This window comes from Streptomyces sp. CB02980 (assembly GCF_014451325.2).
Taxonomy (GTDB): domain Bacteria; phylum Actinomycetota; class Actinomycetes; order Streptomycetales; family Streptomycetaceae; genus Streptomyces.
Genome location: NZ_JACSCH020000004.1, coordinates 92,392 through 148,198, shown reverse-complemented (window position 1 = coordinate 148,198; position 55,807 = coordinate 92,392). Strand labels below are relative to the sequence as shown.

Genomic DNA, 55,807 nt, shown 5'->3' with positions numbered 1-55,807 from the left:
CGGGCGTCGGGGACACCGACGACGCCGACGTTGGGCTCGATCGTGGCGAACGGGTAGTTGGCCGCCAGCACGTCGTTCTTGGTCAGGGCGTTGAACAGGGTCGACTTGCCGACATTCGGCAGACCGACGATTCCGATCGTGAGCGACACGGTGGCGACTTCCTGAAGTGTGGATGGTGGGCCGATCCCCCAGTTTACGGGCGGGCCGAACCGGCCAGTGACGCCGACCTTCGGTCGTTCTCGGGGGCAAGGTCACCCAAAGGGCGTGTCCCGGACCCGGTTCCCGCCCCTTTCCGACCTACGTTGGTGGAGTGGAGCAGCACAGGACAAGTCAGCCGCAAGGCCGCCGACGGCCGCAAACCCCCGTCACGCCGCCCGTCACCCCGCCCCCCGCGCTCGTGGAGGGCGCGACCGTGTACCGCGTGACCGGCCGGACCCGGCGGGGCCCCGGCGGCCCCCGCGTCCAGCGCGCCGGCGCACCCGGAGCGGCGGCCGGGAAGCCGACGGGACGGCCCGTGCCGCCCGTCGTCCTCGCGCTGCGGCGGCTCCCCCAGCCCCGCCTCACCGGGCTCGGCGCCGGGCTCTTCGCCTCCGCCGTCATGCTGACGCTCGGCTTCCTCGACCGGCTGTTCCTCGACGGCTCCCCCGTCGTCTACGGACTGCTGTTCCTGCCGGTCAGCGCCCTGACCGCGCTCTGGGTCCGCGCCGCGGACCTCGTCACCGCCCCCATCGGCGTGCCCATCGCCTTCGCCGTCGGCGTCGTCCCCATCGCGGGCGGCACGGGCGGCTTCGGGGGCCAGGCCATGGCCGTCGTGACCGCCCTCGCCGTGCACGCCGGCTGGCTGTACGGCGGGACCCTCGTCGCCGGGCTCATCGCGAGCGTACGGAAGGTGCGTGAGATGGGGCGGCGCCAGCACCTCGTGCGTACCGCGGCCGCGGCAGCCCCGGCCGCCGGTGCCTCGGCCGGTGCCTCCGCCGTCGCCGGTGAGGCGCCCGGGGCCGGTGGGAGGGGGCCCGCATCGGGCGGCCGGACCCCTCGGCGCCGCCCCGTCGCCCCGGACAGGCCCTAGGCCCCGGCCCCGCCCCGTGGGCACGTACGCGTACGTGCCCACGGGGACGCGTACGCGGAGACGGACACGTGAGCGGAGACGCGTGGACACCTGGGCCGCCCCGTAGGCGCCCAGGTGCGATACCTGGGCCCGGGTGAGCCGCTCGCAGCGGCCGGACTCGGGGCCCTCCGTCGCGCAGAGCCCCCTACGCCGCCCCCGCCGCCATCCCCGCCCCCACGATCCCCGCGTTGTTCTGGAGTTCCGCCGGGACGATCTCCGCCCTGATGCCCTCGATGAGCGGCAGGAACTTGTCCGCCTTCCGGCTCACCCCGCCGCCGATGATGAACAGCTCCGGCGAGAACAGCATCTCCACGTGCGCGAGGTACTTCCGCACGCGGCGCGTCGCCCAGTGTTCCCAGCTGAGGTCCTCGTCCTCCTTGGCCTTCGTCGACGCCCTGGTCTCCGCGTCGTGGCCCTTGAGCTCCAGGTGGCCCAGCTCCGTGTTCGGGACGAGGCGGCCGTCGACGAAGAGGGCCGAGCCGATGCCCGTGCCGAGGGTCAGCAGGATCACGGTGCCCTTGCGGCCGCGGCCCGCGCCGAAGGTCATCTCGGCGATTCCGGCCGCGTCGGCGTCGTTCAGGACGGTCACCGGGAGGCCGCCCAGACGGTCGCTCAGCAAGGTGCCCGCGTCCACGCCGATCCACGAGGTGTCGACGTTCGCCGCCGTGCGGATGGTCGAGCCGGTCACCACCCCCGGGAAGGTCACCCCCACCGGTCCCGTCCAGCCGAAGTGCGCCACGACCTCCGCGACGCACCCCGCCACACCGTCGGGTGTGGCGGGGTGCGGGGTCAGTACCTTGTGGCGCTCCTCGGTGAGCGCCCCGCGCTCCAGGTCCACGGGGGCGCCCTTGATGCCCGAGCCGCCGATGTCCACTCCGAAGACGTTCATGGAATCCACGGTACGGGCTGGGGTGCCGGGTTACTCCTTGGCGGACGCGGCGGGCTCGCCCGCGCCGAGCTTCTCGGCCACGGCCCGCAGGTCCTTGTTGCGGAGCTCCTTCGGCAGCGAGAAGGTGAGGGACTCGTCGGCCGTCTTGACGATCTCCACGTCCGCGTAACCGCGCTCGGAGAGCCATTCCAGGACCTCCTGCACGAGGATGTCCGGGACGGAGGCGCCGGAGGAGAGGCCGACGCTCGTGACGCCCTCCAGCCAGGCCTCGTCGATCTCGCTCGCGAAGTCGACCAGGTACGCGGCGGGGACGCCGGCCTGCTTGGCGACCTCGACCATGCGGATCGAGTTCGAGGAGTTCTTCGAGCCGACGACGATGACGAGCTCGGCCTGGCCGGCCAGCTCCTTGATCGCGATCTGGCGGTTCTGCGTGGCGTAGCAGATGTCGTCGGACGGCGGGGAGATCAGCTGCGGGAACTTCTCCTTCAGCGCGTCGACGGTCTCCATCGTCTCGTCGACCGAGAGCGTGGTCTGGGAGAGCCAGACGACCCGGGACGGGTCGCGGACCTCGATCTTGGCGACGTCGCCGGGGCCGTCGACCAGCTGGATGTGGTCGGGGGCCTCGCCGGAGGTGCCGATGACCTCCTCGTGGCCCTCGTGGCCGATGAGGAGGATGTCGAAGTCCTCGTTGGCGAAGCGGACGGCTTCCTTGTGGACCTTGGTGACCAGCGGGCAGGTGGCGTCGATGGTCGCGAGGCGGCCCTGGCGGGCCTCATCGTGGACGGTCGGGGCGACGCCGTGCGCGGAGAACATCACGATGTTGCCCGGCGGCACCTCGGTCGCCTGGTCGACGAAGATGGCGCCCTTCCGCTCCAGGGTCTGGACGACGTACTTGTTGTGGACGATCTCGTGCCGGACGTAGATCGGGGCCCCGTACTGCTCCAGGGCCTTCTCCACCGCGATCACGGCACGGTCCACGCCCGCGCAGTAGCCGCGGGGAGCGGCGAGCAGGACACGCTTCGGGCGGTTCGTCGCGGAGGCGGAATCGGGCGTCGACGCGGGCGTTGCAGTCATGCGTCCCATCGTAAGGCCGCGTCGGTGAGCGGTTTGATCGGTGCCGTGGCCGAAACTGTGGCCATGGCCGACGAATCGCAGGTGGCGGCGCGCGGGGAAGACGCGGAACATACGGGACTTCGTCGGAACCTCGGGTTCCGGGACCTGGTCGTCTACGGGCTGCTCTTCATCGCCCCCATGGCGCCCGTCGGCGTCTTCGGCACCCTCGACGCGAAGTCCGGCGGCGCGGTCGCACTCGTGTACGTCGTGGCCACGGTCGCCATGGCGTTCACGGCCTTCAGCTACGCGCAGATGGTGCGGGTCGCGCCGCAGGCCGGCTCCGTCTTCACGTACGCGCGCAAGGGCCTCGGCGAAGGGCCGGGGTTCATCGCCGGCTGGATGGCGATGCTCGACTACCTGCTGATCCCGGCGGTCGCCTATCTCTTCGCCGGCATCGCGATGGAGGCGTTGGTCCCGGAGGTCGACCGGTGGGTGTGGACCGGGATCGCCGTCGTCGTGACGACCCTGCTCAACCTCTGGGGCGTACGGGCGGCCGCCCGGGTCGGCTTCGCGGTGCTCGCGCTGGAGATCGTCGTGCTGCTCGTCTTCGTCGTCTCCGCGATCGCGGTGCTCGCGCAGGACGGGGCACGGCGCGACTGGTGGTCGCCGCTCACGGGTGACGGGTCGTTCTCGACGGCCGCCGTCATCGGCGCGGTGTCCGTGGCCGTCCTGTCCTACCTGGGCTTCGACGCGATCGCCTCCTTCGCGGAGGAGGTCACGGGCGGCTCGGCGAAGGTGGCACGGGCGCTGCTGTTCTGCCTGGCCCTCGCGGGTGTCCTGTTCATCGCGCAGACCTGGCTGGTCGCGCTGCTCGAACCGGTCTCGTCGGCCGAGCTCGCGGCCGACCCGGGGAAGCAGGGGTCGGCCTTCTACGACGCCGTCGAGAGCGCGGTCGGCGGCTGGCTGCACGACCTCGTGGCCGTCTCGAAGGCGATCGGCGCGGCCTTCGCGGCGCTCGCGGGGCAGGCGGCCGGTGGCCGTCTCCTCTTCGCGATGGGCCGCGACCGGCGCCTGCCGCACGTGCTCGCCCGGACGGACGGGGGCGTGCCGCGGGTGGCGCTCCTGGTGTCGGCGACGGTGACGATGATCGCGGCGGTGTGGGCGGCCCGTCGGGACGACGGCCTCGACCATCTGGTGTCGGTCGTGGACGTGGGCGCCCTGACGGCCTTCGTCCTGCTGCACGCGAGCGTGGTGGGCTGGTTCGCGGTACGGAGGGCGGAGGGGCCGCCGCACTGGCTGAAGCACGTCGTACTGCCCGTGGTCGGCGCCGCGATCCTGATCGCGGTCATCGTGGAGGCCTCGGTGGCGGCGCAGGTGGTGGGCGTGGTGTGGCTGGGCGTGGGCCTGATCGTCCTGGCGGTACAGGGCGCGACGAGGACACCGGCGCGACGCTGAGCCGCGCGGGTCCCCGCGCGCGGGGATGGGCGCTGCGGGGCGGAGGCAGGCCGCGGGGCCGCGCCGGGCCATGGGACGGGCGTACGCGCTCAGCCGGCGCCGGGGGACCTGGTCTCCGCGGGGCATGCGTGCGCGTGCCTCGGACCGGGCCCGTGGTCGCACGGCGGCGTACCCGCGTCCGGCCTCGGGGTGGCCCGCGTGCGCGTGCCCCTGACCGGGGCCCTGGTCGCGCGGCGGCGTACCCGTGTCCGGCCTCGGGGTGGCCCGCGTGCGCGTGCCCCTGACGTTGTCGTACCGCGCGGTTACGCTCGGTCCATGGCTCTGAATACGTCCGCCGAAGCACCGCTTCCCGTCGGTGAGGTCTCCCGTCTGATCGGGGGGTGGATCGACCGGCTCGGGGCGATCTGGGTCGAGGGGCAGATCACGCAGCTGTCCCGGCGCCCCGGCGCCGGGGTCGTCTTCCTGACGCTGCGTGATCCCTCGTACGACATCTCCATCGGCGTCACCTGCTACCGCCAGGTCTTCGACGCCGTCGCGGACGTCGTGTCGGAGGGTGCCCGGGTCGTCGTGCGCGCCAAGCCCGAGTGGTACGCGCCGCGCGGCCAGCTGTCGCTGCGGGCGGTGGAGATCAAGCCCGTCGGGATCGGCGAGCTGCTCGCCCGTCTCGAGCAGCTGAAGCGGAGCCTGGCCTCCGAGGGGCTCTTCGCGCTCGACCGGAAGAAGCCGCTGCCGTTCCTGCCGCACCGCATCGGCCTCGTCTGCGGCCGCGCCTCCGCGGCGGAGCGGGACGTCCTGGAGAACGCGCGCCGTCGCTGGCCCGCCGTCGCCTTCGAGGTGCGGAACGTGGCGGTGCAGGGCGTGAAGGCCGTGCCCCAGGTCGTCCAGGCCGTCAAGGAGCTCGACTCCCACGAGGACGTCGACGTGATCATCGTCGCCCGGGGCGGCGGCAGCGTCGAGGACCTGCTGCCGTTCTCGGACGAGCAGCTCGTCCGGGCCGTCGCCGACTGCCGTACGCCGGTGGTCTCGGCCATCGGCCACGAACCCGACTCGCCCCTCCTCGACCTCGTGGCCGATCTGCGCGCCTCGACGCCGACGGACGCGGCCAAGAAGGTCGTCCCGGACGTCGGCGAGGAGCTGGACCGGGTGCGCGGGCTGCGGGACCGGGCCCTGCGGACCGTACGCGGGCTGCTCGACCGGGAGGAGCGCGGTCTCGCGCACACGCTCGCCCGGCCCGTCATGGAGCATCCGCAGCGCATGGTCGAGGTCCGCGAGGACGAGCTCGTCGCGCTGCTCGCGCGCAGCCGCCGGGTCCTCGGCCACCTCCTGGACCGGGCGGACTCCGAGCTGTCGCACACACAGGCGCGGGTCCGGGCGCTGTCGCCCGCCGCGACGATGGAGCGGGGGTACGCGGTGCTCCAGCGGGCCGACGGCTCGGTGGTCCGCTCCCCCGAGGAGGTCGCGGCGGACGAGGAGCTGCGGGCCCGGGTCGCGGAGGGCGAGTTCGCGGTACGGCGCGTGGCCGACCCGGCCTGAGCAGGACAACGCAGGACCAGCAGGACCACGCAGGACCACGCAGGACGCAAGAGAACCGGTCACGGAGGGTGGAGCGGCACATGGCAGCGGGAACGGGTACGGCGGGATCGGGTACGGACGAGGCGGCGCTCGGGTACGAGCAGGCGCGGGACGAGCTGATCGAGGTCGTACGGCGGCTCGAAGCGGGTGGAACGTCCCTGGAGGAGTCCCTCGCGCTCTGGGAGCGCGGTGAGGAGCTGGCGAAGGTCTGCCGGCGTCGCCTCGAAGGGGCGCGGGCCCGGCTGGACGCCTCGCTCGCCGCCGAACGCGCGGCGGAGGAGGCCGAGGGCGCCCCGGGCGGCGACGGGGACGAGTAGCCGCCCCGACACGGTCCGCCCGCGCGCCACCGGCGCGCGCCACCGGTCCGCGCCGACGTAACCCCGCCGCCCGCCACGGTCCGCGCCGGCGGAACCCGCCGCCGGCCCCGCGCGGGCCGCCCCCGCGCCGCCGACCTGCGGCGACTCATCGGCGCGGAGTAGACTGGCAAGTGAAGCGGATCACTATCCGGATGGATTGGTTGAACTTTCACCAATCTTCGGCGTACTGTCGAGGACATCGCTTGAACCCCCTACGAGCGACCCCCCTTTGCAGTCCGGAAGGTACGCAGCATGTCTCTCGCCCTTGACGCCGCCGCTCAGGATCTCCTTTTCCGCGAGGCCCGCACCGCCAACACGTTCACCGACGAGCCGGTGACCGACGAGCAGGTCCAGGCGATCTACGACCTGGTGAAGTACGGCCCGACCGCCTTCAACCAGACCCCGCTGCGCATCACCCTGGTCCGCTCCCCCGAGGCCCGCGAGCGCCTGGTCAAGCACATGGCCGAGGGCAACCGGCCCAAGACCGCCACCGCCCCGCTCGTCGCGATCCTCTCGGCCGACAACGAGTTCCACGAGGAGCTCCCGGCCCTGCTTCCGCACTTCCCGCAGGCCAAGGACATGTTCTTCGCCGAGCGTCCGGTCCGCGAGCAGTCCGCCGTCCTGAACGCCGCCCTCCAGGCCGCGTACTTCATCGTGGGCGTCCGCGCCGCCGGCCTGGCCGCCGGCCCGATGACCGGCCTGGACTTCGCCGGCGTCCAGAAGGAGTTTCTGGACGACGACCACACCCCGCTGATGGTCGTCAACATCGGCAAGCCGGGCGAGGACGCCTGGTTCCCGCGCTCCCCGCGCCTCTCCTTCGACGAGGTCGTCACCACCGTCTGAGTCCGCTGACCCGGCGATGAATCGGATGACACGGAAAGGCCCCGCACTCCATGAGTGCGGGGCCTTCTTCGCGTTCTCTCCGGATCAGGTCTTCTCCCCGGATCAGGCCTTCTTCGACTGGAGCGAGCCCACCATCTCGGTGAGCCGCTCGAACGACGCCGTGCCGGTCACCACCGTCGTCGCCCCGCCGTCCACCCGGACGAGCGCGTCGTACTTCGGACCTTCCCAGCGCTGCCAGACCCGGCCCGCCACCGTCTCGGTCTTCCCGGTGTTCTTCGCCCGCTGGGTGACTTCCGGCACGAAGGTCTTCGGCGCCGCCGTCGACTGGTGGATCGCCACGTACTGGGTGTCCGGCGAGAGGAAACCGAGCTGCCAGGCGTTGGCGTTCTCGCGCTTGTACGAGACGACCGTCGCCTTCCAGCCCTCGCCGAGGCCCTCGGGGGCCAGCACCGGATACGGTGCCGCCCGCTGAGCCGTCAGGAGCTCGACCCGGTAGTCCTTCGCCTTGACCGGTTCGGCGCTCTCATCATGCGGAATGAAGAGATACATCACTCCCGCGGCGACCATGATCACCCCGAGGGACTGGAACATCCCGCGTACCGTCTGCCTGCCTCGCATACCTGCCACGCGCACCATGGTCGCATCAAGGGTCCGTGCTCAAACGTGGGCCCCTCTGCTCATTTTGTCGACGTACCGATAGAGTCGGCAGCACCCTCCCTTAACCGGCCGTCGCCGTACAGAAAGGTGCGTTCCGATGACCGAGCAGCAGAACCTGCCGCCCGAGCTCGTGGTCTCCCCCGAGGCTCCCGACCGCAACCTCGCCCTTGAGCTGGTCCGCGTCACCGAGGCCGCCGCCATGGCCGCCGGCCGCTGGGTCGGCCGCGGCGACAAGATCGGCGCGGACGGCGCGGCGGTCAACGCCATGCGCACCCTGATCTCCACCGTCTCGATGAACGGCGTGGTCGTCATCGGCGAGGGCGAGAAGGACGAAGCGCCCATGCTCTTCAACGGCGAGCGGGTCGGCGACGGCACCGGCGCCGAGGTCGACATCGCCGTCGACCCGATCGACGGCACCACGCTCAACGCCAAGGGCATGCCGAACGCGATCGCCGTCCTGGCCGCCGCCGACCGCGGCACCATGTTCGACCCGTCCGCGGTCTTCTACATGGACAAGCTGGTCACCGGCCCCGAGGCCGCCGACTTCGTCGACATCAACGCCCCCGTCTCGGTCAACATCCGCCGGGTCGCCAAGGCGAAGAACTCCTCGCCCGAGGACATCACGGTCATGATCCTGGACCGCCCTCGCCACGAGGGCATCGTCAAGGAGATCCGCGAGACCGGCGCCCGCATCAAGTTCATCTCGGACGGCGACGTCGCCGGTTCGATCATGGCCGTCCGCGAGGGCACCGGCGTCGACATGCTCATGGGCGTCGGCGGCACCCCCGAGGGCATCATCTCCGCCTGCGCCATCAAGTGCCTCGGCGGTGTGATCCAGGGCAAGCTGTGGCCGAAGGACGAGGCCGAGCGCCAGAAGGCCCTCGACGCGGGCCACGACCTGGACCGGGTGCTCTCCACGAACGACCTGGTCGGCGGCGACAACGTGTTCTTCGTCGCGACCGGCATCACCGACGGCGAGCTGCTCCGCGGGGTGCGCTACCGCGCCGAGACGGCGACCACGCAGTCGCTCGTCATGCGCTCGAAGTCCGGCACGATCCGCCAGATCGACTCCACGCACCGGCTCTCGAAGCTGCGCGCGTACAGCAAGATCGACTTCGACCGCGCGAAGTAGCCGCGCCGGTCGACGCAGCACCGCCGCTTCACCACGAAGCGGTACGAAGAGGGGCGCCCCCATGTGCGGTGGGGGCGCCCCTTCCCGTACGGAACGACGGCGGTGGCCGCGCTCCCGTCAGCCGCGAAGGCTGTGCGTCTCGGTCAGCCCGCCTGGGCGATGCGGTCGGGCGCGGCCGCCTTCCGCAGCTCCACCTCGCGCCGCCGGCGGCGGGCCAGGGCGACGCGGCGCTCCGCCGCGGTGAGCCCGCCCCACACCCCGTACGGCTCGGGCTGGAGGAGCGCGTGCTCCCGGCACTCGACCATCACGGGACAGCGGCCGCAGACCCGCTTGGCGGCCGCCTCACGCGCGAGCCGCGCGGCGGTCGGCTCCTTGGAGGGGGCGAAGAACAGTCCGGCCTCGTCCCGGCGGCACACCGCTTCCGCGTGCCAAGGACCGGCCTCGTCCTCCCGTGCAGGGGCGCGCTGAGGGGGCACGGCGGCGACCTGGAGGGGCTGATGCGGCAGTGGCAGCACGGTCTACTCCTGACGACGGCTTCGCGAGCGAGCGGCGATGCACCAGCCCTACCCGCTGTGCGCGCGCCTATGCACTGCGTGCCGCGCCGTTCCGCACTGCGGATACCCGAGGGCGAATTCCGGTCACCCCCGAGCCACCGGTCGGAACGGCGTGTCGGAGCCGGCCGCCGGACCCGGCCGCCGGAGCCTCGCGTCCCTCACGTCGCGCCGCCTCGCGCGTCGCCGCGTCAGTGGCCGAGGTGCTTGCGCATCCTGTCCTGGAGGTCGGTGATCCACTTGCCGCGCTTGGGTCTTGCCTCGACGTTCCCGAAGACCGAGTAGCCGTTGATGACGACGACCGGGGCATGCGGGTCGAGGCCCTCCAGGGTCACGACCTCGAAGTTGCCGAAGATCCCGCTGCCGTTGCCCCGCAGGCTGATGTTCTCCGGGACCCGGACCTCCACGTTGCCGAAGATCGACGTGGCGTTGATGGTGGTCAGCCGCTGCGCGAAGATCGCCTCGGTCAGGTCGATCTCGATGTTCCCGAAGAGCGCGAACGCGTTCGTCCGGCGGCTCACCCGCCACCGTCCCTTGCGGGTGGTGCTGGAGAAGATCGCGACGAGGTTGGCCGGGGGGCCGTCGGCGTCCTCCGGGCCGTACCCGTAGTCCGGCGCGGGCTCCTGGCGCGTCCGGGCGCCCGGCAGGTCGCGGACGATCGGCTCCAGCTCCCCGACGGTCTTCGCCCGGTACACCGAGTCGATCCGGTCCGAGTGCTCCTCGGCGTCGATCCGCCCCTCGGCCAGGGCGTCCCTGAGGATGTCCGCGATCCGGTCCCGGTCCGCGTCCGAGGCCCGCAACGAGCCCTGCGGGTCGGTGAAGACGGTCTCCGCGGGGGCGGGCTCGGCGGGTGCGGCCTGCCGCTGCGGCTCCGGCTGCTTTTCGGGTTCGGGCTTCTTTTCGAGGTCCACGTCGCCAGCCTAGCGAAACGCGATAGATCGCGACCAGGGGGCGGGGCCGTGGCCTGTGGACAACGTCTCGAACCGGAGGGCGGAAACGGCGGGTTGAAGCCACGGCCCGACGGGGCCCGACCGCGCCCCGAGAAGGACCGGACCCCGACGCCGGCCGGCCCCCGAGAGCGACCTGCCCCCGACGCCGGCCGGCCCCCGAGAGCGACCTGCCCTCGACGCCGACCGCGCCCCCGCGATCGGCCGGCCCCGCGGAAACACGCCACTCCGGCACGGTCCCGGTCCCAAGTGAGCCTTACCTCACAGGACCGCACCCCGGCCCGCGTTCTACGCTGGAGGACGCACTGCCAACGGAGGCGGTGCGCCGTCTTGCCGAGTGAGGAATGGCCCCCATGCCAGAGTTTGCGTACTCCGATCTGCTCCCCCTGGGAGAGGACACCACGCCCTACCGCCTGGTGACCTCCGAAGGTGTCTCCACCTTCGAGGCCGACGGCCGTACGTTCCTCAAGGTCGAGCCGGAGGCGCTGCGCACCCTGGCCGCCGAGGCCATCCGCGACATCCAGCACTTCCTGCGCCCGGCCCACCTGGCCCAGCTGCGCCGGATCATCGACGACCCCGAGGCCTCGTCGAACGACAAGTTCGTCGCGCTCGACCTCCTCAAGAACGCGAACATCGCCGCCGCCGGCGTCCTGCCCATGTGCCAGGACACGGGCACCGCGATCGTCATGGGCAAGCGCGGCCAGAACGTGCTGACCTCCGGCCGCGACGAGGAGGCCCTGTCCAAGGGCATCTACGACGCGTACACCAAGCTCAACCTGCGGTACTCGCAGATGGCCCCGGTCACCATGTGGGAGGAGAAGAACACCGGCTCGAACCTGCCCGCGCAGATCGAGCTGTACGCGACCGACGGCGGCGCGTACAAGTTCCTCTTCATGGCCAAGGGCGGCGGCTCCGCCAACAAGTCCTTCCTCTACCAGGAGACGAAGGCCGTCCTCAACGAGGCGAGCATGATGAAGTTCCTGGAGGAGAAGATCCGCTCGCTCGGCACGGCCGCCTGCCCGCCGTACCACCTGGCGATCGTCGTCGGCGGCACGTCCGCCGAGTTCGCACTCAAGACCGCGAAGTACGCCTCCGCGCACTACCTGGACGAGCTGCCCGCCGAGGGCTCGGCCGAGACCGGCCACGGCTTCCGCGACAAGGAGCTGGAGGAGAAGGTCTTCGAGCTGACGCAGAAGATCGGCATCGGCGCGCAGTTCGGCGGCAAGTACTTCTGCCACGACGTCCGCGTCGTCCGCCTCCCCCGCCACGGCGCCTCGCTGCCCGTCGCGATCGCCGTCTCCTGCTCGGCCGACCGCCAGGCCGTCGCGAAGATCACCGCCGAGGGCGTCTTCCTGGAGCAGCTGGAGACCGACCCGGCGCGCTTCCTGCCGGAGACGACCGACGCGCACCTCTCCGAGGAGAGCGACGTCGTCACCATCGACCTGAACCAGCCGATGGACGACATCCTCGCCGAGCTGACCAAGTACCCGGTCAAGACGCGTCTCTCCCTCAACGGCCCGCTGGTCGTGGCGCGCGACATCGCGCACGCCAAGATCAAGGAGCGCCTGGACGCGGGCGAGGAGATGCCGCAGTACCTGAAGGACCACCCGGTCTACTACGCGGGCCCGGCGAAGACCCCCGAGGGGTACGCCTCCGGTTCCTTCGGTCCGACGACGGCCGGCCGGATGGACTCGTACGTGGAGCAGTTCCAGGCGGCGGGCGGCTCGAAGGTCATGCTGGCCAAGGGCAACCGCTCGCAGCAGGTCACGAACGCCTGTGGCAGCCACGGCGGCTTCTACCTCGGCTCGATCGGCGGCCCGGCGGCGCGGCTCGCGCAGGACTGCATCAAGAAGGTCGAGGTCGTCGAGTACGAGGAGCTCGGCATGGAGGCGGTCTGGAAGATCGAGGTCGAGGACTTCCCGGCGTTCATCGTGGTGGACGACAAGGGCAACGACTTCTTCCAGAACCCGGCCCCGGAGCCGACGTTCACGCACATCCCGGTGCGGGGTCCCGGCCTCGCCTGATCGCCCGCCGCCTGACGTCCGCCCCTCGGTCCTCCCGGACCGACGCCTGACGTCCGCCCCTCGGTCCTCCGGACCGGGGGGCTTCGTCGTCCGCTCAGAAAGTCGCTACCGACCGGTAGCCATCTCGTTGCCTACTGTCCAGTATTGAGCGCGAGCATGCCAAAGTCCCCGAGCCGGTCGACCAAGGAGCCCCCCATGCCCGTCACGCCCTTCCGCAGGCGCGCCGCCGCCGGAACCACCGCCACGCTCGCCCTGACCGCCTTCCTCGTCGTCGGCCCCGCGCCCGCCGCCTCCGCCTCCGACCCGGACGGACACAGCACGTCGACCGCCGCCTTCAAGGACGTCGACTACACGACCTGGCGCCGTGACGTGGCCGCCGTGGTCGCGCAGGCCCGCCCGTACATCGAGGAGCGTTCCGAGAACGCCGGCGACGAGAAGCAGGCGATCGTCCTCGACATCGACAACAGCTCGCTGGAGACGGACTTCCACCCCTTCTGGGAGCTGCCGACCCCGGCCATCGCCGAGGTGCGCGCCCTCGTCCGCGAGGCCCACGACCGCGGCGTCGACGTCTTCTTCGTCACCGCCCGCCCGGGGATCATCCACTCGCTCACGGACTGGAACCTGAAGCAGGCCGGCTACCCGGTCGACGGGCTGTACGTGCGCTCGCTTCCCGACCTGTTCGCCGAGGTCAGCGCGTACAAGACGGAGCAGCGCGCCAAGATCGAGGGCAAGGGCTACACGATCATCGCGAACATCGGCAACAACACCACCGACCTGGTCGGCGGTCACGCCGAGCGCACGTTCAAGCTCCCGGACTACGGCGGCAAGCTCTCCTGAACACCGCGGTGGGCCCGGCCCGGACTCCCCGGGCGGCTCACCCGGTGATGTGGAACTCCAGTCGGGAGAAGTCCCCGTCCGGAGTCGAGCGAATGGTGCCGCGCGCGTCCTTGAAGTCACCCGTCCCACCGGTGACGGCGATGTCGAACGCGGCCTGTTCCTCGGCGTCCGGGTCGACCGACAGGAGGGTCTGCCCCATGATCTGCCCGCCGGGTCCGCCGTTCAGCACGAACGTGCCCACGCACACGAGGTCGTTGGGACTACCGGTGCGGACCACCGTGCAGGTCACGCCGTCCCGGCCGACGTTGTCGCCGCCCTTGGACCTGAAGAGGTCGTCGGCGAAGGCGAACGAGTCCCCGAGCCCGGGCGGCGGCCCGGTCGTGTCGTCGCCCTGATCGGTCGGCACCTCCTTGGCGTAGAGCGTGAACTCGAACCCGTCGGCGGCGGACGCCGGGACGGCGGCGACGGCGGAGAAGGCGCCCGCGGCCACCGCGGTGACGCCGAGCACGCAGATCCTCCTGAAGCTACGGATCATGTCCTGCCTCCTGCGGGGAAGCCCCCCGGGGATCTTCGGACCTGCTTCACATTGTGCGACGCCGACCCCGGGTACGCCCGTCCGGGGGACGTCCGGCCCGCCACTACGCTGACGCGCATGAGACACCCGATACGGACCCTGGCCCCGGTCACCGCCGCCCTGGCCGCGGGGCTGCTGCTCGCCGGCTGCGCCGACGTCGAGCCGTTGCCCGAGGTCACCCAGGGCGCACGGCCCACGGCGGCTCCCGCGACGGAGACGCCCACGGCTGCCACGAAGGCGCCCGCTGCCGCCGCGGCCGCTCTGACCGTCGGCGGTCCGGGGACGGCCTGCGCGCTGCCCGTCTCCTTCGGGGTGGCGGAGAAGTGGACGCCGAAGGCGATCGAGGACCCCGAGAACCCGGAGTTCGCGGCGCTCACCCGACAGGGGCCGGCCACCGTTCGCTGCGAGGTCGATGCCAAGCCGGCCGGGCACGTGGGCTTCCTGCGGGTGTGGACGGCCGGGAAGGGCTCGGCCAAGGCGGTCCTCGAAGGGTTCGTGAAGGCCGAGCAGAACACCTCCAAGGTCACCTACGAGGAGAGCGGCTCCGGCGCGGGGCCCGTCACCGAGGTGACGTACACCGTCTACAACAAGCTGATGGAGGAGTCGAAGGAGGAGCGCGCCTTCGCCGTCTCGACGCCGAAGGGGACGGTGATCGTGCACCTCGGGGGGCTCGACACCGCGGAGCACCGGGCGATGATCCCGGCCTACGAGCTGGCCAGGAGCACGCTCAAACCGCTCTGAGCCCGCACACGTGCCGGGCACGGCCGCGGCACCCGTACCGATCGCGGCCGTGGCCCCCTTCAGACACGACCGTGGCCCCCGTCCGAGCACGGACGGGGGCCACGGTCTCGGTGGAACGTGCGCCGGCTACGCGAACGTCTGGTTCGCCGAGCCGTCGCAGGTCTGGAGCCTGATCGGCTGCCTCGCCGCGCTCTGGGCGAGGCAGAGGCCGGTCGCGTCGGCCGGGCGGATCGTGGCGCCGTCGCGGACGAACCGCTGGTTGGCGCCGCCGTGGCAGTTCCACAGGACGAGCGCCTTGCCCGCCTGGTAGCCGGACGCGGGAACGTCCAGGCAGCGGTCCTGGGTCAGCTGGGTGTGGACGGTGCGACGGGTGGAGTCGTACCACCAGCCCTGGTTGCGGCCGCCGTGGCAGTCCCAGCCGAGGACGGCGGTGCCGTTGGACGAGGTGGCCGCGTCGACGTCCAGACAGTTGCCGGTCGCCTGGTTCTTCAGCGGCTTGTACGCGTCGTCCCAGGCGAGCGGGAAGAGGGTCGGCGTGCCCGAGGAGTTCACGTCGGCGCAACCGGCCTCACGCGTACCCGAGTTGTAGATCTGGGTGAGACAGGACGCGAAGGCGGCGTGCCCGCGCGCGTTGGGGTGGAAGGACTGCCGTACGGAGTTCTCGTCCGGGGTCCCGGGCTTGGAGAGGTCGATGTAGAGACCGCGGGCCCAGGCGTCCTCCATGCAGACCTCGTGGCCGTGGAAGAGCCGCGAGTTGTCGAGGTAGACGGCGCCGGTGGAGGCGGCCGCCGCGCGCATCCCGCGCTCGAAGGCGGGGACGGCGGTGTTGCGGCCCCAGACGGTGTCGGAGTCGTAGCCGAGTCCGCCGCAGATCAGCTTCCCGGGGAAGTCGGGGTTGTCACGGAAGTCGGGGCCGATCGGGCTGGGGTAGCCCATGACGACGAGCTTGTAGTCGCCGTCGGCGTAACCGGCGTCGCGCATCACGGCCTTGAGGTCGCGGACGGTCTGCTCGACCTTGGGGACGAGCGCGTCGACGCGGGCCTGCCAGCCGCCCGCGTACTTGGGCTCGCAGGCGCCCTGGAGGAGCAGATAGCGCTGGACGCAGTCGGTCATGACGGGCCCGAACTGCAGGTCGTCGTTGGCGCCGGCGACGAGCGTGATCATCTTGATCCGGGTGTTGCGCGCCTTGACGGCCAGGTTGTCGCTCTGGACGAGCTCGTCGGCGTACTGCTTCGAGCCGCCGATCCGGATGTTGCCGGTGTACGCGCCGGAGCAGGACACGTTGAACGTGAGGTCCGCGGGGATTCCGGTGCGGTGGATGGCGGCGTCGGGCGAGCGGTGGCACCAGTTGGTGGGACCGTTGGTGGGGGACTCGTAGGTGCCGACCCCCTCGCCGGAGATCTCGCTGTCGCCGAGCGAGATCAGGCCGGTCTTGCGCTGGGCGAGCGGGCGCTCCTCGGGGCTGCCGTAGATCCTGGTGGCCTCGGCGGCGCGGATCGCCTCAAGGGCGGGCGGGAGCGGTACGGCGGCGGTCACCGCGGTGGTGCCGGTGGCGGTGGCGGTGCCCGTGGCGGCCGCTCCGGCGGGGGCGGCGGCGGTCATCGTGCCGAGCGCGGCGGCGGCCGCGGCGAGGACGGCGATGGGCCAGCGGTGTCTGTACCTGGTGCGCGTCATTGCGCCTCCTGGAAGTGGGGTTACCCACGGTTTTTACTGGCCGGTACGCCCGATGGGAATACATCGAACAAGACAAGTGCTCATCTTTCACAGGAGGTTGAGGAACATGAACGACACAGACCAGGCCGACGGTTACCGGATCGAGCACGACTCCATGGGTGAGGTGCGGGTCCCCGCACACGCCAAGTGGCGGGCCCAGACCCAGCGGGCCGTGGAGAACTTCCCGGTCTCCGGGCAGCGCCTGGAGCGCGCCCACATCGAGGCCCTCGCCCGGATCAAGGCCGCCGCCGCCCAGGTCAACGCGGAGCTCGGGGTGATCGACCGGGACCGCGCCGAGGCCATCGCCTCGGCGGCGGCGGAGGTCGCCGAGGGGCGCTGGGACGAGCACTTCCCGGTGGACGTCTTCCAGACCGGCTCCGGCACCTCGTCCAACATGAACACCAACGAGGTGATCGCCACCCTCGCCACCGAGCGGCTCCCCGGGGGCCGCGAGGTCCACCCCAACGACCACGTGAACGCCTCGCAGTCCTCCAACGACGTCTTCCCGTCCTCGATCCACATCGCGGCCACCGGCGCCGTCACCCGCGACCTGATCCCCGCCCTCGATCATCTGGCCGCTTCCCTTGAGCGAAAATCGGCCGAATTCGCGTCGGTGGTGAAGTCCGGCCGCACGCACCTCATGGACGCCACCCCGGTCACCCTCGGCCAGGAGTTCGGCGGCTACGCGGCGCAGGTCAGGTACGGCGTCGAGCGACTGCGCTCCGCGCTCCCCCGGCTCGCCGAACTCCCCCTCGGCGGTACGGCGGTGGGCACCGGCATCAACACCCCGGCCGGCTTCTCCGCGGCCGTCATCACGGAGGTCGCCCGCGCGACCGGCCTGCCGCTGACCGAGGCCCGCGACCACTTCGAGGCGCAGGGCGCCCGGGACGCCCTGGTGGAGACGTCCGGGCAGCTCCGTACGGTCGCGGTCTCCCTCACCAAGATCGCCAACGATCTGCGCTGGATGGCCAGCGGACCCCGCACCGGCCTCGCCGAGATCAACCTCCCCGACCTCCAGCCCGGCTCGTCGATCATGCCGGGCAAGGTGAACCCGGTGATCCCCGAGGCGGTCCTCATGGTCGCCGCGCAGGTGACCGGAAACGACACCACGGTGGCGGTGGCGGGCGCGGCCGGGAACTTCGAGCTCAACGTGATGCTGCCGGTGATGGCCAAGAACCTCCTGGAGTCCGTACGACTCCTCGCCAACGCGTCCCGGCTGCTCGCCGACCGCACGGTCGACGGGATCACGGCCAACGTCGAGCGGGCCCGCGAGTACGCCGAGTCCTCGCCCTCCGTGGTCACCCCGCTGAACAAGTACATCGGCTACGAGGAGGCCGCCAAGGTCGCGAAGAAGTCGCTGGCCGAACGGAAGACCATCCGCGAGGTGGTGCTGGAGTCCGGGTACGTGGAGCGCGGCGACCTGACGGTCGAGCAGCTGGACGAGGCCCTGGACGTCCTGCGGATGACGCGCCCGTGACAGACGTACTCGGATGACTCATCCGTGATCCATGCCGCTGCGGTCGTGGGAGCGCGCCCCTAAGATCTGCGCATGACAGGATCGGGCGGCTCTCAGCATTGGGCGCCGGGGGAGCACATCCTCTGGCGCTACCGCGGCAACGGCACCGGAGACGTGCACATCTGCCGACCGGTGACGGTCGTCCAGGACACACCGGACCTCCTCGCGGTCTGGATGGCGCCCGGCACGGAATGCGTCCGACCGGTGCTCGCCGACGGCACGCCCGTGCACGAGGAGCCCCTCGCCACCCGCTACACCGCGCCGCGCACCACGGAACGCGCGCGGTGGTCCGGCAGCGGCGTCCTGAAGCTGGCGAGGCCCGGCGACCCGTGGTCGGTGTGGCTGTTCTGGGAGCGCGGCTGGCGCTTCCGCAGCTGGTACGTGAACCTGGAGGAGCCGCGGGTCCGCTGGTCCGGCGGCTTCGACTCCGAGGACCACTTCCTCGACATCTCCGTCTACCCCGACCGCAGCTGGCTGTGGCGGGACGAGGACGAGTTCGCGCAGGCCCAGCGGTCCGGTCTGATGGGTCCGGAACAGGCCACGCGCGTGCGTGGCGCCGGGCAGCGGGCGGTGGACCGCATCACGGCGTGGGGGGCGCCGTTCTCGGACGGCTGGGAGAACTGGCGGCCCGATCCGGCATGGCGGGTTCCGGAGCTGCCGGCCGACTGGGACCGCACTCCGGCGCACACGGCACCGTGAGACCCTTGATGCGCCCCCGGGGTTCAAACGTAGGATCGTCCTCCGCACGGCAGAGGCTGACCGAACGGCACGTCAGACCGACCGAGCAGCACGTCAACGAACGAACGCAGCGCAGGACCTGACCAGAAGTCATCCACGAGGGGGAGAGCAGTGCCGGACGTCTGCCCGGGTGTTCCGACCCCCGCTGGTGCCGCCGCTCGCGGAGCCTTCACATCCACCGCACACAAGGGGTTTAGCCCCGCCGAAGGCGCGGCATCGGCGAGAAGAGCGAGTGCATCGCACCACCGGCCCGGACGGACGGAATCCCACGCGTGACGGAGCATCCCACCTCCCACGAAGGCCGGCAGCCCCTGGCTGCCCGGTCGCAGGAACGCGCGCGCCCTCGCCAGGAGGCAGCAGCCGGCCTGCCCTCCGACGTGCCCGCACAGCCGGGCGGGCCGGCGGGCCCGGCGGCCGCCGCGACCCCGGGCGCCGACGCGCCCACGCCTCCGCCGCCCACGGCCCCCGGCGGCCCCGGAACCATGGCCGTCGCCGTGTCGGCGCAGCTCCAGGGCGGCGGCCGCGGCGGGGACACCGTCGCGCGGCGCGAGGGCGAGAAGCTGCGGTTCGTCGGGGCGGCGACGCGACGCATCGCCCGCGGCATCGACCTGGACGAGATCGTGCTCGGTCTGTGCCGGGCGACCGTGCCGACCTTCTCCGACGAGATCCTGGTCTACCTCCGCGACCCGCTGCCGGTGGGCGACGAGCGGCCGGTCGCGCCGTTCGTGTTGCGGCTGCGCCGCACGGACCGGCTGCGGTTAAGCGATCTGGAGGGCGAGGAGCTCGTCCTCGTACCCGATCCGGATCCGACCCCCGCGGCCGAACTCTGCGAGGTGCGGTCCGGTGGGGCGCTGGCCGAGGTCCTGCGCGGGGTGCGGCCGGTGTTCGGCGACTCCGCCGCCGCCAAGACCGCGCTGACCGAACTCCTCGGCCCCGAGCATCCGCTGCCCGGCGGGCTGCGGGCCGTCCTCGCGCCCCTGCGCGGCCGGCGCCGGGTGATCGGCGCCGCCGTGTTCCTGCGTCGCCCCGAGCGGGCCGGCTTCGAGCCGAACGACCTGCTCGTCGCGGCGCAGCTGGCCACGCACACCGCGCTCGGCATCGACAAGGCCGTGCTGTACGGCCGTGAGGCGTACATCGCGGACGAGCTCCAGCGGACGATGCTGCCGGACTCGCTGCCGCAGCCGACCGGCGTCAAGCTGGCCTCGCGCTATCTGCCGGCGGCCGAGACGGCGCGGGTGGGCGGCGACTGGTACGACGCGATCCCGCTGCCCGGCAGCCGGGTCGCGCTGGTCGTCGGTGACGTCATGGGCCACTCCATGACCTCGGCCGCGATCATGGGCCAGCTGCGCACGACCACGCAGACCCTGGCCGGGCTCGACCTGCCGCCGCAGGAGGTCCTGCACCATCTGGACGAGCAGGCGCAGCGGCTCGGCGAGAACCGGATGGCGACCTGCATGTACGCGGTGTACGACCCGGTCTCGCACCGGATCACCGTGGCCAACGCCGGCCATCCGCCGCCGATACTCCTCCACCTGGGCGGCCGCGCCGAGGTGCTGCGGGTGCCCCCGGGTGCCCCGATCGGTGTCGGCGGGGTGGACTTCGAGGCGGTCGAGCTGGACGCCCCGGCCGGAGCCACGCTGCTGCTCTACACGGACGGTCTGGTCGAGTCCCGGCTCCGGGACGTGTGGACCGGAATCGAGCAGCTGCGGGAGCGCCTCGCGGCGACGGCGCAGCTGACCGGGCCGGACCACTCGCCGCCCCTGGAGGCGCTCTGCGACGACGTGTTGGACATGCTGGGTCCCGGTGACCGGGACGACGACATCGCGCTGCTCGCGGCGCGGTTCGACGGCATCGCGCCGAGCGACGTGGCGTACTGGTTCCTGGACCCGGAGGACGCGGCCCCGGGCCGGGCCCGGCGGCTCGCCCGGCGGGCGCTCGCCCGCTGGGACCTGGAGGAGCTGACGGACTCGGTCGAGCTGTTGATCAGCGAGGTCGTGACCAACGCCGTGCGGTACGCGGAACGGCCGGTGACGCTGCGGCTGCTGCGGACGGACGTGCTGCGCTGCGAGGTCGGCGACGACTCGCCGCAGCTGCCCCGGCAGCGGCGGGCGCGCGACACCGACGAGGGCGGGCGCGGCCTGTTCCTGGTGAACCGGCTGGCGCGGCGGTGGGGGGCGACCCGGCTTTCGGGCGGCAAGGTGGTCTGGTTCGAGCTGGCGACGCCGAGTCAGTCGTAGGCGCTGCGAGGTCGTGAACACGGCGAGGTCGTGGACGCAACGAGAAGGGCCGGGCCCCGTGGGGGTCCGGCCCTTTCGTGTGGCCACCGCGGCGGCCGCTCGCTACTGCAGCGGGCGGTCGGTGCTGCCCTGGCTGGTGTCCGGGTTCGGCGGCTCGATCGACGGCGGCGGTGACGGCTCCTCGGTGACCGGCGGCTCGGTCGTGGGCTCCGGCGGCGTGGTGACCGGGTCGTGCGTCGGCTCCGGCGGCGTGGTGGCCGTGGTGGTCGGCGGGGGCGTCGGGTCCGGGGACCGCGTGGTCGGCTCCTCGGTCGGCTCCTCGGTCGTCGGCTCCTGCGTCGGCTCGGTGCTGCCGGTGGGCGTCGGGTCCGGGTCGAAGCCGGTCGAGCCGTCGGTCTCCAGGTCGAAGGAGGCGTCGGAGCCGCCGTCGAGGGCGCCTGTGGTGTAGTCGCCCCAGATCTGGGCGGGCGTGCGGCCACCGTTGGCGCGGCCCGCGTTGATCGTGTCGGTGAGGGTGACCTGGTTGCCCTTGGCGTCCTCGCCGAAGAGTCCGACGGCGGTGACGAGTTCGGGGGTGTAGCCCACGAACCAGGCGGACCGGTTGTTCTCGGAGGTGCCGGTCTTGCCGGCGGCCTCGTACTCGCCCGCGGCGCGGAAGCCGGAGCCGTTCTGCACGACGCCCGTCATGGCCTGGGTGACGGTGTCGGCGGCCTCGCGGCTGATGACCTGTCCGCCGATCCCCTTGGCGGGGGAGAGCGTGCGGTCCTTGTGCACGGCGGCCTTCACGAGGGTCGGGGTGACCTTCTTGCCGTGGTTGTCGAGCGTGGCGTAGACGCCGGCCATGTCCATCGTGGAGGCGCCCATGGTGCCGAGGGACATGGCGGGGGTCTCGCCGAAGTCCGCGCCGTCCTTCATGCCGAGGGCGAGGGCGGTCTTCTTGGTCCTGGCGGGGCCGACGTCCACGATCATCTGGGCGTAGACGGAGTTGATGGAGCTGTTGGTGGCCTTCTGGACGCTGACGGGGCCGTAGCTCCGGTTGTCCTCGTTCTCCGGCGCGAAGGGGATGTCGCTGCCGACGACCTTGTGCTTGCTGGTGCCGTCGTAGGTCGTGCCGAGGCCGATCTCCCGCCCGTCCTGGGTGACCGAGCGGTTGTCGAGTGCGGAGGCGAGGACGATCGGCTTGAAGGTGGAGGCGGGCTGGTAGTCGCGGCGGGTCGCGTTGGACGTCCAGTGCTCGGTGGCGCCGACGCCGCCGTACATCGCGACGACCTCGCCGGTCTTCGGGTCGACGGAGGTGGCGCCCGCCTGGACGGTGGCGTCCTTCTTGTCGCCCTTGCGGTCGAGCTTGGCCTCCAGCTGCCGGTCGACGGCCTTGACGAGGTCCTTCTGCCGCTTCTCGTCGATGGACAGGGTGATCGTCCAGCCGCCGGCCTTGATGTCCTCCTCGCTGACGCCCTGGCGCATCAGCTCCTGGTTGGCGGCCTCGACGATGTAGCCGGTCTGGCCCTCCATGCCGGGGAGGGGCTTGGGCTTCCGCGGGACGGGGAACTTCATGGCGGCGCGCTCGGACTCGGGGAGCCAGCCCTCGCCGACCATGTTGTCGAGGACGTAGTTCCATCGCTCCTCGACGAGCTTGCGTCCGGTGGTGCTCGCGGAGGTCCAGTCGTACTGGTTGGGCGCCTGGAGCAGCGAGGCGAGGTAGGCGCCCTGGGCGGTGGTGAGCTGGGTGGCGTCGACGCCGTAGTACGAGCGGGCGGCGGCCTGTATGCCGTAGGCGCTGCGGCCGTAGTAGCTGGTGTTCATGTACCCGGCGAGGATCTCGCTCTTGGTCGACTGCTGGTCGACCTTGACGGCGATGACCATTTCCTTGAGCTTGCGCGTCGCGGTCTGGTCCTGGCTCAGGTAGTAGTTCTTGACGTACTGCTGGGTGATGGTCGAACCACCCTGCTTGCCCTTGCCGGTGATGGTGGACCAGGCGGCGCGGGTGGTGCCCTTGATGTCGACGCCGTTGTCCTTGTAGAAGGTCTTGTTCTCCGCGGCGACGAACGCCTTCTGGACCTTCAGGGGGATCTTGTCGAGGCCGACGATCTCGCGGTTGATCCGGCCGGTACGGGCGAGGACCTTGCCGTCGGCGTACTTGTAGATGTTGCTCTGCATCATCGCCTCGGCGTTGGCCGTCGGCACCGGGACCAGGAGGTAGACGACGTACAGGGCGCCCATGGCGAGCAGGCAGGCCACGAAGAAGGTGCCCAGGAGCTTCTTCCAGGAGAAGAAGCGGCGCAGGCCGCGTTTCTTCACCTTGCTCTTGTCCGGTCGGCCCATGTCTCGTGTCGCTCCGCTCGTCGTGTGTCCCGGCGTGCCTCGGCCCGTGTCCCCGCGCCGGATCGGCTCAGCTAGCCAGCTAACACCGACGATGCAGACAAAAGACAACCGATCACGCCTTTTCCGGACGTGAGAATCAGCACCCATACCCAGAGGAACCGACGCTCGGACGGGGCCGATGGTTGCGTGAGGGAGCCCCTCCGCTTTGTGACCGGGCCTCCCCGCCCCACGCCGCGAGCGCTATACACCGCAGGTATACACACCGTGTACAGTGACCGCCATGTCCATCGGTCACACCCTCCTGGGACTCCTGGAGTCCGGCCCGCGCCACGGTTACGACCTCAAGCGCACCTTCGACGAGAAGTTCGGCCACGACCGGCCGCTGCACTACGGCCAGGTCTACTCGACCATGTCCCGGCTCCTGAAGAACGGCCTCGTCGTCGTCGACGGCATCGAGGCGGGCGGCGGCCCGGAACGGAAGCGGTACGCCATCACCGAGGCGGGCATCACCGATGTCGCCCAGTGGCTCACCACCCCCGAGAAGCCCGAGCCGTACCTCCAGTCCACGCTCTACACCAAGGTCGTCCTGGCCCTGCTGACCGGCCGCGGCGCCGCCGAGCTCCTCGACACCCAGCGCGCCGAGCACCTGCGCCTGATGCGTGAGCTCACCCGCCGCAAGAAGGACGGCGACCTCGCCGACCAGCTCATCTGCGACCACGCCCTCTTCCACCTGGAAGCGGACCTCCGCTGGCTGGAACTGACCGCCGCCCGCCTCGACCGGCTCGCCGAGGAGATCCGCCGATGAACTCCACCCCGCTCCTGACGGCCACCGGCCTCGACAAGGCCTACGGCCCGACCACGGCCCTCGCCCGCGCCTCCTTCGCGCTCCGGGCCGGCGAGGTCGTCGCCATCATGGGCCCCTCCGGCTCCGGCAAGTCGACCCTGCTGCACTGCCTGGCCGGCATCGTGCGCCCCGACGCGGGCACGATCACCTACGACGGACGCGAACTCACCGCGCTGTCCGACACCGCGCGCAGCGCCATGCGCCGTACCGACTTCGGCTTCGTCTTCCAGTTCGGCCAGCTCGTCCCCGAGCTGACCTGCGTCGAGAACGTGGCACTCCCGCTCCGCCTCAACGGCGAGAAGCGGAAGGCCGCCGAGGCCAGGGCCGCCGAGTGGATGGCCCGTCTGGAGGTCGACGACACCGCGCACAAGCGCCCCGGCGAGATATCCGGCGGCCAGGGCCAGCGCGTCGCCGTCGCCCGCGCGCTCGTCACCGCCCCGCGGGTGATCTTCGCCGACGAGCCGACCGGCGCACTCGACTCCCTCAACGGCGAGCGGGTCATGCAGCTGCTCACCGACGCCTCCCGGGACACCGGTGCCGCCGTCGTCCTCGTCACCCACGAGGCCCGCGTCGCCGCCTACTCGGACCGCGAGGTCGTCGTACGCGACGGAGCCGTACGCGACGCGGAGTGGGTGGCATGACGCTCCGCACCTGGACCCGCGACCTGGCGCTCGGCGCCCGGTTCGCGGTCACCGGAGGCCGGTCGGGCCTCCTCCGCACCCTGCTCACCGCGACCGGTGTCGGCTTCGGCGTGGCCCTGCTGCTGCTCTCCTCCTCCCTGCCGAACATGCTCTTCCAGCGGGAGGTACGCGAGTCCGTCCGCGCCGTCGACAGCAGCGAGCAGGTCAACGCGCCACGGGCCGACTCCTTCCTCCACCTCGGAAGGACCACCGTCTACCGGGACGACGTCATCAGCGGCCTGCTGCTCACGCCGGAGGGGGACAGACCGGCCGTCCCGCCGGGCGCGGCGGCGTTCCCCGCCCGCGGCCAGATGCTGGTCTCCCCCGCGCTCCGGGACCTGCTCGACTCCCCCGACGGGGCCCTCCTCAGGGAGCGACTCCCCTACGAGGTCGCCGGAACGATCGGGCCGGACGGACTCATCGGCCCCGCCGACCTGCGGTACGTGGCCCACGTCGGCTTCCTCACCACCGACAACTTCGACGGGCGCGGCGTGCGCTACGGCTGGTCGGTGCCCGAGGAACCGATGAACGCGTTCCTGATCCTCCTCGTCGTCGTCGCCTGTGTCGTCCTGCTCCTGCCCGTGCTCGTCTTCATCGCCACCGCCGTCCGCTTCGGCGGCGAACAGCGCGACCGGCGTCTCGCGGCGCTCCGCCTCGTCGGCGCCGACACCGCCATGACCCGGCGGATCGCGGCCGGCGAGTCCCTCGCGGGCGCCTTGCTCGGACTGCTGGTCGGGCTCGGACTCTTCGCGGTGGCCCGGCAGTTCGCCGGGGCGTTCACCATCTGGGACGTCAACGCCTACCCGTCCGACGTCGTGCCGATGCCCGCACTCGCCGTGCTCACCCTCCTCACCGTCCCGGTCTCCGCGGTCGTGGTCACCCTCTTCGCGCTGCGCGGCGTGGTGATCGAGCCGCTCGGGGTCGTCCGGACCTCCACCCCCCGCCGCCGGCGGCTGTGGTGGCGCCTGCTGCTCCTCGCGGCGGGGGCGGCCCTGCTCGTCCCGCTCATGGGCGAGGTCCAGGTGACCGAGACGAGCATCGACACCGTGGGCGTGGCGACCGGCACCACCCTCGCCCTGATCGGTCTGACCACGCTGCTGCCGTGGCTCGTCGAGGCCGGGGTGAAGCGGCTGCACGCCGGCCCGGTGGCCTGGCAGCTCGCCGTCCGGCGGCTCCAGCTGAGCAGCGGCACGGCTGCCCGCGCGGTCAGCGGCATCGTCGTCGCGGCGACGGGCGCGATCGCGCTCCAGATGCTCTTCCAGGCGATGGAGAACGACTTCACCGAGTTCACGGGCCAGGACGTGTCCCGCGCCCAGATCGCCGTCGGCGTCGACGCCAGGACCGCCGAAGAGGCCCGCGGGATGATCGCCCGCTTCGAACGGACCAAGGGCGTCACCGGCGTCACCGGCATCGTCGAATCGCATGCGTGGCGTCCCGGCCCCCTGAAGGGAGGCGAGGAGTTCGCCCCGATGACCTCGCTCAGGGTCGGCGACTGCGCCTCTCTCGCGGAGTTCGCCACGCTGCCCTCCTGCACGGATGGCGACGTGTTCGTCTTCCTCGCGCACGGCGCGCAGGGCAACCCGGACGACTCCTTCGTCACCAGGGCGGCACGGCCCGGCGTCACGGTCGCCCTGCGCGACCCGCATCCGCACCCGAGCGAGCCGAAGCGCGCCGACCCGGTGCCGCAGTGGCGCATCCCCGCCGGCGCCCGGGTCGTGGACTCCCGCCCCGACCCGACGGGCAGGTACCAGTACGGCGTCCTCGCCACCCCGTCGGCGATCGACACCACCCGGCTCGACGATCCCGACGCACAGGCCATGGTCCGGCTCGACCCGGCCGTGCCGGACGCCGCCGACCTCGTGCGGAACACGGCGGAGGCCATCTCTCCCACGTCCTGGGTCCGTACGCTCGCGGACACCCAGCGGGACGCCGCGTTCAGCAGCGTCCGCACCGGCATCCTGGTCGGCTCCACGCTGACGATGCTGCTGGTGGCCGCCTCGCTCCTGGTCGCGACCCTGGAGCAGCTCAGGGACCGCAAGCGGCTGCTCTCGTCGCTGGTCGCCTTCGGCACCCGGCGCTCCACCCTGAGCTGGTCGGTGCTGTGGCAGACGGCGGTGCCGATCGTCCTCGGTCTGGTCCTCGCCGTCGCGGGCGGGACCGGCCTCGGGGTCGTCCTGCTGAAGATGGGCGGACAACAGGTCCAGGACTGGTGGGTCTTCCTGCCCGTCGTCGGGATCGGTCTCGGCCTGATCGCGGCCGTGACGCTGCTGAGCATGCCCGTCCTCTGGCGCCTGATGCGGGCGGACGGGCTGCGCACGGAGTAACCCTCCGGGCGGATGTACGAGGAGGGGGGCGGCGGTTCCTGACACCGGGGGGTCTCAGGAGCCGCCGCCCCTCACTCGTACCGGCGGGTGCCGGGAGCCGGCTCCCGCTGCCCGTACCGGCGGGTCTCAGGGGCCCCCGTCGAGCACCCGCACCGGAAGGCCCCGCATGGCGCCCCGCAACTCCGCCGCCAGTTCCTCGAATTCGGCGTGCCGGGCCGTGCCCGTCCGCATCGCGAGGGCGATCCGCCGGGCGGGGGCCGGTTCGGTGAAGAGCCCGGTCCACAGGGCGTTGTTCCGGGCGGTCTCGACCGTGACGGCGGTACGCGGCAGCAGGGTCACCCCGAGACCGCCGGCCACCAGCTGCACCAGGGTGGAGAGCCCCGCCGCGGTGGTGGTGACCTCGGCGCCGTCCGTGCGCCCGGCCTCGCGGCAGATGTCGAGGGCCTGGTCGCGCAGGCAGTGTCCCTCGTCGAGGAGGAGCAGCCGCAGCTCCTTGAGGGCCTCGCGCGGAATGTCGTCCCGGCCGGCCAGCGGATGCCCCTGCGGGGTGACCAGGACGAAGTCCTCGTCGAAGAGGGGCAGTTCGGTGACCCCGGGTACGCCGAGCGGCACGGCGAGCAGCAGCAGGTCGAGCCGCCCTGCGGCGAGCCCCTCCAGGAGGGAGGAGGTCTGCTCCTCGTGGACCTGGAGGTCGAGGTCCGGGTAGCGCCGGTGGACGAGTCGCAGCACCGTCGGCAGCAGATACGGGGCGACCGTCGGGATCACCCCGAGCCGCAGCACCCCGGTGAACGGAGCCTGGGCCGCCTCCGCCTCCTCCATCAGCTCCGCCACCGCGTCGAGGACCGCACGGGCACGGACCGCGAGCCGCTCCCCCGCGGGCGAGAGCAGCACCTTTCTCGTCGTACGCTCGAGGAGCTGGACACCGAGTGCCTCTTCGAGTGCCGAAACTGCGCCCGAGAGCGCGGGCTGGCTCATGCCGATGGCGGCCGCCGCATCGCGGAAGTGCAGATGTTCTGCCACCGCCGCGAAGGCTCTGAGCTGGGACAGGCTGGGCTGTTTCACACGTCGTGCCGGGATCACTGATAACCACCTTCGATCAACACGACCCACTCTAGCTATTTCACTGATCAATGCACTCCGTGCCATGCTGTGAGCCGTCCAACCCCCACGGAAGACCTCAAAAGGGACCCTTCCTGTTTGCAAGGAGAGCGCGTGCTCACTGTCGGTGACAAGTTCCCCACCTACGACCTGACCGCCTGCGTGTCGCTGGAGAGCGGCAAGGAGTTCGAGCAGATCGACCACAAGGCCTACGAGGGCAAGTGGCGCGTGGTGTTCTTCTGGCCGAAGGACTTCACCTTCGTCTGCCCCACCGAGATCGCCGCGTTCGGCAAGCTGAACGAGGAGTTCGCGGACCGCGACGCCCAGATCCTCGGCGTCTCCGGCGACTCCGAGTTCGTGCACCACGCCTGGCGCAAGGACCACGCCGACCTGCGTGACCTGCCCTTCCCGATGCTGGCCGACTCCAAGCACGAGCTCATGAGCGACTGCGGCGTGCGCGGCGAGGACGGCTTCGCCCAGCGTGCCGTCTTCATCGTGGACCCGAACAACGAGATCCAGTTCACCATGGTGACCGCCGGCTCCGTCGGCCGTAACCCCAAGGAGGTCCTGCGGGTCCTCGACGCCCTGCAGACCGACGAGCTGTGCCCCTGCAACTGGAACAAGGGCGAGGGCACCCTCGACGCCGCCGCGCTCCTGTCGGGCGAGTGATCTGACATGGCTCTCGACGAACTGAAGTCCGCCATACCGGACTTCGCCAAGGACCTGAAGCTGAACCTCGGTTCGGTCATCGGCAACAGCGAGCTGCCCCAGCAGCAGCTCTGGGGCACCGTCCTCGCCTGCGCGATCGCCTCGCGCTCGCCGAAGGTCCTCAAGGAGCTGGAGCCCGAGGCCCAGGCCAACCTGAAGCCCGAGGCGTACCAGGCGGCCAAGTCCGCCGCCGCGATCATGGCGATGAACAACGTCTTCTACCGGACCCGGCACCTGCTGTCGGACCCCGAGTACGGGACGATGCGCGCCGGTCTGCGGATGAACGTCATCGGCAACCCGGGCGTCGAGAAGGTCGACTTCGAGCTGTGGTCGCTGGCGGTGTCCGCGATCAACGGCTGCGGCCAGTGCCTCGACTCGCACGAGCAGGTCCTGCGCCAGGCCGGTGTCGACCGCGCCACGATCCAGGAGGCCGTCAAGATCGCCGCGGTGATCCAGGCGGTCGGCGTCACCCTCGACGCGGAAGCGGTCCTCGCCTCCGCCGAGTAAGGCGTCACGGTACGAGAAGGGCCCCGGGGCTTCGCGCCCCGGGGCCCTTTCGTCACTTCTTGAGCGCGGCCATGAGGGCCAGCATGTCCTGGGCGAGCGGGATCTCGATCCCGGAGAGGTCGATCGGCTTGGTGCCCCGGACGACCTCACCGGTGTCCTGGTCCCAGCTGGACATCGTGCTGAAGTTGATCTCGATCTCCACCTGCCCGTCGAGCACCAGGAGCTGCGCCCCGAACTCGCCGTCGACCTGCAGGTAGGCCTTCTCCCCCAGCCCTTGGTACGGCTCCATGTCGAAGCGCTTGGCCCGGGCGTCGAACTCGGGCCCCGGGTCGGTCACCAGGTGCCGCGTGTACTCGACGCCCCCGCTGTATCCGGTCTCGGGCGCCCCGAACATCACCGGGCAGTGCTGCGTCTCCAACGCCGAGTCGTCGGCCAGCTCCGTCGAGGCGTCCGAGGACCGCTTGCCCAGAATGGTGCTCAGCGCCCCCAGCCTGGCCGTCTCACAGAGGTCCTTCACGGCCTTGTACCCCCGCATGTCCGGCCCCGGTTCCTCGTCCCGCTGGACCGCGTAGAGTCCGCCGCCCCACACCGCCGACGCCACCACCGCGCCGCCGAGCGCCCACAGCCAGGGGCGGCGGGGCCTGGGCGGGCGCGGGGCCTGCTCCTCCGTCAGTACCTCGGTGGTCTCGTACGGCGTGTCCCCGTCGAGCTCCGGTTCCGATATCACGTGGTCTCCCCCTTGGCCGCGAGCGTGCCGGGGGCCGGGGTCGGCGCGACCTCGTAGGCGGTCGCCCCACGAGGTTCCGGCGCGCTGCGCAGCGCCTGCTCCGTGCTGTACGCGCGAAGGTACCCGACCACCGTGTTGACGACGGCGACCAGGGGGACCGCTACCACGGCGCCGCCGATGCCGGCGGTCAGGCCGCCGGCCGCGACCGCGAGGACGACGGCCAGCGGATGGACCCGCACCGCGCGTCCGAGGATGAAGGGCTGGAGCACATGGCCCTCGATCTGCTGTACGGCGAGGACGACGACCAGCACCATGAGCGCGGTGAACGGCCCGTTGGTCACGAGGGCGACGACGACCGCGAGGGCGCCGGAGACGACCGCGCCGACGAGCGGGATGAAGGCGAAGAGGAAGATGAAGACGGCGAGCGGCACGGCCATCGGCACGTCGAGGAACCAGAGGCCGAGGCCGATGAAGACGGCGTCGATCAGGGCGACGAGCACCGTGCCCCGCACGTAGGCGGTGAGGGTGCGCCAGGCGCGCGGGCCCGCGCCCGCGACGCCGGGCCGGGCCTGGGCGGGGACCAGCTTGAGCGTCCACTCCCAGACCTTCTTCCCGTCGTACAGCAGGAAGAGCGTCGAGAACATGGCGAGCAGGATGCCGGTCATCGCCTCGACGAAGACGGCGACGCCCTGCAGTCCGACGGAGGTGATCTGCTCGGCGTTGGCGCCGATGGTGTCGCTGAGGTTCTTCGCGATGTCGTTGATCTGGCGCTCGGTCACATGGAACGGGCTGTCGAGGGCCCAGCGCTTGAGCTCCTCGATGCCGTCCTTGACGCGATCGGTCAGGTTGTCGATGTTGTCCATCACCTGCCAGACCACGAACCAGCCGACCAGACCCATCACGACGAAGCCGGAGACGGCGGTGACGGCGGTGGCGAGCCCGCGCGGCAGGCCCCTCCTGCGCAGCATGGCCACGGTGGGCTGGAGCAGGGCGGTGATGAGGAGCGCGGCGACGAACGCGAGGACGACCAGCTGGACGGAGCTGATCACCTTCATCAGCACCCAGACGGTGCCGGCGAAGACGAGCAGGCGCCAACTCGCCTCGGCGGCCACCCGCATGCCCCACGGGATCGCGGCGGCGGGGTCGGGCCGGGCGGCGACGGCCGGTGCGTACGAGGGGGGTGCGGGGACGGAGCGGCCGGGCTCGCCGGCCGGGCCGGCGGCCGACTCCGGGAGGGGTGGGGCGGTGTCCGGGTCCACGTCGGGGCGGGCGGGCACGGCGACGGCGACCGCTCCGGTACCGGCCGCGACTCCGGTACCGGTTCCGTTCACGCCCCCGGCAGCGGGGGCCGCGTCGGCCGGGCGCCGCTCCTGCGGGTCCTCGTACGACGGGTCGAGCGGGTCCCCACGCTCCGCCTCGGCCCGGCGCTCGTCGAGGCGCTCACCCATGCGGCTCAGGCCCGCGCCCAGCCGTCCCAGCCACCCTGGCACTCTCGACATCGCTTTCCTCATCCCCCGCTCGCTCTTTCCCACCGTTTCCCCACCGTTCCCCCCGGAGGCCGTGGACCTTCGAAACTACACGCAAGAAGCCCCTCACCGTAGGACGGTGAGGGGCTCCCCGAGGTTGAGCACGCCGTACTAGTACCAGCGGTGGGACAGCCAGAACGACCAGGCGCCACACGGGCTGCCGTAGCGGTCGTTCATGTAGTTGAGGCCCCACTTGATCTGGGTGGCCGGGTTGGTCTGCCAGTCGGCGCCCGCGCTGGCCATCTTGTTGCCCGGCAGCGCCTGGACGAGACCGTAGGCCCCCGAACCCTGGTTGACGGCCTTGTAGTTCCAGGTGGACTCGTGGTCCACGATGTTGCTGAAGCACTGGAACTGCGAGGCCGGGACCATCTGGCGGGCGATCGCCTTGACCTCGGAGACGGAGTACGAGCCCTGCGCGCTGAAGGACGAGGCGTCGCGGACAGCGGAACGACTGGCGCGCTCCTCGGCCTCCTTGCGCTCCTTCTCGGCCTTCTCCTCGGCGGCGGCCTTGTCGGCCGCCTCCTTCTTCGCCTCGGCGTCCTTTGCGGCGCGGAGACGAGCCGTCTCCTCCGCGGACTTCTTGGCGACGGAGTCGGCAGCGGCGGCCTGGACGTCGGCCTGCTCCGAGAGGGACGAGACCTGTACCTGGGCCTGTTCGCCCACGGGAATGTCCGCGAGCAGCGTGGTGTCGGCCGCGGTGGCCTCGAAGTTGTCGTCCGAGGACTGAGCGGCGTTACCCGACGCAACGCCCATGACGGCGCCGACGGTGGTGACCGCAGTGGCCGAAGCCACCGCGAATCCCCGGACCGAGATCCGGCTCACACGGTTTCCTTCCAGCACGCCCGCACAGGTGACCACGCGGCCGAAATCGTGCCCCTGGCGCTGGTCTCCGACGTACACGGTCACAGAAGACACGGGCCCGTGGTGCTGTGGGCGGCATACGGCGAACGGCTGTGGAGTTATGTGGTGCTTGTGCGCCTGAAGGTGCACGGGTGCCGTATGCGGGGCCTGACGGAAGCAAGACTTTGCCGGACGGCGACACCGCAAGGCAATTCTGCGTTGCGTGTGAAAGCTCACACCTGGGTGGGGGCAGGTGTTTTCGAAGATTGGGCGGACATGGGGGCGCCGCCCGGCTAAGCTCCTGCGCTCTGCCGGGCGGCGCCAACTTCCGTACGTGTACGGACACGTACGAATCGGGTCAGATCTGACCGTCCTCCAGCATCTCCGTCACGAGCGCCGCGATCTGGGAGCGCTCGGAGCGGGTGAGGGTGACATGGGCGAAGAGCGGATGCCCCTTCAGTTTCTCGACCACGGCGACGACTCCGTCGTACCGGCCGACCCTGAGGTTGTCCCGCTGGGCGACATCGTGGGTCAGAACGACCCGCGAATTCGCCCCGATTCGGGACAGAACGGTCAGCAGGACGTTCCGCTCGAGGGACTGGGCCTCGTCCACGATGACGAACGCGTCATGGAGCGAACGGCCCCGGATGTGGGTGAGCGGCAGGACCTCCAGCATCCCGCGCCCGAGGACCTCCTCCACCACCTCACGGCTCGCGACCGAGGACAGCGTGTCGAAGACGGCCTGAGCCCACGGGCTCATCTTCTCCGCCTCGCTGCCCGGCAGGTAGCCGAGCTCCTGGCCGCCGACCGCGTACAGCGGACGGAAGACCATCACCTTCTGGTGCTGACGGCGCTCCAGGACCGCCTCCAGGCCCGCGCAGAGCGCGAGCGCGGACTTGCCGGTGCCGGCCCGGCCGCCCATGGAGATGATGCCGACGTCCGGGTCCAGGAGCAGATCCAGCGCGATCCGCTGCTCGGCGCTGCGGCCGCGGAGCCCGAAGGCCTCCCGGTCGCCGCGGACCAGCCGTACGTTCCCCTCGGCGGTGATCCGGCCGAGCGCCTTGCCCCGCTCGGACTGGAGCACCAGGCCCGTGTGGACCGGAAGCTCGGCGGCCTCCGGCACGTACAGCGACTCCTGGTTGTAGAGCAGGTCCACCTGCTCGCCGGAGAGCGCCAGCTCGGACATCCCGGTCCAGCCGTTGGCGTCCGTGATGGCCAGTTCGGCGCGGTACTCCTCGGCGAGGAGTCCGACCGACGAGGCCTTGATGCGCAGCGGCAGGTCCTTGGAGACGACGGTGACGTCGTACCCCTCCGCCTGGAGGTTGCGCGCGACCGCGAGGATCCGTGAGTCGTTGTCCCCCAACCTGTAGCCGGCGGGCAGTACGCCGGGGTCGGAATGGTTGAGTTCGACACGCAGGGTGCCGCCCAGCTCCCCGATGGGGAGCGGGGCGTCCAGGCGCCCGTACCGGACCCGGAAGTCGTCCAGGAGGCGCAGGGCCTGCCGGGCGAAGTACCCGAGTTCGGGATGGTGCCGCTTGGCCTCGAGCTCCGTCACCACGACGATCGGGAGCACTACCTCGTGCTCCTCGAAGCGCGACATGGCGTTGGGGTCGGCCAGCAGGACGCTGGTGTCGAGAACATAGGTGCGCCGGTCGGAAAGGCGGCGCTTCGTGCTGGTCACCACGGAAGGACAGACCCCCTCGGAAGACCCCTGTGAGGTCGGGGTGCGACGGAACCGGTGTCGCTGCGGAATGGGACCGGGTTCGGGCCGCCGTGCATGGGCCGAACCACGGCCCTCCGCTTCTCCCGTACGTGTCCCGCACGGTCGTCCTGGTGCAAGGGGCCTCCCGGGTGGCGGTCTCCGTGCCGCTCACTTCACCAGGGATATGCCCTCTAACAGGCTCTGCCATGCCATGGCATATGACGACGTGTTCGTGAACACGAGGTGATCGGTTCCGATCAGGTCCCCGGGGTGCTCCGGGGACCGTCCATGTCCGGGGATCAGGTTCCGTAACGCCGGTGCCGGGCGGCGTAGTCGCGCAGCGCCCGCAGGAAGTCGACCTTGCGGAAGGCCGGCCAGTGCACTTCACAGAAGTAGTACTCGGAATGGGCGCTCTGCCACAGCATGAATCCGGACAGCCGCTGCTCGCCGCTGGTGCGGATCACCAGGTCCGGGTCGGGCTGACCCCGCGTGTAGAGGTGCTCCGAGATGTGCTCGACGTCGACGATCTCGGCGAGCTCCTCGAAGCTCGTGCCGCGCGACGCGTGCTCCAGGAGCAGCGAGCGGACCGCGTCCGCGATCTCCTGCCGGCCGCCGTAGCCCACGGCCACGTTCACGAGTATCCCCGTGTTGTCGTGGGTGGCCTGCTCGGCCTCCTTGAGCACCGACTGCGTACGGGCGGGCAGCAGGTCCATCGTGCCGACGTGGTTGACGCGCCAGCGGCCGTCCGCGGCGAGCGCCCGCACGGCGTTCTCGATGATGCCGAGCAGCGGGACGAGCTGCTCCTCGGGCCGGTTCAGGTTGTCCGTGGAGAGCATCCAGAGCGTGACGACCTCGACGTCGGTCTCGGCGCACCAGCCGAGCAGCTCCTGGATCTTGTCCGCGCCCGCCTTGTGGCCCTGCTCGGGCGTCCCGCCGGAGGCCTTGGCCCAGCGGCGGTTCCCGTCGAGGATGACCCCGATGTGCTTGGGCACCTGGGCATGGTCGAGGCGGCCTTCCACCCGGCGTGCGTAGAGCCCGTACACCAGGTCGCGCAGGTTCACTGTTCTTTACCTCTCCATGCAGCGGCAGGCCCGCCGTGCCGCGGCGGTCCGCAAGCCGCCACACTACTGCGGACGGGCGACAGGCTCCCAGCCCGGGACTGTCACAAGTCCGTGATAAGCAGAGATACGTGACTGATTCCCCCCTGTACCGCGCCTCCGCGGACCGCTATGACTCCATGGAGTACCGCCGCTCGGGCCGCAGCGGCCTCAAGCTTCCCGCGATCTCCCTCGGCCTCTGGCACAACTTCGGCGACGACCGCGCGCTCGACACCCAGCGCGCGATCCTGCGCCGCGCCTTCGACCTCGGCGTCACCCACTTCGACCTGGCGAACAACTACGGGCCGCCGCCCGGCTCCGCCGAGCTGAACTTCGGCAAGCTCTTCGCCCAGGACTTCGCGCCCTACCGCGACGAGCTGATCATCTCCACCAAGGCCGGGTACGAGATGCACCCCGGCCCGTACGGCGAGTGGGGCTCCCGCAAGTACCTGCTGTCCTCGCTCGACGCCTCCCTGAACCGGATGGGCCTCGACTACGTCGACATCTTCTACTCGCACCGCTTCGACCCGCACACCCCGCTGGAGGAGACGATGGGGGCCCTGGCCTCCGCCGTCCAGCAGGGCAAGGCGCTGTACGTGGGTGTCTCCTCGTACACCAGCGAGCAGACCGCCGAGGCCGCGCGGATCCTGCGGGAGATGGGTGTCCCGGCCCTCATCCACCAGCCCTCGTACTCGATGATCAACCGCTGGACCGAGGAGGACGGTCTCCTCGACACGCTGGAGGCGGCCGGCATGGGCTGCATCTCCTTCGTGCCGCTGGCGCAGGGGCTGCTCACCGACAAGTACCTGAAGGGCATCCCGGAGGGCTCGCGGGCCACCCAGGGCAAGTCCCTCGACCCGAACCTGCTCTCCGACGAGGTGCTGCGGCGGCTGCGCGGTCTCGCGGACATCGCGGGCCGGCGCGGGCAGTCGCTGGCGCAGCTGGCGCTGTCGTGGGTGCTGCGCGACGCGCGGATGACCTCGGCGCTGATCGGCGCGTCCAGCGTCGCCCAGCTGGAGGAGAACGTGGCGGCCCTCACGGCCGCGCCGCTGACCGCCGACGAGCTGGTGGAGATCGACTCGTTCGCCGTGGACACCCAGGGCACGAACATCTGGGCCGGCCGGGGCTGACGCGCCCGGAGTGACCGGGGGCAGGCTCTGAGGGGATCCGGGGCAGGCCCTGGCGGGATCCGGGAAAGAAAAACGGGCCGGTCCGTGGGGGGGGATACGGACCGGCCCGAGGGGGGGTTTCCACCATAACCCTTCGTTAGTCGAGTTGCGCGCCACGTACGCCGAACGATCCTCGGCGAATTCGCCGGATCCCAGTCGGGACAAGGGGTCCAGGGCCCTGTGGCGGGTTTGCGCCCCGGCGCGGCGGCGGACTTCCGTCCCTCCCAAGAGGGACCGTCCGGGCCGGGCGCCACGTTGACGGGGGCAGCCGCCAGGGACGGTTTTCCGGCAGGTCAGGACCCGGACGCACGGGGCAGCGGGCCGATGCCGTCACGGCGGGCGACAGGCCGGTGACCGGCGGGCACGGGGTTCACGGAAGCGCGGTGAACGCGCCGAGCAGAAGCCCCAGCAGCCCGCCCGCGAGCATGAACGGGCCGAAGGGGATCGCCGAGGAACGGTCGGCGCGACGCAGGGCGACGAGCCCGAGGCCGTACACCGCGCCGAGCAGGAACCCGGCGAACGCCCCGGCGAAGAGCACGCCCCAGCCGTACCAGCCGAGGGCCGCGCCGAGCGGCAGTGCCAGCTTGACGTCGCCCAGACCGAGCTGGCCCGGGTTGATCAGATGGAGCACCAGATAGGCCCCGCCGAGCGCGAGCGCGCCCAGCAGCGCGTGGAGCCAGGAGCCCGCGTCGTACGGCAGGAGCTCGGCGACACCGAGGAGCAGCGGCACCGCGGCGGCCAGCGGCAGGGTGAGAGCGTCCGGAAGCCGGTGCACGCGCGCGTCGACGGTGGCCAGGAGAACGGCGAAGGGCGCGCCGAGCAGCCAGACCGCAAGCTCGGGCCGGGGCCCGCCGGCGGCGGCGGCCAGCACGGCACAGACGGAGGCCGTGAGCAGCGGTGCCGCGCGCGGGCTTCCGGTCGTCGCGCAGTCCTGCCGCCCCGGGCCGCCGAGCCAGCCGCGCGCGGGCCCCACGAGCACGTGGCCGACGGGGCAGCGGTCCCGCCACGGCTCCTCGAAGGCCACGGAGAGCCGGTACGCGGCGCGCGGCACGAGCAGCCCGACGGCGGCGCCCCAGAGGGCGGCGAGGGTGATCGTCGTGACGTACACGGAGCCGACCCTAGGGTCGGCGGGCCGCTACGGTCTGGCACATGGGGAAATGGGCGGACGGGACGGGGACGCTGGCGACCGACGCGGTCCGGGAGGTGCCGCTGGAGGTGGCGGCCTCGTACCGCGCGCGACGGCGGGGGCTGCTCGGACGGGACGGGATCGCGGGGGCGATGCTCATCGTCCGGACGAACAGCGTGCACACCTTCGGGATGCGGTTCGCGATCGACGTGGCCTACCTGGACCGCTCGTTCACGGTCCGCTCCGTCGTCACGATGCGACCGGGAAGGCTCGGCATGATCCGGCCGCGGGGCCGGCACGTCCTGGAGGCGGAGGCCGGCGCGATGGCCGGCTGGGGGCTGCGGCCGGGAGTACGCGTACGCGTGGAGACGGGCCCCGGACCCGGGAACCCGGCCGGGGACCTCACGGCGGGCCCGACCCCAGCAGGGTGAGGGCCCCGTACACGGCGGAGGCGAGGGCGAGCCCGGCGAGGACCGGCACGGCGGTCCGGACGCGGAGCCGCGCGAGAGCCACGGCGGGCGGGAGCAGCAGCCCGAACGCGGGCATCATCAGCCGCGGCCGGGAGCCGAAGTACGCGGCGCCGACGAGCGAGACGAACACGACGCCGATCGTGTAGACGAGCAGGGGCAGCGGCTGCCGCTGCCGCACGCAGAGGGCGACCAGCCAGCCGAGCAGCGCGAGCGCCGCGCAGAGGCCGAGGGCGGCGGGCCACGGCAGACCGGCGATGAACCGGACGAGGGCGACACCGCCGTCGATGGAGTTGCCCCAGGCGGCCTGGACGTCGAAGTAGGCGGTCGCACTGTCCTGCCGGACACCGACGTACGCGATGTACGCGAGCCAGCCGAGCGGCGCGATCAGGACCCCGGCCACCGTCCGCAGGGGCAGCCGACGCTCCCGTACGAGCGTGACGAGCGCGGTGATCCCGAGGGCGGCGATCAGGGCGACGGCCGTCGGCCGGGTGAGCCCGGCGGCCACGCACAGGGCGCCGGCCAGGATCCAGCGCCCGCGCAGGACCGCGTACAGCGACCAGGCGGCGAAGGCCGTGAACAGCGTCTCCGTGTACGCCATCGACTGGACGAACGCGGTCGGGTACACGCCCCAGAGGACGGCGAGCAGAATGCCGGCGCGGGTTCCGAAGGCGTGCTCGCCGCACCGGTACACGCCCCAGGCGGCGGCGAGCCCGGCGGTCCAGGAGACGAGCAGCCCGGCGGTGGCCGCGTCCAGCGGGAGGACGGTGGAGAGGCCGCGCTCCAGGGCCGGGAGGAGCGGGAAGAAGGCCAGGTCGGGGTGGACGTCGCCGTTCGGCAGGGTGGCCTGGTACCCGTAACCGTTCTCGGCGATCCGCACGTACCAGACGGAGTCCCAGCGGCCCTTGAGCCGGTGCAGCCCGTCCTCGCCGGTGACGGCGGAGGCGACCGCGAGGACCGCGAGGCCGATGAGGCGGGTCACGGCGTACCCGCCGACGGCGAGGACCGTGGGGTCGAGGGTACGGACGGTACGGACGGTACGGGTGCGACGGCTGAGTGCGGGCGGGGACGGCGGGGACATGCGCCCGATTATCCCGGCGGCGCGCGTGGCTCAGCCCAGCGGCCTTGTGCGGCTCAGCCCAGCGGCCTTATGCGACTCAGCCCAGCGGCCTTATGCGACTCAGCCCAGCGGCCTTATGCGGACGAACTTCGCGGCCATCACGGGACCGAGCTGCTGGACGATGGCGTGCCCCGGCTCGTGCGGGGAGGGCAGGTCGCCGAGGAAGGAGGTGACGATGACCTCGTCGACGCCGAGGACACCACGACAGCTCTGCTCCTCCAGGAAGGCGAGGGTGCGGCGCCAGTCGGCCGCGCACGGGGACTCGCCGAGGAAGGAGCGGACGGTGTCCTGGACGACGTCCCAGAAGAACACGTGCGGCTGCACACCGCCCTGATGGAAGACGTGGTTCTCGTACACGTCCCGGAACTCGGGGATCCGGGTGACGAGATCGCTGACCAACTGCACACTCTGCACACTCTGCGCGCTCCGCAGACCCGGGGCCGCGCCCGGAGTCTCGCCCGTCGTCGTCATCTGTCCAGAATGCTCCTGCCCGATGGGCTTGTCCCCCCACCTTTGCGCTTTCCTGACGACGGCTTTCGGCAGGTTTTCCACAGGGGGTGCGAAGTGTCCCTCTTCCGTGGATCGTTGGGCGTATGTACGAGTTGGCGATCCTCGCCAGGGGCGGGGTCCTCCTGACGGTCTGGGCGGTCGCGGCGGGCTGGCCGCCGGGCCGCCTGGCCGGCCGTCTGCGCGGGGACGGCTGGCAGCGGATCTGCCGGGGCGCGTGGGCGGCCCCGGGGAAGGAGGTGGACTGGCGGGTGCGGGCGACGGCGCTCCAGCTCCTGCGTCCGGAGTGGGTGTGCAGCCACGGGACGGCGGCGCGACTGCACCGCATCGAGCGGCTGAGGGCGCCGGGAGGGGTGGACCGCCTGGAGTTCACCGCCCCGGCACCGTCCCGCTCGACGGCCGGCGAGGGGACACGGGTGCGCGTCCACGGCACGAGGTTCCTGACGGCAGGCGACGGGTCGATACGACGGGGCCTGCGGACCACGACCCCGGCACGGACGGTCGGCGACCTGATACGGGCGGCCGGCAGCCGGGAGGAGGCCGTGGTGGTCGCCGACTCGGCACTCGCGCGGCGGGCGGTCGAGGGGGTGCGGCGCGAGGCGCTCGTCCGCTACGAGGACCTCACCGCCGAACTCGCGGCGCCCCGGCGGGGAGCGCCCCGCGCCCGGTCCTGGCTGCGGCTCGCCGAGCCGGCGTCTGGCTCACCGGCGGAGACGGTGGCGAGGCTGCGGATGGGGGACGCCGACCTGTTCCCGGAGTGCCAGCCGGTCCTGCGGACGGCGGCGGGGCCTCCGCTGCGACCGGACTTCCTGTTCCGCGCGCAGGGCCTGGCGGTGGAGGTCGAGGGCTACGCCTTCCACGGCACCCGCCGGGCCCACGAGCGGGACGTGGCCCGCTTCAACGCGCTGCAGTCCTGCCCGGAGATCCGCCGGGTGCTGCGGTTCACGGCGGGCGAGGTCTTCCGGCATCCGGACCGGATGACGGCCACGATCAGGGCGGCGCTGACTCTCTGACGAGGAGGAGCAACCGAGGTGCACGACACAGTCCGTTGACTGCGACGAGATCACCACGGCAGCGCGTCTCGACGATCTCCACCAACACCAGAGAGAAACAGGGAGTTTCGGTGTCCACGGCCCCCATGCCTCCGAGCAACCACCCGCACCGGAACGCCGGTTCGCCCGGCGGGCCGTTCCCGCCCCCTCCCCCGCAGCCGCCCCGACGGCAGGGCTGGTTCGGCAGGCAGAGCGAGGCCGTCCGGATCACCATCATCGGTGCGGTCATCGTCGGCGTCTTCTCCCTGGCAGGCGCCGTCCTGACCTCCGCCCTGACGGACAAGGGCGAGAGGCCGTCGGACGCGAAGGCACCGACGCAGCCGCCCACGGCCACGGAGCCGAGCACGACGCCTCCGTCGACCTCCGAGGAGCCGCCCTCGGAGGAACCCTCGACGCCCTCGACGCCCTCGGACCAGGAGAGCGACGCGCCCTCCCCCGACGACTCCTCGACGGCGACGGCACCGGCACCGGCACCGGCAACCGCGTCGTACACGCAGTTCCACCCGAAGCAGGCCATGTCCCTCGGCCTGCCGTCCGGTTCCGACCTCGGCAGCATCGACTTTCGACGCCCCGGCCACACACCGGTACACCGGCGAGGAGTGGGACAGGGCGAAGGAGAAGGCCGAGCAGAGCGGCGTCCCCATCGAGGCCGATCTGACCTACCAGAACACCCTGGAGGGCTACCTGTCCCTGCGCAACGGCCGCAACGCCGCCCAGCTCCAGCCCACGGACGCGTCGGAGACGGCCGCGGACTGCGCCCGGGCTGCCAGGGTCGGCGGCTTCACCGAGTCCGCCATGTCCACGTGGGACCTCCCCGCCAAGACGGTCCTCTGTGTCCTGACCGACAAGGGGAACTTCGCCCGGGTCGTGATCACCGACTTCATCGGCGGCAACCCACAACCCTCGATCGCCCCGCCGACGCAGATCGCCCTGGAGGTCACCCTCTGGAAGCCGGGCACCTGAGCCGTCGGAGGAGTCATCGGAGGAGTCAGAAGATGTCGGGCGTACGGTTCAGGACCCGGCCCGGCAGGGAGTACCAGCGGCCGCCCTGGGCCAGGTGCCGGGTGTAGACGCCCTGGAGGAGCAGGGCCAGGGAGAGGTCCACGGCGTCGGCCTGGCCCTCGGTCCTGACGTCGAGCGTCACCGGCCTGCTCCAGTCGTCGCGGGTGACGCGGACGACGACCCCCTGCCGGAGCAGCTCATGGACCCTCTTGTCCTGGCCCCGCCGGTAGCGGTACGAGCGGCCGGCGAGACCGATGCGCAGGGCGCGGCCGTCACGGGACAGCCCGCTGCGGCGGCGGCTCAGGGTCCCGGTGTACTCACCGACCTGGAACCTGGCGCGCGCGGGCAACGGTGCCCTCCCGAACCTGATGCCGCTGAAGACCCCCTGCGGCAGACGCTCACCGGCGACCGAGAACTGAGCGAAGCTGTCGCCCCGCCCGACGGCGTTCCCGTACCGCATCTCCACGAACCCGAGCCCGGGGATCGACCCGCCCCAGGAGGGCGCGGGGGCGAGCCACCTCGACGCGGCCTGGGGGTCGGTGTGACGAAGGGTGAAACCGGCAGTGCTCATGACACGCCAGTATGCCCGCGGGCCGGTCCTGAGGCGCCGACCTCAGGGGGTGACGGGTGGTGTGGTGCGGGGGAAGGAGATCTCGACGCGACGGTTCTTCTTGCGGCCCTCCTCGGAGCCGTTGTCGGCGATCGGGTAGTCCTCGCTGTAGCCGCGGATGTCGAAGGTCGTGCCCGGGTCGAGGCTCCGCGCGAGGACCTGCTGCACGGCGACGGCCCGCTCTTTCGACAGCTTGAGCCCGTGCTCGTACGTCCCGAGGTTGTCGGTGAACCCGAAGACGCGGACGCGGCCGGAGCCGAGCTTGTTGATCTCGGCGGCGATGGCGGCGATACGGGCGTTGGAGGCGGCCCCGAGCTTGGCGCTGTTCTTGGGGAACAGGACCTCGGCCTGCAGCGCGAACGTCACATCGACGTTGGTGTCCTGACGGCGCTGCTCACCGCCCTCGTCCTCGACGATCTGCTTGATGTCGAGCACCTTGGCGGCGGCGAGGGTGGCACCGTCGGGAAGCATGAGCCCCGGGGAGTCGGGATCGATGGCCGGCGGCGGGGAGGCACTGGCGGCGGACCCGGGCGGATCGTCGGCGTAAGCGACGGGCACGACGAAGGGCCCCAGGGCGACGGAGGCGACCAGGAGAGCGGCGAGGCGGCGGGATGTCGTCGTCATGGCGTCGCCTCAGGAGAGTTTGAGGGTGGCGGGTTCGAAGGTGGGGAGCTGGAGCGAGACGTCGGTGGTCGTGGGGGGTGGGGCGGGGAATTGCATGAAGACGGCTGTGGACTTGGCGGGACCTAGGCTGTCGAGCCCGGTGGTGGTGAGCGGCCGCCCGTCGGTGTCCCTCAGGACGTAGTAGCGCTTCTTGCCAACAGCATCGACAAGGGTGGCGCCCCCCAACGAAGTCCCATGCTTGACCACTTCTGTCTCATTACCGCTTGTCTGGGGGGGAATGGCGCTGATGGCACCCGAGGTGTTCCGCAATCGCCCCTTGACGGTGAGGAACCCACCTGCGTCGCGTTCCGCAGAGTTGATCTCCAGCTCAAGCCCTTTCTGGCCCTTGAGTACGGCCACCACCTCTACGGGTTCCTCCGTGCTCTGCGGCTGTTGCCCTTCCTGCGTCTTCTGAGGTGCCGCAGTGGTCGCGGCCGGCTTGTCCGCCTTCGGCTTCTCCTCGGCTCCGCAGCCGACCGCGAGGAGTGCCAACGACGCGACCGCGAGGGAGGCCAGCCCCTTTCGTGCGTACCGAACATTCATGAAGCGCGCTTCCTTTACTCGTCGTCGCCGGCCAGTCGGACAGTGAAGAGATCTACGGCACTTGGCAGTACCGGGTCGTCGGGGTCGATCGTCCAGGCCTCTTCACCACAGGTGAGTCCGGTGATCGGCTCGGGTTCCGGCTCCGGCTCGTCCTCTGGTTCCGTGGGGTCGGGATCCGGCTCGGTTTCCTCCGGTTCAGGCTCTTCCGGTGCCGCGAAGGTGCATTTCGGCTCGATCAGGGCCCTCGCGGATGCGACGGCATGCCGCGCCTCGGTTCCCGGGAGACCGACGCTTTCCTGCGTACGCACGGTGACGCTGAAACCCTGTTGTCCTGCAAGAGGGACGCAATCGCCGTCCGGGAGCACCCCGCCGTTCTTGGCTGCGAAGACAGCGGCGCGCTGACACGCCGAGGAGCTGTCGTACGTCCTCCCCTTGAGGAACCCGTCCCACTGCTCAGGATCGAGAACCACTCCGAGCCACCCCTCGCGGAGCTGGTTCCGGGCATCCTCCGCAGCGGCGAGTGCCGCCGCGTCGGCCGCAGTCTGGGCGCTGTTACGCGTCGCCGCGGCCTGCCCCACCACGAAGTAGACGAACGCCAGGAACAGCAGACCCCCGATGGCGGCGATGTACACCGGGAACGCCTGCCCTGAGTCCCGCTCCCGGTGTGCAGCGCCTACTCGCCGCCACCACCGGTCAACTCCGCGATCTTCTGGCTGATCGCGCCCTTGATCGACTGCCCCAGATCCGTGCCGGTGATCGCGACCACAATCGCCACCACCACCACAATGATCCCCAGATACTCCACCGCCGTCTGCCCGCGATCCCCTCGCAGCAGTCGCGCGGTCACTCCCACCTTGGCCCTCGTCAGGGCCTTCAGCATCGCGTCGTTCATCGTGGTCCCCTCCGCGTTCAGACGCCTGCGCACGGTCACGGTACGCCGGCCGTCCGGTCGGCGCACAGGGCCCGTGGGCCCCTCTGTGGGCCCTGGTCATCGGGTGGGCCTGGAGCCCAGCAATGAGGCTATGGCCTCGGTACGGGTGTGGGTGGGGAGTTTGGCGAAGATTCGGCCGGTGCCCCTGACCGGCCACTTCGTGATCGCGCAAGTCGCCGCGACCGTCAGCCCGTTCACGCCCATCGCTCCCACCCCCCTCACCCTCCGTCCCCACTGTTCCACACTCCGTTGCACGCGCGAAGGGTCTGTCTCACAGTGCGGCCACATTCGGACAGCCGGGCCCCCCGAAGACGCCCCCTGGCCGACCCGCGACGCGTCCCTCACTCGCCCGTCACCGACCCGAAGTCCGTTCCCGTGCCCAGGAACAGGCCCGCGCCCAGCAGGATCATCGTCGCCGGGACCATCAGCGTCGTGATGACCATCGTCGCCTTCGGGACCGCCTTCGCCGCCTTCCTCCGCGCGTTCTGCGCGTCCGTGCGCCGCATGTCGTTGGCGATCTGTATCAGCGTGTCCACGATCGGCGCGCCCAGCTCCTCGCCCTGCTGCAGCGCCGTCACGAACTGCGCCACCTGCTCCGAGTCGTTCCGGCGGCGCAGTTCGTCGAAGGCCTGGCGGCGGCTGACGCCCATGTCCATCTGCCGGAGCGTGATGCGGAGTTCGTCCGCCCACGGACCCTCGTACTTCTCCGCCACCCGCTCCAGGGCCTGCCGGAAGCCCAGTCCCGCCGACACCACGACGGCCAGCACGTCCAGGAAGTCCGGCAGCGTGCGTTCGATCTGGTCCTTGCGGATGCGGACCGCCGACCAGATGCCGACCTCCGTCCAGAAAGCGCCGAACGCGAAGAGCAGGACCGCCACCAGGAAGGACCCCCTGCTCAGCATCAGCAGACCGCCCAGGACGCCCAGGAAGCCGTAGACCGCCCGCCTCGCCCCGTACCGGTCGATCGTCAGGCCGCCGGGGTTTCCGGCCAGGTCGATCCGGCGCCGGACCGCGTTGACCCGCTTGGGGCCCATCAGACGGAGCACGGTCGGCGACCAGCGCATGCCCAGGCGGTCGACGGCCGAGTCGACGGCCCCGGTCCTGGTGGCGCCGACCTCCAGGGCGAGCCGGAGGTCGTCGGGGAGCTTGGCGTCCGCGCGGTAGAGGCGGACACCGTACGCGGCCCCGGCTACGGCGAGGCCCGCGAGGAGGGCGAGGAGGAGGTCCACGGCGGCAGTCCGTCCCTACACGTCGATCTTCGAGAAGCGGCGGATGGCGATGAAGCCCACCACGTACAGGGCGAACGCGGCGACGACGGCGAACTGACCCAGGCCCGAACCGGTCATCCGGTCCAGCGCCCCGGGCTGCATGTTGTCGATGAGCAGAAGCGAACCGACGCCGATGACCGGGACGGAGTACGCGGTCATGCTCACCTGCGAGAGCTGGGTACGGACCTCCCGCCGGGTCTCCTTGCGCTCCTCCAGCGTCTCGGTGAGGTTCCGCAGGGACGAGACGACGGTGCCGCCGGCCCGGTTGGCCAGGACCAAGGTGGTGACGAGGACGACGAGTTCGCGGGACGGGAGGCGTTCGGCGAGTTCCCCCAGGGCGTCGTCGAGCGACGTACCGACGGACAACTGCTGCGCCACCTTCTCCAGTTCGTCCCCGGCCGGCGCCTCCATCTCGTCGGCGGCCAGGCTGAGGGCCATCCGGAGCGCGAGCCCGGCCTGCGTGGCGTTGGCCAGGATCCGGGAGAGTTCCGGGAGTTGGTTGATGAACTTCTCGATCCGCTTCTGACGCTGCCAGCCGAGATAGCCCATGGCGACCCAGATGCCCAGCAGTCCGCAGATCGGTCCGAAGAACGGCGACAGCGCGGCCTGGCCGACGACCCACAGGACGGCCACCGTCCCCGCCAGGGCCACCGTGAACTCGCCCGGGGTGACGTCGAGACCGGTCGCCGCGATCCGCAGCTCCAGCTTCCGGCCGAGGGCCGTCCGGCGGACCCGCCGGTCGACGCCCTGGAAGCGGCGCCTCCGACGGCCGGTGCCCTCGGGCGCGCCCGACTCGTCGAGCCGCGCGACGAGCGCCGCGTGCCGGCGTGCCCCGCTCGCGTACAGCTGGAGCCCGGTGATGCCCAGGACGCAGCAGAGCAGGGCGACGCCGATCGTCAGCCAGAAGGGGTCGATCATGTGCCTTGCTCCTCGTCGGCTCTCGTCGGCATCAGTCGGCTTCGCGGGTGGTGAGGTGGCCTTCCGTCACGGCCACGCCGAAGGCCTGCGGAATGGGCTGGCCCGCCAGATAGAGCCGTTCGGCGACCCGCCTCGGCAGCGGGTGGTACGTGAACCGCCCGTACACCCGCCCGTCCGCGGCCACCGGCTGCGCCTGGAAGCGGCACACCGTGGCGAGCAGGAAGCGCTCGCGCCCGTGGGAGGCGAGGACGGAGATCTCGGTGATCCGGCGGGTGCCGTCGGGGTGCCGGGTGAGCTGGACGAGGACGTCCACGGCGCTGTTGATCTGGTCCCGGAGCGCCTCGAACGGCACCTTGACCTCCGACATCGACGCCAGCGTCTGGAGCCGCATCAGGGCGTCCTCCGCCGAGTTGGCGTGGACGGTGGCGAGCGAGCCGTCGTGGCCGGTGGACATCGCCTGGAGCATGTCGAGGGTCTCCCCGCCGCGGACCTCACCGACGATGATCCGGTCGGGCCGCATGCGGAGCGAGTTGCGGACGAGATCGCGGATGGAAATGGCTCCGCGGCCCTCGATGTTCGGCGGGCGGGCCTCAAGGCGGATCACATGGGACTGCTGGAGCTGGAGTTCGGCCGAGTCCTCGATGGTGATGATCCGCTCGCCGTCGGGGACGAGACCGGAGAGGGCGTTGAGGAGGGTGGTCTTCCCGGTGCCGGTGGCGCCCGAGACGATCAGGTTGAACTTGGCCTGAACCAGTCCCGACAACAGGAGCAGCATCTGCTCGTCGAGCGAGCCGAGGCCGACCATCTCGTGCAGCGTGTACGCCCGGGGGAAGCGGCGGATGGTGAGGGTGGCCCCGGTGAGCGAGAGCGGCGGAATGATGACGTTGACGCGCTCGCCGGACGGCAGCCGGGCGTCGACCATCGGGTTCGACTCGTCGACCCGCCGGTTGACGGTGGAGACGATCCGCTCGATGGTCTGCATCAGCTGGTCGTGGGAGGCGAAGCGGAGCGGCAGCAGTTCGACGCGGCCGGCGCGCTCGATGAAGATCTGGTCGGGGCCGTTGACCATGATCTCGGTGATCGAGGCGTCTTCCAGGAGCGGTTCGAGTACGCCGAGACCGAGGGCCTCGTCGACGACCCGACGGATCAGCTGGGCCCGCTCGGCGGTGGAGAGGACGGGCCCCTCACGGCTGATGATGTGCCCGAGGACGCGCTCCAGACGGGCCCGCCGCTCGGCGGCCGCGAGCGCGGACATCTCGGTGAGGTCGATCTCCTCCAGCAGCTTGGCGCGGAAGGAGGCGACCAGATGGCCGTCCTCCCTGGCCGCAGCGCTGCCCCCGTGATCCTCGGGGGCGTTGATCCGGGCCCGCAGACTCATGATTCGTGGTCCCTTCTCACTCGTCCTCCTCGTCGGGCAGGGGCATGGTGGCGGTCTTCTCCACGGTGCCGAAGTCGTCCACGAAGGGCACGACGGACGGGATCGCCACTCTCACGGTGACGGTGACCTCGTCGCCCCCCGGGGAGCTGAGGACGACAGGATCGACCCAGCCGCTCACGGCGGCGGTGGCGGCCGCCTGGGCGTCGGGCCCGTCCTCCGCGTCGCTGCTCTCCGCCCGTGCGGCCGCGCGTGCCGCCGTGCCCGCCTGCTGCGCGGCGTACGCGGCGATGCCGAGCTGAAGTCCGGCGAGGCCGACGATCAGCAGGATCGGCAGGAAGCCGAGGTACTCGATGGCGGCCTGACCGCGGTCGCGCCGCCCCGTGCACGGGTCTCTCCTCATGGCGTGAGGCCCTCCTCGTCCACGGCCCCCGCCTCGCCCGCCACCGGGAAGAGCCCGCCGAGCCCCGGGACGAGGACCGGCACCTCGACGGAGACCCGGACGTGGACCATGCCGCCGCCCCGCTCGCAGTCCCCACCGGAGGCGCTCCAGGCGCCGCCGATGTGCCGGCCGGCGGCCGCCGGTCCGTCGTCGCCGACGGCGCACGCCCGCGCCGCCTCGTCCGCCGCGTTCCCCGCGAGCGTGAACGCGTACCCGACCAGGACGACCTGCCAGAGCAGCGCGAGGGTGAGCAGGATCAGCGGCACCATGCCGAGGAACTCGACCGCCACCTGCCCCCTGTCGTCGCTGCCCGAGCCCCGGTGGATACGCATGGTTCAGCGCCCTCCGGCGCGGCGGCGCAGCCCCAGCGAGCCCCGGTCGCCCGCCCGTGCGAGCTGCTTGCCGGGCTGGCCGGCCGCCGGCGCCGCGGCCGGTGCCTGGACCAGGCCCAGCTCGCCGGCGAGGGCCCACAGCGCCTGCTTGACCGTCGACTTGGCGTCGAGCTCGTGCAGCCGGCCCGCGTCGACGACCGCCTGGAGCTCCTTGAAGTGGGCGGGGACGGCGATGCCCGCGACCCGGGTGCCGGTGATCTTCTGGACGAGGGGCGGCTGGATCTCGGTGGAGCGGTGGTGGCGGTTGACCAGGGTCACCGTCTCCTCGGCCTTGCGGACCTGGAGCCGTTCCCACATGCGTACGGTCCGCTTGGCCGCCCGGACGGCGACCACGTCCGGTGTGGCGACGAGGACGGCGGTGTCGGCCATCTCGATCGCGGCGGCGTTGGCGCTGTTGAGCTGGGAGCCGCAGTCGACGACGACGACCTCGTGCCGGCCGCGCAGGGCGCTGACGATCTGGCGGGCGGCGCGGTCGGTGACCTCCTCGCCGCGCTCGCCCTCCGCGGGGGCGAGGAGCAGGGAGAGGCCGGTCTCGTGGACGTACACGGCGTCCTGGAGGACGCGCGGCGAGATGTCGGCGATGGTGGCGAGGTCGGCCACGGAACGCCGGAACTGGACGTCCAGGTAGGAGGCGACGTCGCCGCTCTGGAGGTCCATGTCGACGAGCGCGACGGTACGGCCGGAGGCGCGGGCCGCGAGGGCGAGGTGGACGGCGGTGACGGTGGCGCCGACGCCGCCCTTGGCACCGCTGACGGTGACGACGGTGCCGCCGGGGCCGGTGACCCGGTCGGCCCCCGCGCCGAGGTGGCGGCGGACGCCGACGGACCACTGGGCGGCGGCCTGGACGCGGCTGGCGAGCTCCTCGTAGCCGAGCGGCAGGGTGACGAGTCCCCGCGCGCCGGAGTCCATGGCGGCGGAGAAGAGGACGGGGCTCGCGTCGGCGGTGATGAGGACGACGCCGACGGCGGGGAAGCGGAGGGCGACCTCGCGGACGAGTTCGAGCGCGGGAACGGGGCCGATCCGCTCGTGCACCAGGACGACCTCGGGGAGTTCGTCGAGCGAGGCGGCGGCGAGCCGCGCGAGCGTGTCGACGAGCTGCGTGGAGTCGGTGACCGGTAGGGCGGGCTCGGCGTCGGGAAGCTGCCCGATGAGCGTGGTGACGGACCGGGCCGCGTCGGGGTCGCCGACGGCCGGCAGGATCCTGGTGGTCATACCGGCCTCACTTGTCCTTTTCGAGCGTGTAGGTGCGGTCGCGCTGGTCGGCGGGGGCGCCGCCGGTGGTGGGGGCGACCAGGGCGAGGCGTACGTGCTCGGCGAAGGACTCGGCGTACGCGACGCGCTGGGCGTCGAGGGTGGAGAGGGCGAAGGAGATCGGCACGGCCGCGTTGGCGCGTGCGGAGCTCTGGGAGCTGTCCCTGATCGGGGTGAGCTTGCCGACGTCGAGGACGCGGGCGCCGGCGACGATCATGCGGGACTGGGCGGCCTCGCCCTTCTTGTCGCCCGCGAAGGTGGCGTAGATGTTGACGGTGGCGCCCGCGGTGATCTTCCCCGCGACGCCGGTGGCGGCGTCGATCATGATCGCGATCTCCTGCTGGTTTGGCTGGAGTTCGGGCTGCTCGACGATCATGTCGGACTGGAGGAGCGAGCCGGCCTTGAGCTGGGTGACGGCGATCCGGCCCTCGATCTGGCGGAGGTCGGTGACGGCGGTCTCCGAGAGCCAGCGCTTCGGCATGGAGATCTTCTCGAACTGGCTCGCCCTCAGGGGGGTGTACGGCGCCACGGTGTCCTTGATCCGGTACGCGGTGGTCTCCGGGCCGACCTTGGAGTTCACGTCGCTGATGACGGCGAGCACACCGGCGAAGGCGCCGATCGCGCACAGGACGGACAGCAGCAGCAGGATCACGCCGCGGCGCTGGCGGGAGTTCATGGCCGTACTACCTCGATCGGAGACGTGGGTCCGGGGCGGACGGGTGCGGACGGTCGGGGGCGGGAGGAGGGGTCGCGGAGCGGAGTCGCGCGAGGGGCGAGGAGCTGCTCACGGCAGGGCACGGGTGGGGTTCCCCTGCACGTTCGCGGGAGTGAGCTCGGTGTACGAGGAGGCCGGGTGAGCCGGGTGGGCCTGGTGGGCCTGGTGGGCCTGGTGGCCCGGGTGCGGGTCCTGGTACGGGGCCGGGTCCTGGTACGGGGCCGGGTGCGTGCCGCCCGGCTGTTGGACCGGGTGTGCGCCCGCCGGGTGGGTCGCCTGCACTCCCGGCCCGAGCGCACGGGTGCCGCCGTCGCGTCGACCTCCGCCCTGGGCGCCGTTCAGCGCGCGACCGCCCTGCTCCGGCACCGCTCCGATCCGGAGGGGTGCCCCGCAGAAGCCGCAGCGGTCGCCGATGAGGTCCATCGCGCACCAGTGGCACGTCTCGCGCCGTACGGAGGAGACGAGCTGGTAGAGGACGGGAAGGTCGGGCAGGTACGCGGCGAACTCCACGAGCTTTCCCGTCCCCCACCAGCGCGGCGAGGCCTCGGGCAGCGGTGTCTCCAGGACGGCGCCGTGGATCCGCCAGCCGGGTACGAGGGTGGTCGTGGGCCAGTCGGTCTGGAGCTGGCCGCGGGCGAGCAGGAGCTCGGTGGTGAACTCCGGTCCGGGGAGGGTCACCTCGCCGCTGCCGACGCGGGTGATCTGCGCGGTGGGTCCGGCGAGTACGGCGAAATGGGCGCCGGGCAGCCAGCCCTTGAGGTGGGAGCCGAGGCTGACGGGGACGCGGTCGAGCCGGGAGACGGAGCCGAGGACGGCGCCGGCGTAGATGTAGTGGGCGAGCAGCCGGGCGGCGGAGGCCAGGACGCCGGGGCTGAAGTCGCAGCCCGCCAACTGCCGGAGCTGGCGGACGAGTACGGCCGCTCCGAGGGGTGGCAGGTCGGTCCTGACCAGGGCGATCCGGTCTGTTTCGAGGAGGGCGCGGACGGCGCGCAGTCGTTGTTCGACGGCGGCCGGGGCGGAGGTGGGGCAGACGACGACCACGTGTCCGTACCGCGCGAGGAGCTGCTGCATGTCGGCGATCGAGGCGTCGAGCGACTGGGTGTCGGGGGCCGGCAGGACGGTGGCGTGCGGGGTCCCGGGGTCGGTCGGCTGCAGCGCCAGGTCGGCACTGGTGACCGCGATCGCTGTCGGCACGTCGGACCCCCCGTCCCCTCCGGCCTCCGGTGTCCCGGGGGCCGCGGATCACTTACCGCGTTCACGGCATCACCGCAGGGTGCTGCCGTCTCTGCACCTTATCCACGTCCCCCGGGGTGGTGAACACACAATCCGCCAAGCTGTCCCCCTTTCTTGGGGGCCCGGAGCCCGGACCCGTCGGCCCGTTCCGCGCAGCCGTCACCCGCTCCGAACAGGGCTTGCTGCCAGAGGTCTTGACAACGCGATTGGTCTGGACCAACTTGTCCCCACAGCGGTGGCCACCGTCCGCACTCCCCGTACCTCTTGCATCGCCGTACCGCCCGCACCGCCCGCATCGCCCGCACCTCGGGCACCCTCTGCACCCCCATACCCCCCGTACCGCCTCGTACCCCCGTACGAGCCCCTCCGTACGACGACGTACGGCACCTCCACATCCCCCACATCCCCAACTCCCCTCCGGAGGATGCACGTGGACCGCACCACCACCCGCCCGCACGGACGCCGCTGGCTCGGCGGAGCGCTCGCGCTCGCCGTCGGCTCCGGGCTCGTCCTCGTCGGCGGAGCCGGCACCGCGCAGGCGGCCGACGTCAACGTCGCCAAGAACGCCGGTTTCGAGAACGGCCTCGCCAACTGGTCCTGTTCCGCCGGGAGCGGCGCCGCCGTCTCCTCCCCGGTCCGCACCGGGGCCGGCGCGCTCCGGGCGACCCCGGCCGGGCTCGACAACGCCAAGTGCGCGCAGACCGTGGCCGTGAAGCCCAACTCGACGTACACGCTGAGCGCCTGGGTCCAGGGCGGCTACGCCTACCTCGGCGCGAACAACACCGGGACCGGCTCCGGCAGCGTCTCCACCTGGACGCCCGACAGCGCCGCCTGGAAGCAGCTCACCACCACCTTCACCACCGGGGCGAGCACCACCTCGGTCGAGATCTACACCCACGGCTGGTACGGGACCTCCCCGTACTCCGTCGACGACGTCAGCGTCTTCGGCCCCGACGGGGGCGGCGGCCAGGACCCGGACCCGGTGGTCCCGTCCACCCCGGCCGGTCTCGCCGCGGGCACCGTCACCTCCTCATCGGTCGCCCTGAGCTGGGGCGCTGTCTCCGGCGCCACGGGCTACAAGGTGTACCGGGACGGCGGCAACCCGCAGACGGTGAGCGGCACTTCGGCCACGGTCACCGGACTCACGGCCGACACGGCGTACCAGTTCCAGGTCGCCGCGACGAACTCCGCGGGCGAGTCCGCGAAGTCCGGCGCCGTCTCGGCCAGGACCGCCAAGGTCACCGATCCGGGCCCCGGCCCGGCCGTGCCCAAGCACGCCCTCACCGGCTACTGGCAGAACTTCAACAACGGCGCCACGGTGCAGAAGCTGCGGGACGTGCAGTCGCAGTACGACATCATCGCCGTCTCCTTCGCCGACTCGACGACCACGGCCGGCCAGATCGTCTTCAACCTCGACCCGGCCGTCGGCTACGCCTCGGTCGCCGACTTCAAGGCGGACATCGCCGCGAAGAAGGCCGCCGGCAAGTCCGTCATCATCTCGGTCGGCGGCGAGAAGGGGAACGTCACGATCAACAGTGACGCCTCCGCGACCGCCTTCGCGAACAGCGCGTACGCCCTCATGCAGGAGTACGGCTTCAGCGGCGTCGACATCGACCTCGAGCACGGCATCAACTCGACCTACCTGACCAAGGCGCTGCGTCAGCTGTCCGCCAAGGCCGGTTCGTCGCTGGTCCTGACGATGGCCCCGCAGACCATCGACATGCAGAACACGGGCACGGAGTACTTCAAGGCCGCGCTCGCCGTGAAGGACATCCTCACGGTCGTCAACATGCAGTACTACAACAGCGGTTCGATGCTCGGCTGCGACGGCAAGGTCTACAGCCAGGGCTCGGTGGACTTCCTCACCGCGCTCGCCTGCATCCAGATCCAGGGCGGTCTCTCCCCGTCGCAGGTCGGCCTGGGCGTCCCCGCCTCCACGCGGGGCGCGGGCAGCGGCTACGTCGACCCGCAGATCGTGAAGAACGCGCTCGACTGCCTGACCAAGCTCACGAGCTGCGGCACCTTCAAGCCGGCCCAGGCCTGGCCGACGCTGCGCGGCGCGATGACCTGGTCGACCAACTGGGACGCGACGGCCGGCAACGCCTGGTCGAACGCGGTGGGCCCGCACGTCCACAACCTGCCGTAACGCAACGATCCCGCACCACCCGCGGCGCCGCCGGTCTCCCGGCGGCGCCGCGTCGTCTCCTCAGGCGCCGCGTCGTCTCCTCAGGCTTCGTTTCCTCAAGCCCGTGACCTCACGCGTCAGGCATCGGGCGTGGGCGTGGGACCTCACCTGGGCAGGAACCGGACCAGGACCCTGTCGAGCCCGGTGACCCACTCCTCGACCCTGGCCACCCGGCGGCCGTCGATCTCGCAGAGGTAGCTGGTGCCGTCGTACAGGTCGACGGCGATCCGCAGCCACCGGCCGCGCCGGGTCCGTTCGTACCGTACGGCTCCGATCTCGGCCCAGGTGAACTCCGCTTCCTCGTCGAGTAGTTGGAGGCAGATTCCGGCGCCGTCCACGACGATCCCGTACACGTTGTCGGCGGCCACGAAATCCGGCACGGGCTGCGGGGGCGCGACGGGCGGCGGCGGGACGAAGAAGGCGGGGTTGGGCGGCCCGAAGCCCGGCGGGACCGAGTCGTGCGGAGCCGGGAGCGCGTACGGCGACGGGACCGCGACCTGCGGCGGCACGGGTGTCGACGGGACGCCACCCCGCGCCGGTCCGTACGACGGCGGGATCGAGTCCTGCGGCGGACCGAACCCCGGCGGGACCGGGTGGCGCGGCGTCGCGGGCGCGTCGAGGACCGTCGGCGGCGGCACCGCTCCCGCCCCGTCCCGCGCCCCCTCCCCCAGCACGTCCAGGATCTCCTCCGGCGTCGGCCGGCCGGCCGGGTCCTTCGCGAGGCAGCGGCCCACGAGCCCGCGCAGGGGCTCCGGTACGGAGGCGAGGTCCGGGTCCTCGTGGACGGCGCGGTACATGAGGCCCATCGGCGTGCCGTCCCCGAAGGGGCGGCCGCCCGCCGCGGCGACCAGCACCGCGCCCAGCGCGAAGACGTCCGCCGCGCCCGTGACCTCCTCGCCGAGGGCCTGTTCGGGGGCGAGGTAGCCGGGGGTGCCGAAGGCGGAGCCGGTGGCGGTGAGCCGGGTCGACTCCAGCGCCCGGGCGATGCCGAAGTCGAGGACGCGGGGCCCGTCGGGGGCCATGACGATGTTGCCGGGCTTGAGGTCTCGGTGGACGAGCCCGCAGGCGTGGATGGCCTCCAGGGCCTCGGCGAGCGCGGCGCCGAGCGAGCGCAGCCGTCCCTCGTCCATCGGACCCTCGGCGGTGACGAGCGCCGCGAGGGTGGGGCCGGGGATGTAGGCGGTGGCGAGCCAGGGCGCCTCGGCGTCGGGGTCGGCGTCGACGACCTGGGCGGTGTGGAAGCCGCCGACCTGCCGGGCCGCGGCGACCTCGGCGCGGAAGCGCGCGCGGAAGGAGGGATCGGAGGCGAGTTCCGGCCGCGCCACCTTGACGGCCACGGCGCGCCCGCCGCGCGATCGGGCCAAATAGACGGTGCCCATGCCGCCTTCGCCTAGCTTGTGCTCGATGACGTATCTACCGATGAGGGTCCCCACCGGGACAGTATGGCCGAACTCCGCACCTTGACCGGTCCATGACACAGGCTCACCATGTGGCCGAAGGCCGAACACCGAGCGACTGCA

Annotated in this window: 53 protein-coding genes and 2 pseudogenes (1 of these 55 cut by a window edge); 22 read left to right on the top strand and 33 right to left on the bottom strand. The window is 71.6% G+C overall.

From position 1 onward, the window contains the following. Positions 1-149 carry the 5' end (the start) of a redox-regulated ATPase YchF gene (gene ychF, locus E0F75_RS10905; RefSeq protein ID WP_187622319.1) on the bottom strand. Its footprint begins 940 nt before the window's first position, so only the first 149 of its 1,089 coding nucleotides appear in the window; its start codon is at positions 147-149; its stop codon lies beyond the left edge, outside the window. Between the two features lie 263 nt (positions 150-412). Here ychF and E0F75_RS10900 point away from each other — a divergent pair, with 263 nt between their 5' ends. Beyond that, positions 413-1,069: a DUF6542 domain-containing protein gene (locus E0F75_RS10900; protein WP_187622318.1), complete on the top strand. Its 657-nt coding sequence runs from the start codon at positions 413-415 to the stop codon at positions 1,067-1,069. 184 nt (positions 1,070-1,253) lie between these two features. Here the strand turns inward: E0F75_RS10900 and ppgK are convergent, their stop codons facing one another. Together ppgK and E0F75_RS10890 are read right to left on the bottom strand one after the other, a co-directional pair. Further along, entirely contained in the window at positions 1,254-1,997 is a 744-nt protein-coding gene (ppgK, locus tag E0F75_RS10895) for a polyphosphate--glucose phosphotransferase (RefSeq protein ID WP_187622317.1), read from the bottom strand. A 30-nt stretch (positions 1,998-2,027) separates the two neighbouring features. Then, positions 2,028-3,080 carry a 4-hydroxy-3-methylbut-2-enyl diphosphate reductase gene (locus tag E0F75_RS10890; RefSeq protein WP_374115387.1) on the bottom strand — a complete coding sequence of 351 codons (1,053 nt, stop codon included), beginning with the start codon at positions 3,078-3,080 and terminating at the stop codon, positions 2,028-2,030. 54 nt (positions 3,081-3,134) lie between these two features. Between E0F75_RS10890 and E0F75_RS10885 the strand changes: the two genes are divergently transcribed. The 4 genes from E0F75_RS10885 to E0F75_RS10870 all read left to right on the top strand — a co-directional run bounded on the left by E0F75_RS10885 (position 3,135) and on the right by E0F75_RS10870 (position 7,276). Next, positions 3,135-4,505, top strand: coding sequence for an APC family permease (locus tag E0F75_RS10885; RefSeq protein WP_187622315.1), 1,371 nt, complete (start codon positions 3,135-3,137; stop codon positions 4,503-4,505). A 315-nt stretch (positions 4,506-4,820) separates the two neighbouring features. Further along, positions 4,821-6,038, top strand: coding sequence for an exodeoxyribonuclease VII large subunit (gene xseA, locus E0F75_RS10880; RefSeq protein ID WP_187622314.1), 1,218 nt, complete (start codon positions 4,821-4,823; stop codon positions 6,036-6,038). Between the two features lie 80 nt (positions 6,039-6,118). Further along, complete coding sequence (locus E0F75_RS10875) at positions 6,119-6,394, top strand: exodeoxyribonuclease VII small subunit (protein ID WP_187622313.1); 276 nt, start codon at positions 6,119-6,121, stop codon at positions 6,392-6,394. 291 nt (positions 6,395-6,685) lie between these two features. Beyond that, positions 6,686-7,276, top strand: a complete 591-nt coding sequence (locus E0F75_RS10870; protein WP_073909727.1) for a malonic semialdehyde reductase — start codon at positions 6,686-6,688, stop codon at positions 7,274-7,276. 102 nt (positions 7,277-7,378) lie between these two features. Here E0F75_RS10870 and E0F75_RS10865 read toward each other — a convergent pair whose 3' ends face one another. Then, the gene (locus E0F75_RS10865) at positions 7,379-7,912 is read right to left on the bottom strand and encodes a DUF4245 domain-containing protein (protein WP_187622312.1); all 534 of its coding nucleotides are present in this window, start codon (positions 7,910-7,912) and stop codon (positions 7,379-7,381) included. Between the two features lie 118 nt (positions 7,913-8,030). On the opposite strand from E0F75_RS10865, the gene glpX reads away from it, so the two are divergent. Beyond that, complete coding sequence (glpX, locus tag E0F75_RS10860) at positions 8,031-9,065, top strand: class II fructose-bisphosphatase (protein WP_187622311.1); 1,035 nt, start codon at positions 8,031-8,033, stop codon at positions 9,063-9,065. A gap of 143 nt (positions 9,066-9,208) precedes the next feature. On the opposite strand, the gene E0F75_RS10855 is transcribed toward glpX, so the two are convergent. Beyond that, positions 9,209-9,580, bottom strand: a complete 372-nt coding sequence (locus E0F75_RS10855; protein ID WP_187622310.1) for a WhiB family transcriptional regulator — start codon at positions 9,578-9,580, stop codon at positions 9,209-9,211. Positions 9,581-9,807: 227 nt separating this feature from the next. Further along, positions 9,808-10,527, bottom strand: coding sequence for a DUF1707 domain-containing protein (locus E0F75_RS10850; protein WP_187622309.1), 720 nt, complete (start codon positions 10,525-10,527; stop codon positions 9,808-9,810). Between the two features lie 389 nt (positions 10,528-10,916). On the opposite strand from E0F75_RS10850, the gene E0F75_RS10845 reads away from it, so the two are divergent. Both E0F75_RS10845 and E0F75_RS10840 read left to right on the top strand, forming a co-directional pair. Further along, entirely contained in the window at positions 10,917-12,587 is a 1,671-nt protein-coding gene (locus E0F75_RS10845) for a fumarate hydratase (RefSeq protein WP_187622308.1), read from the top strand. 195 nt (positions 12,588-12,782) lie between these two features. Then, positions 12,783-13,424, top strand: a complete 642-nt coding sequence (locus tag E0F75_RS10840; RefSeq protein WP_187622307.1) for an HAD family acid phosphatase — start codon at positions 12,783-12,785, stop codon at positions 13,422-13,424. 37 nt (positions 13,425-13,461) lie between these two features. Here E0F75_RS10840 and E0F75_RS10835 read toward each other — a convergent pair whose 3' ends face one another. Next, positions 13,462-13,959 (bottom strand): hypothetical protein, encoded by a 498-nt coding sequence (locus E0F75_RS10835; RefSeq protein WP_187622306.1) that lies wholly within the window; start codon positions 13,957-13,959, stop codon positions 13,462-13,464. Between the two features lie 117 nt (positions 13,960-14,076). On the opposite strand from E0F75_RS10835, the gene E0F75_RS10830 reads away from it, so the two are divergent. Then, complete coding sequence (locus E0F75_RS10830) at positions 14,077-14,739, top strand: lipoprotein (RefSeq protein ID WP_187622305.1); 663 nt, start codon at positions 14,077-14,079, stop codon at positions 14,737-14,739. Positions 14,740-14,865: 126 nt separating this feature from the next. On the opposite strand, the gene E0F75_RS10825 is transcribed toward E0F75_RS10830, so the two are convergent. Then, positions 14,866-16,413: a ricin-type beta-trefoil lectin domain protein gene (locus E0F75_RS10825; RefSeq protein WP_187622304.1), complete on the bottom strand. Its 1,548-nt coding sequence runs from the start codon at positions 16,411-16,413 to the stop codon at positions 14,866-14,868. Between the two features lie 106 nt (positions 16,414-16,519). Between E0F75_RS10825 and E0F75_RS10820 the strand changes: the two genes are divergently transcribed. From E0F75_RS10820 to E0F75_RS10810, 3 genes are all read left to right on the top strand, one after another. Then, on the top strand, positions 16,520-17,929 hold the full coding sequence (locus E0F75_RS10820) for an aspartate ammonia-lyase (RefSeq protein WP_187622303.1): 1,410 nt from the start codon (positions 16,520-16,522) through the stop codon (positions 17,927-17,929). 72 nt (positions 17,930-18,001) lie between these two features. Next, positions 18,002-18,667: a DUF402 domain-containing protein gene (locus E0F75_RS10815; protein WP_187622302.1), complete on the top strand. Its 666-nt coding sequence runs from the start codon at positions 18,002-18,004 to the stop codon at positions 18,665-18,667. A gap of 311 nt (positions 18,668-18,978) precedes the next feature. Next, positions 18,979-20,943 (top strand): ATP-binding SpoIIE family protein phosphatase, encoded by a 1,965-nt coding sequence (locus E0F75_RS10810; protein WP_187622301.1) that lies wholly within the window; start codon positions 18,979-18,981, stop codon positions 20,941-20,943. A 102-nt stretch (positions 20,944-21,045) separates the two neighbouring features. Here E0F75_RS10810 and E0F75_RS10805 read toward each other — a convergent pair whose 3' ends face one another. Then, positions 21,046-23,265 carry a transglycosylase domain-containing protein gene (locus tag E0F75_RS10805; RefSeq protein ID WP_187622300.1) on the bottom strand — a complete coding sequence of 740 codons (2,220 nt, stop codon included), beginning with the start codon at positions 23,263-23,265 and terminating at the stop codon, positions 21,046-21,048. Positions 23,266-23,545: 280 nt separating this feature from the next. On the opposite strand from E0F75_RS10805, the gene E0F75_RS10800 reads away from it, so the two are divergent. The 3 genes from E0F75_RS10800 to E0F75_RS10790 are packed head-to-tail and all read left to right on the top strand — an operon-like array spanning position 23,546 to position 27,113. Continuing rightward, positions 23,546-24,070, top strand: a complete 525-nt coding sequence (locus tag E0F75_RS10800) for a PadR family transcriptional regulator (RefSeq protein ID WP_187622299.1) — start codon at positions 23,546-23,548, stop codon at positions 24,068-24,070. Then, the gene (locus tag E0F75_RS10795; protein ID WP_187622298.1) at positions 24,067-24,750 is read left to right on the top strand and encodes an ABC transporter ATP-binding protein; all 684 of its coding nucleotides are present in this window, start codon (positions 24,067-24,069) and stop codon (positions 24,748-24,750) included. Before E0F75_RS10800 ends, E0F75_RS10795 begins: the two co-directional genes overlap by 4 nt. Beyond that, positions 24,747-27,113 (top strand): ABC transporter permease, encoded by a 2,367-nt coding sequence (locus tag E0F75_RS10790; protein WP_187622297.1) that lies wholly within the window; start codon positions 24,747-24,749, stop codon positions 27,111-27,113. The genes E0F75_RS10795 and E0F75_RS10790 overlap by 4 nt, the downstream gene beginning before the upstream one ends. Before the next feature lie 126 nt (positions 27,114-27,239). On the opposite strand, the gene E0F75_RS10785 is transcribed toward E0F75_RS10790, so the two are convergent. After that, a complete protein-coding gene (locus E0F75_RS10785; protein ID WP_187622296.1) occupies positions 27,240-28,193 on the bottom strand; it encodes a hydrogen peroxide-inducible genes activator in 954 nt (317 codons plus the stop codon). Between the two features lie 132 nt (positions 28,194-28,325). Here E0F75_RS10785 and E0F75_RS10780 point away from each other — a divergent pair, with 132 nt between their 5' ends. Together E0F75_RS10780 and E0F75_RS10775 are read left to right on the top strand one after the other, a co-directional pair. Beyond that, complete coding sequence (locus E0F75_RS10780; protein WP_187622295.1) at positions 28,326-28,880, top strand: peroxiredoxin; 555 nt, start codon at positions 28,326-28,328, stop codon at positions 28,878-28,880. A gap of 6 nt (positions 28,881-28,886) precedes the next feature. After that, positions 28,887-29,426, top strand: a complete 540-nt coding sequence (locus tag E0F75_RS10775) for an alkyl hydroperoxide reductase (RefSeq protein ID WP_015035886.1) — start codon at positions 28,887-28,889, stop codon at positions 29,424-29,426. A 52-nt stretch (positions 29,427-29,478) separates the two neighbouring features. Here E0F75_RS10775 and E0F75_RS10770 read toward each other — a convergent pair whose 3' ends face one another. The 5 genes from E0F75_RS10770 to E0F75_RS10750 all read right to left on the bottom strand — a co-directional run bounded on the left by E0F75_RS10770 (position 29,479) and on the right by E0F75_RS10750 (position 35,282). Beyond that, positions 29,479-30,153 (bottom strand): hypothetical protein, encoded by a 675-nt coding sequence (locus E0F75_RS10770; RefSeq protein WP_187622294.1) that lies wholly within the window; start codon positions 30,151-30,153, stop codon positions 29,479-29,481. Then, positions 30,150-31,652, bottom strand: coding sequence for an AI-2E family transporter (locus E0F75_RS10765; protein WP_187622293.1), 1,503 nt, complete (start codon positions 31,650-31,652; stop codon positions 30,150-30,152). Before E0F75_RS10765 ends, E0F75_RS10770 begins: the two co-directional genes overlap by 4 nt. 138 nt (positions 31,653-31,790) lie before the next feature. Then, on the bottom strand, positions 31,791-32,501 hold the full coding sequence (locus tag E0F75_RS10760) for a transglycosylase SLT domain-containing protein (RefSeq protein WP_187622292.1): 711 nt from the start codon (positions 32,499-32,501) through the stop codon (positions 31,791-31,793). Between the two features lie 376 nt (positions 32,502-32,877). Next, a complete protein-coding gene (locus tag E0F75_RS10755) occupies positions 32,878-34,203 on the bottom strand; it encodes a PhoH family protein (protein WP_187622291.1) in 1,326 nt (441 codons plus the stop codon). A 317-nt stretch (positions 34,204-34,520) separates the two neighbouring features. Beyond that, a complete protein-coding gene (locus E0F75_RS10750) occupies positions 34,521-35,282 on the bottom strand; it encodes an isoprenyl transferase (protein WP_187622290.1) in 762 nt (253 codons plus the stop codon). Positions 35,283-35,410: 128 nt separating this feature from the next. On the opposite strand from E0F75_RS10750, the gene mgrA reads away from it, so the two are divergent. After that, positions 35,411-36,448 carry an L-glyceraldehyde 3-phosphate reductase gene (gene mgrA / locus E0F75_RS10745; RefSeq protein ID WP_187622289.1) on the top strand — a complete coding sequence of 346 codons (1,038 nt, stop codon included), beginning with the start codon at positions 35,411-35,413 and terminating at the stop codon, positions 36,446-36,448. A gap of 409 nt (positions 36,449-36,857) precedes the next feature. Here the strand turns inward: mgrA and E0F75_RS10740 are convergent, their stop codons facing one another. Further along, positions 36,858-37,595: an A24 family peptidase gene (locus E0F75_RS10740; RefSeq protein WP_187622288.1), complete on the bottom strand. Its 738-nt coding sequence runs from the start codon at positions 37,593-37,595 to the stop codon at positions 36,858-36,860. Positions 37,596-37,636: 41 nt separating this feature from the next. Between E0F75_RS10740 and E0F75_RS10735 the strand changes: the two genes are divergently transcribed. Beyond that, positions 37,637-38,044, top strand: a complete 408-nt coding sequence (locus E0F75_RS10735) for a DUF192 domain-containing protein (RefSeq protein ID WP_187622287.1) — start codon at positions 37,637-37,639, stop codon at positions 38,042-38,044. On the opposite strand, the gene E0F75_RS10730 is transcribed toward E0F75_RS10735, so the two are convergent. Continuing rightward, complete coding sequence (locus E0F75_RS10730; protein ID WP_187622286.1) at positions 38,016-39,161, bottom strand: glycosyltransferase family 39 protein; 1,146 nt, start codon at positions 39,159-39,161, stop codon at positions 38,016-38,018. The two genes, E0F75_RS10735 and E0F75_RS10730, sit on opposite strands and share 29 nt — an antisense overlap. 99 nt (positions 39,162-39,260) lie before the next feature. After that, on the bottom strand, positions 39,261-39,671 hold the full coding sequence (locus E0F75_RS10725) for a hypothetical protein (RefSeq protein ID WP_187622285.1): 411 nt from the start codon (positions 39,669-39,671) through the stop codon (positions 39,261-39,263). 122 nt (positions 39,672-39,793) lie between these two features. Here E0F75_RS10725 and E0F75_RS10720 point away from each other — a divergent pair, with 122 nt between their 5' ends. Next, positions 39,794-40,720, top strand: a complete 927-nt coding sequence (locus E0F75_RS10720) for a hypothetical protein (RefSeq protein WP_187622284.1) — start codon at positions 39,794-39,796, stop codon at positions 40,718-40,720. On the opposite strand, the gene E0F75_RS10715 is transcribed toward E0F75_RS10720, so the two are convergent. Continuing rightward, a complete protein-coding gene (locus E0F75_RS10715; RefSeq protein WP_187622283.1) occupies positions 40,698-41,252 on the bottom strand; it encodes a hypothetical protein in 555 nt (184 codons plus the stop codon). The genes E0F75_RS10720 and E0F75_RS10715 overlap by 23 nt on opposite strands. A 302-nt stretch (positions 41,253-41,554) precedes the next feature. On the opposite strand from E0F75_RS10715, the gene E0F75_RS10710 reads away from it, so the two are divergent. Continuing rightward, complete coding sequence (locus E0F75_RS10710) at positions 41,555-41,722, top strand: hypothetical protein (protein WP_187622282.1); 168 nt, start codon at positions 41,555-41,557, stop codon at positions 41,720-41,722. 25 nt (positions 41,723-41,747) lie between these two features. On the opposite strand, the gene E0F75_RS10705 is transcribed toward E0F75_RS10710, so the two are convergent. From E0F75_RS10705 to E0F75_RS10645, 13 genes and pseudogenes are all read right to left on the bottom strand, one after another. Then, complete coding sequence (locus tag E0F75_RS10705) at positions 41,748-42,332, bottom strand: hypothetical protein (RefSeq protein WP_187622281.1); 585 nt, start codon at positions 42,330-42,332, stop codon at positions 41,748-41,750. Positions 42,333-42,374: 42 nt separating this feature from the next. After that, positions 42,375-42,995, bottom strand: a complete 621-nt coding sequence (locus E0F75_RS10700; RefSeq protein WP_187622280.1) for an OmpA family protein — start codon at positions 42,993-42,995, stop codon at positions 42,375-42,377. 9 nt (positions 42,996-43,004) lie between these two features. Then, complete coding sequence (locus E0F75_RS10695; protein ID WP_187622279.1) at positions 43,005-43,577, bottom strand: hypothetical protein; 573 nt, start codon at positions 43,575-43,577, stop codon at positions 43,005-43,007. 14 nt (positions 43,578-43,591) lie between these two features. Beyond that, positions 43,592-44,212 (bottom strand): annotated as a pseudogene (locus E0F75_RS10690) (pilus assembly protein TadG-related protein); the annotation flags it as partial. A gap of 38 nt (positions 44,213-44,250) precedes the next feature. Further along, positions 44,251-44,469: a Flp family type IVb pilin gene (locus E0F75_RS10685; protein ID WP_187622277.1), complete on the bottom strand. Its 219-nt coding sequence runs from the start codon at positions 44,467-44,469 to the stop codon at positions 44,251-44,253. A 380-nt stretch (positions 44,470-44,849) separates the two neighbouring features. Next, on the bottom strand, positions 44,850-45,737 hold the full coding sequence (locus tag E0F75_RS10680) for a DUF5936 domain-containing protein (protein ID WP_187622276.1): 888 nt from the start codon (positions 45,735-45,737) through the stop codon (positions 44,850-44,852). A gap of 15 nt (positions 45,738-45,752) precedes the next feature. After that, the gene (locus tag E0F75_RS10675) at positions 45,753-46,694 is read right to left on the bottom strand and encodes a type II secretion system F family protein (RefSeq protein ID WP_187622275.1); all 942 of its coding nucleotides are present in this window, start codon (positions 46,692-46,694) and stop codon (positions 45,753-45,755) included. Positions 46,695-46,725: 31 nt separating this feature from the next. Next, a complete protein-coding gene (locus E0F75_RS10670; protein ID WP_187622274.1) occupies positions 46,726-48,072 on the bottom strand; it encodes a CpaF family protein in 1,347 nt (448 codons plus the stop codon). A gap of 16 nt (positions 48,073-48,088) precedes the next feature. Further along, on the bottom strand, positions 48,089-48,472 hold the full coding sequence (locus E0F75_RS10665) for a TadE/TadG family type IV pilus assembly protein (RefSeq protein WP_187622273.1): 384 nt from the start codon (positions 48,470-48,472) through the stop codon (positions 48,089-48,091). After that, positions 48,469-48,843 (bottom strand): TadE/TadG family type IV pilus assembly protein, encoded by a 375-nt coding sequence (locus E0F75_RS10660; protein WP_187622272.1) that lies wholly within the window; start codon positions 48,841-48,843, stop codon positions 48,469-48,471. The genes E0F75_RS10665 and E0F75_RS10660 overlap by 4 nt, the downstream gene beginning before the upstream one ends. A 3-nt stretch (positions 48,844-48,846) precedes the next feature. Next, entirely contained in the window at positions 48,847-50,115 is a 1,269-nt protein-coding gene (locus E0F75_RS10655) for an AAA family ATPase (protein WP_187622271.1), read from the bottom strand. Positions 50,116-50,122: 7 nt separating this feature from the next. Continuing rightward, positions 50,123-50,830 (bottom strand): Flp pilus assembly protein CpaB, encoded by a 708-nt coding sequence (gene cpaB, locus E0F75_RS10650; protein WP_187622270.1) that lies wholly within the window; start codon positions 50,828-50,830, stop codon positions 50,123-50,125. A gap of 413 nt (positions 50,831-51,243) precedes the next feature. Next, positions 51,244-52,063 (bottom strand): annotated as a pseudogene (locus E0F75_RS10645) (hypothetical protein); the annotation flags it as partial. A gap of 469 nt (positions 52,064-52,532) precedes the next feature. Here E0F75_RS10645 and E0F75_RS10640 point away from each other — a divergent pair. Then, positions 52,533-54,248 (top strand): glycosyl hydrolase family 18 protein, encoded by a 1,716-nt coding sequence (locus E0F75_RS10640; protein ID WP_229312634.1) that lies wholly within the window; start codon positions 52,533-52,535, stop codon positions 54,246-54,248. Positions 54,249-54,391: 143 nt separating this feature from the next. Here the strand turns inward: E0F75_RS10640 and E0F75_RS10635 are convergent, their stop codons facing one another. Then, positions 54,392-55,666, bottom strand: a complete 1,275-nt coding sequence (locus tag E0F75_RS10635) for a serine/threonine-protein kinase (protein ID WP_187622564.1) — start codon at positions 55,664-55,666, stop codon at positions 54,392-54,394. Positions 55,667-55,807: the final 141 nt, after the last annotated feature.

Excerpts from the sequence above, each read along its gene's own strand:
- ppgK (WP_187622317.1), bottom strand. The coding sequence starts at position 1,997 with ATGAACGTCTTCGGAGTGGACATCGGCGGCTCGGGCATCAAGGGCGCC.
- E0F75_RS10890 (WP_374115387.1), bottom strand. The coding sequence starts at position 3,080 with ATGGGACGCATGACTGCAACGCCCGCGTCGACGCCCGATTCCGCCTCC.
- E0F75_RS10885 (WP_187622315.1), top strand. The coding sequence starts at position 3,135 with ATGGCCGACGAATCGCAGGTGGCGGCGCGCGGGGAAGACGCGGAACAT.
- xseA (WP_187622314.1), top strand. The coding sequence starts at position 4,821 with ATGGCTCTGAATACGTCCGCCGAAGCACCGCTTCCCGTCGGTGAGGTC.
- E0F75_RS10875 (WP_187622313.1), top strand. The coding sequence starts at position 6,119 with ATGGCAGCGGGAACGGGTACGGCGGGATCGGGTACGGACGAGGCGGCG.
- E0F75_RS10870 (WP_073909727.1), top strand. The coding sequence starts at position 6,686 with ATGTCTCTCGCCCTTGACGCCGCCGCTCAGGATCTCCTTTTCCGCGAG.
- E0F75_RS10865 (WP_187622312.1), bottom strand. The coding sequence starts at position 7,912 with ATGGTGCGCGTGGCAGGTATGCGAGGCAGGCAGACGGTACGCGGGATG.
- glpX (WP_187622311.1), top strand. The coding sequence starts at position 8,031 with ATGACCGAGCAGCAGAACCTGCCGCCCGAGCTCGTGGTCTCCCCCGAG.
- E0F75_RS10845 (WP_187622308.1), top strand. The coding sequence starts at position 10,917 with ATGCCAGAGTTTGCGTACTCCGATCTGCTCCCCCTGGGAGAGGACACC.
- E0F75_RS10840 (WP_187622307.1), top strand. The coding sequence starts at position 12,783 with ATGCCCGTCACGCCCTTCCGCAGGCGCGCCGCCGCCGGAACCACCGCC.
- E0F75_RS10835 (WP_187622306.1), bottom strand. The coding sequence starts at position 13,959 with ATGATCCGTAGCTTCAGGAGGATCTGCGTGCTCGGCGTCACCGCGGTG.
- E0F75_RS10830 (WP_187622305.1), top strand. The coding sequence starts at position 14,077 with ATGAGACACCCGATACGGACCCTGGCCCCGGTCACCGCCGCCCTGGCC.
- E0F75_RS10825 (WP_187622304.1), bottom strand. The coding sequence starts at position 16,413 with ATGACGCGCACCAGGTACAGACACCGCTGGCCCATCGCCGTCCTCGCC.
- E0F75_RS10820 (WP_187622303.1), top strand. The coding sequence starts at position 16,520 with ATGAACGACACAGACCAGGCCGACGGTTACCGGATCGAGCACGACTCC.
- E0F75_RS10815 (WP_187622302.1), top strand. The coding sequence starts at position 18,002 with ATGACAGGATCGGGCGGCTCTCAGCATTGGGCGCCGGGGGAGCACATC.
- E0F75_RS10805 (WP_187622300.1), bottom strand. The coding sequence starts at position 23,265 with ATGGGCCGACCGGACAAGAGCAAGGTGAAGAAACGCGGCCTGCGCCGC.
- E0F75_RS10800 (WP_187622299.1), top strand. The coding sequence starts at position 23,546 with ATGTCCATCGGTCACACCCTCCTGGGACTCCTGGAGTCCGGCCCGCGC.
- E0F75_RS10795 (WP_187622298.1), top strand. The coding sequence starts at position 24,067 with ATGAACTCCACCCCGCTCCTGACGGCCACCGGCCTCGACAAGGCCTAC.
- E0F75_RS10790 (WP_187622297.1), top strand. The coding sequence starts at position 24,747 with ATGACGCTCCGCACCTGGACCCGCGACCTGGCGCTCGGCGCCCGGTTC.
- E0F75_RS10775 (WP_015035886.1), top strand. The coding sequence starts at position 28,887 with ATGGCTCTCGACGAACTGAAGTCCGCCATACCGGACTTCGCCAAGGAC.
- E0F75_RS10765 (WP_187622293.1), bottom strand. The coding sequence starts at position 31,652 with ATGTCGAGAGTGCCAGGGTGGCTGGGACGGCTGGGCGCGGGCCTGAGC.
- E0F75_RS10735 (WP_187622287.1), top strand. The coding sequence starts at position 37,637 with ATGGGGAAATGGGCGGACGGGACGGGGACGCTGGCGACCGACGCGGTC.
- E0F75_RS10730 (WP_187622286.1), bottom strand. The coding sequence starts at position 39,161 with ATGTCCCCGCCGTCCCCGCCCGCACTCAGCCGTCGCACCCGTACCGTC.
- E0F75_RS10725 (WP_187622285.1), bottom strand. The coding sequence starts at position 39,671 with ATGACGACGACGGGCGAGACTCCGGGCGCGGCCCCGGGTCTGCGGAGC.
- E0F75_RS10720 (WP_187622284.1), top strand. The coding sequence starts at position 39,794 with ATGTACGAGTTGGCGATCCTCGCCAGGGGCGGGGTCCTCCTGACGGTC.
- E0F75_RS10710 (WP_187622282.1), top strand. The coding sequence starts at position 41,555 with ATGTCCACGTGGGACCTCCCCGCCAAGACGGTCCTCTGTGTCCTGACC.
- E0F75_RS10705 (WP_187622281.1), bottom strand. The coding sequence starts at position 42,332 with ATGAGCACTGCCGGTTTCACCCTTCGTCACACCGACCCCCAGGCCGCG.
- E0F75_RS10700 (WP_187622280.1), bottom strand. The coding sequence starts at position 42,995 with ATGACGACGACATCCCGCCGCCTCGCCGCTCTCCTGGTCGCCTCCGTC.
- E0F75_RS10695 (WP_187622279.1), bottom strand. The coding sequence starts at position 43,577 with ATGAATGTTCGGTACGCACGAAAGGGGCTGGCCTCCCTCGCGGTCGCG.
- E0F75_RS10685 (WP_187622277.1), bottom strand. The coding sequence starts at position 44,469 with ATGAACGACGCGATGCTGAAGGCCCTGACGAGGGCCAAGGTGGGAGTG.
- E0F75_RS10675 (WP_187622275.1), bottom strand. The coding sequence starts at position 46,694 with ATGATCGACCCCTTCTGGCTGACGATCGGCGTCGCCCTGCTCTGCTGC.
- E0F75_RS10670 (WP_187622274.1), bottom strand. The coding sequence starts at position 48,072 with ATGAGTCTGCGGGCCCGGATCAACGCCCCCGAGGATCACGGGGGCAGC.
- E0F75_RS10665 (WP_187622273.1), bottom strand. The coding sequence starts at position 48,472 with ATGAGGAGAGACCCGTGCACGGGGCGGCGCGACCGCGGTCAGGCCGCC.
- E0F75_RS10660 (WP_187622272.1), bottom strand. The coding sequence starts at position 48,843 with ATGCGTATCCACCGGGGCTCGGGCAGCGACGACAGGGGGCAGGTGGCG.
- E0F75_RS10655 (WP_187622271.1), bottom strand. The coding sequence starts at position 50,115 with ATGACCACCAGGATCCTGCCGGCCGTCGGCGACCCCGACGCGGCCCGG.
- cpaB (WP_187622270.1), bottom strand. The coding sequence starts at position 50,830 with ATGAACTCCCGCCAGCGCCGCGGCGTGATCCTGCTGCTGCTGTCCGTC.
- E0F75_RS10635 (WP_187622564.1), bottom strand. The coding sequence starts at position 55,666 with ATGGGCACCGTCTATTTGGCCCGATCGCGCGGCGGGCGCGCCGTGGCC.